Raw genomic sequence first — 56715 nt, 5'->3', positions numbered from 1 at the left:
CGCCCGCGGGCCGCCCGTCCGTCCCCGGCCCGTGCGGCCTGCCCCCCGCCGCGGGGCTCACGTACGGTTGACGCATGACGAGCATCGGTGGTGCCGCTTCTTCTGGGATGGTCGACTGGAACCTCGCGGTGGCGACCGCGACCCGGCTGGTGCGCCCGGGGCCCGAGGTCAGCCGCGACGAGGCGCGGGCCGTCGTCGCCGAACTGCGCCGGCACGCCAAGGCCTCCGAGGAACACGTCCGCGCGTTCACGCTGCTGGGGACCGAGGAGACCCACGACACCCCGGTCCTGGTCGTCGACCGGCCCGGCTGGGTGCGGGCCAACGTCGCCGGGTTCCGCGAGCTGCTCAAACCGCTGCTCGACAAGATGCAGGAACGGCGCGGCAGCACCCCGGGCGGCGCGGTGCTCGGCGCCGTCGGCGGCAAGGTCACCGGCGTCGAACTGGGCATGCTGCTGTCCTTCCTGTCCTCCCGCGTCCTCGGCCAGTACGAGACCTTCGCCCCCGCCGCCCGCGACCTCCCCGCCGGCGCCGACGGCGGCGGCCGGCTCCTGCTCGTCGCCCCGAACATCGTCCACGTCGAACGCGAACTCGACGTCGATCCGCACGACTTCCGCCTGTGGGTGTGCCTGCACGAGGAGACGCACCGCACCCAGTTCACCGCCGTCCCCTGGCTGCGCGACCACCTCCAGGGCGAAATCCAGTCGTTCCTCGCGGAGACCGACGTCGACCCGATGACCGTCCTCGAACGCGTCCGGGAGGCCGCGCAGACCCTCGCCGGCGGCCGGCCCGAGGGCGAGGAGGGCGACGCCGGCGACGGCGGCCGCTCCCTGGTCGAACTCGTGCAGACACCGGCCCAGCGCGAGATCCTCGGCCGCCTCACCGCCGTGATGTCCCTTCTGGAGGGCCACGCCGACTTCGTGATGGACGGCGTCGGCCCGCAGGTCGTGCCGAGCGTCCAGGAGATCCGGGAGAAGTTCCAGCAGCGCCGTGCCAAGGGCGCCTCCCGCCTCGACCTCGCCCTGCGCAAGCTGCTCGGCCTGGACGCCAAGCTCCGCCAGTACCGGGACGGCGAACGGTTCGTGCGCGCCGTCGTCGAGGAGGCCGGCATGGACGGCTTCAACCGCGTCTGGACCTCCCCGAACACCCTCCCCACCAAGGCGGAGATCGCCAAACCGGCGGACTGGATCGCGCGGGTGCACCGCAAGAGCGAGTCGTGAACCGGGGTGGCAGTCGTGCACCGTATCCGGCCGACGGCAGGCGAACGCCCCCTCAATCACCCGTCCGAGGGACCGTAAGCCATGCGTAGGCGTGCAATGCTCGGGGAACGGCCCGGTTCTGTCACCATCTACACACTCTGAGTGACCGAACCTCGGGCTCACCCCCCGAACCTTCATGAAGGGAACCGGACATGGGTCCCCATCCTGCGGTCGCGGCGATACGCCTGGCGGTCCGCCGCGTCCTCCACGACATCCTCACCGGACAACACCCCCACCCCTCGCAGGGCCCGCTCGTCCTCGCCGCCTGCTCCGGCGGGGCCGACTCCATGGCCCTCGCCTCCGCGCTCGCCTTCGAGGCCCCCAAGCTCGGCATCCGCGCCGGCGGCGTCACCGTCGACCACGGTCTGCAGTCCGGCTCGGACCAGCGCGCAGCCGAGGTCGTCCAGCGCCTGCGCGAACTCGGCCTCGACCCGGTCGAGTCCGCCGCGGTGACCGTCGGCCGCGAGGGCGGCCCCGAAGCCGCCGCCCGCGACGCCCGCTACGCCGCCCTGGACGACGCCGCCGACCGCCACGGCGCCACCGCCGTGCTGCTCGGGCACACCCGCGACGACCAGGCCGAGACCGTGCTGCTCGGTCTCGCCCGCGGCTCCGGCATCCGCTCCCTGTCGGGAATGGCCGCGGTCTCGGGGGCCGGCGGCCGTTACCGCCGCCCCTTCCTCCAGCTCGACCGCCAGACCGCCCGCAAGGCCTGCATGGTCCAGTCCCTGCCGGTCTGGGACGACCCCCACAACGCCGACCCCGCCTACACCCGCTCCCGGCTGCGCCACGAAGGGCTCCCGGCCCTGGAGAAGGCGCTCGGCAAGGGCGTGGTCGAGGCCCTCGCCCGTACGGCCCAGCTCTCCAGGGACGACGCCGACGCCCTCGACACCTGGGCCGGCCAGGCCGAGGCCACCGTCCGGGACGCGGCCGGCCGCCTGGAGTGCGCCAAGCTCTACGCCCTGCCGCCCGCCGTACGCCGCCGCATCCTGCGCAGGGCCGCCATCGAGGCCGGCGCCCCGGCCGGATCGCTGTTCGCGCGGCACATCGAGGAGGTCGACCGGCTGATCACCGGCTGGCGCGGCCAGGGGGCCATCAACCTCCCCGGCCGAGTCGTCGCCCAGCGCCAGGGTGGCAGACTGGTGATTCGGCAAGGCTGACTCCGGACGTCCCGCCGGCCCGCTCGCGCGGGCCACGGACCTCCGGACGGCCGGTGGGACGGGACGACCGAAAGTGATGCGGGTGGACGCGAAAGACATGGGTGCCGACCTCAAGCAGGTGCTCATCACCAAGGAAGAGATCGACGCGAAGCTGGCGGAGCTGGCCGCGAAGATCGACGCGGAGTACGAGGGCAAGGACCTGCTGATCGTCGGCGTGCTCAAGGGCGCGGTGATGGTCATGGCCGACCTCGCCCGGGCGCTGTCCACCCCCGTCACCATGGACTGGATGGCCGTCTCCTCCTACGGCGCCGGCACCCAGTCCTCCGGCGTCGTGCGGATCCTCAAGGACCTCGACACCGACATCAAGGGCAAGCACGTCCTGATCGTCGAGGACATCATCGACTCCGGTCTGACCCTGTCCTGGCTGATCTCCAACCTCGGCTCCCGCGAGCCGGCGTCGCTGAAGGTGTGCACCCTGCTGCGCAAGCCGGACGCCGCGAAGGTCGCCATCGACGTGGAGTGGGTCGGCTTCGACATCCCCAACGAGTTCGTCGTCGGCTACGGCCTCGACTACGCCGAGAAGTACCGGAATCTGCCGTTCGTCGGTACGCTCGCGCCCCACGTGTACGGCGGCTGACCGGCGGCTGAGCCACAAGAGCGGCCGTTGCGGGACGATCGGGAACCCCGGCGGGTCCCGCGCCGTTGGAGCATGCAGACGGGTTCGCCAGCATTCCCGTGCGGCTTCGGACGGCGATGCTGGGGTACCGTCAGAAGAACTGTCTTATCAAACTCACTATGGCAGGAGGGACGGGGCGGCACCGCTCCGTATGGATGGACGTGAAGCGATACTTCCGTGGGCCGGTCATGTGGATCGTGCTGGCCGTCCTTGCCGTGGTCGTGTTGATGCAGGTCGTCGGCTCGTCCGGCGGCTACAAGACGGTGGACACCGGCCAGGTCGTCCAGGCGATCAATGACAACAAGGTCGAGTCGGCCAAGCTGACCACCGGCGACGAGCAGACGGTCAAGCTCCAGCTCAAGGACGGCGTAGAGGTCGAGGGCAGCTCGAAGATCCAGGCGAGCTACATCGGCGACCAGGGCGTGACCATCGCCAACACGCTGCAGACCAAGTACCAGGACAAGCAGATCCCGGACGGCTACACCGTCTCGCCGTCCAAGCAGAACCCGTTCGTCGGGATCCTGCTCTCCCTGCTGCCCTTCGTCCTGATCGTGGTCGTGTTCCTGTTCCTGATGAATCAGATGCAGGGCGGCGGCTCCCGAGTGATGAACTTCGGGAAGTCCAAGGCCAAGCTGATCACCAAGGACACCCCCAAGACGACGTTCTCCGACGTCGCCGGCGCGGACGAGGCCGTCGAGGAGCTCCAGGAGATCAAGGAGTTCCTCCAGGAGCCGGCCAAGTTCCAGGCCGTCGGCGCCAAGATTCCCAAGGGCGTGCTGCTCTACGGGCCTCCCGGCACCGGCAAGACCCTGCTCGCGCGGGCCGTCGCCGGCGAGGCGGGCGTGCCGTTCTACTCGATCTCCGGCTCCGACTTCGTCGAGATGTTCGTCGGCGTCGGCGCCTCCCGGGTCCGTGACCTGTTCGAGCAGGCCAAGGCCAACGCCCCCGCCATCGTCTTCGTGGACGAGATCGACGCGGTCGGCCGCCACCGCGGCGCCGGCCTCGGCGGCGGTCACGACGAGCGCGAGCAGACGCTGAACCAGCTGCTCGTCGAGATGGACGGCTTCGACGTGAAGGGCGGCGTCATCCTGATCGCCGCCACCAACCGGCCCGACATCCTCGACCCGGCGCTGCTGCGCCCCGGCCGCTTCGACCGCCAGATCGCCGTCGACCGCCCGGACATGCAGGGCCGGCTGGAGATCCTCAAGGTCCACCAGAAGGGCAAGCCGGTCGCGCCCGACGTCGACCTGTCGGCCGTCGCCCGGCGCACGCCCGGCATGACCGGCGCCGACCTGGCCAACGTGCTGAACGAGGCCGCGCTGCTGACGGCCCGCAGCGACAAGAAGCTGGTCGACAACAAGATGCTGGACGAGGCGATCGACCGCGTCGTGGCGGGCCCGCAGAAGCGGACCCGGATCATGTCCGACAAGGAGAAGAAGATCACCGCGTACCACGAGGGCGGACACGCCCTGGTCGCGGCGGCCTCCCCGAACTCCGACCCGGTCCACAAGATCACGATCCTGTCCCGCGGCCGCGCCCTCGGCTACACGATGGTGCTGCCCGACGAGGACAAGTACTCCACGACCCGCAACGAGATGCTCGACCAGCTGGCCTACATGCTGGGCGGGCGTGCGGCCGAGGAACTGGTCTTCCACGACCCGACCACCGGCGCCGCCAACGACATCGAGAAGGCCACCAACCTGGCCCGCGCGATGGTCACGCAGTACGGCATGACGGAGCGGCTGGGCGCCATCAAGTTCGGCGGCGACAACAGCGAGCCGTTCCTCGGGCGTGAGATGGCCCACCAGCGCGACTACTCGGAAGAGGTCGCCGCGCTCGTCGACGAAGAGGTCAAGAAGCTCATCGAGACGGCGCACAACGAGGCCTGGGAGATCCTTGTCGAGAACCGCGACGTCCTCGACAACCTCGTCCTCGCCCTGCTGGAGAGGGAGACGCTGGGCAAGGAGGAGATCGCCGAGATCTTCGCCACCATCGTCAAGCGTCCGCCGCGTCCCGCGTGGACCGGCTCCTCGCGGCGCACGCCGTCCACCCGCCCGCCGGTGCTCTCCCCCAAGGAGCTGGCACTGACGAACGGCGCCAACGGCGCGACGGCGGCGATCACCGCGAAGAGCACGGCGACGGAGCCCGCCCCGTCCGCCGAGCGCACTCCGGAGGAGCGCCCGGAAAGCTGACCGGAGAGCTGGTCCAGCCCGGAATGGATGCCGCGTCCCCCAGGTTCTAGCCTGGGGGACGCGGCGTTTTCGCATGTCCGCAGCCATGAGACACAGGAACGAGGCATCAGATGACCGACCCCGTCACGCTGGACGGCGAGGGCCAGATCGGCCAGTTCGACGAGAAGCGGGCCGAGAACGCCGTTCGCGAACTCCTGATCGCGGTCGGCGAGGACCCGGACCGCGAGGGGCTCAGGGAGACGCCGGCACGGGTGGCGCGGGCGTACAAGGAGATATTCGCCGGTCTGTGGCAGAAGCCCGAGGACGTCCTGACGACGACGTTCGACATCGGGCACGACGAGATGGTCCTGGTGCGGGACATCGAGGTGTACAGCACCTGCGAACACCATCTGGTGCCGTTCCGCGGGGTCGCCCACGTCGGCTACATCCCGGCGACGACCGGGAAGATCACCGGCCTGTCGAAGCTGGCCCGGCTGGTGGACGTGTACGCCCGCCGGCCTCAGGTGCAGGAACGTCTCACTACGCAGATCGCCGATTCCCTGATGGAGATCCTGGAGCCGCGGGGCGTGATCGTCGTCGTGGAGTGCGAGCACATGTGCATGTCGATGCGCGGCATCCGCAAGCCCGGCGCCAAGACCCTCACGTCCGCGGTGCGCGGTCAGCTGAGGGACGCGGCCACCCGCAACGAGGCCATGAGCCTGATCATGGCCCGCTGACCTTCGGGGATCACGCCGCCGGAGCGGTGCCCGGGGTGTTGGGGTCGTCGTCCTCCGGGAGCTTGCACACGCGCTCCAGGAAGATCGCCGCCGCTATGACCGCGATGCCGGCCACCACCGAGGCGCCCGCGTAGACGGCCTGGTCGCGGCGGGCGGGGATGTCGAGCAGTTCCAGCAGGAAGACGCCCGTGCCGCCGTACATGCCGGCGACCAGGGCGGCGACCAGGGCGCTGGCCTGGCCGAAGACCACCGCGCGGGCCGCCATCAGCGGGTCGACGCCCTTGGCGCCGGGGCGGCGTTCGCGCTGGGCTCTCAGGCGGGCGCGCAGGGACAGCGCGGTGGCGAGCAGCACCACGGCGATCACGGCCAGGACGACGGGGGCGGCCAGGGGCACGCCGGGGAGCGTCCCCACCGAGTTCCACAGGCGTGCGCCCGCCCAGGACAGCACCCCCGCGACGACGAACACCCCGGCCAGCAGCCCGATGCGCAGTTCTCTCACGGTGTTCCTTCGCTCCCCGGCCGTCCCAGTGGTCGTCTGACCTTAACGACTACTCGGGCAGCCGGAGTTCCAGGTCGGCGCGCGGCGTGACGCCTTCGCGGGTGACGGCGCCCAGCAGATCGGCCACGGCGCCCCGGCCGGGCAGGCCAGCCTCGGGGTCCACGTCGTGCCAGGGGGCGAGGACGAAGGCGCGTTCGTGAGCGCGCGGGTGGGGCAGGGTGAGGTGCGGATCGTCGGAGACGACGTCGGCGTAGGCGACGATGTCCACGTCGAGGGTCCGCGGACCCCAGCGCTCGTCGCGGACCCGGTGGAAGGCCTCCTCGACGGCGTGCGCCCGCTCCAGCAGCGACGACGGCGGCAGGGTGGTTCGGAGCACCACGACCGCGTTGAAGTACGACGGCTGGCTGCCGGGCTCGACGCCCCACGGCTCGGTCTCGTACACCGGGGAGACCGCCTTGACGCGCACGCCGGGCGTGTCCTCCAGGGCGTCGACGGCCCCCTGGAGGTTCTCCAGCCGGTTGCCCAGGTTGGAGCCGATGGAGATCACGGCCCGCCGGGGGTCGTGCAGGGTGGTGTCGGCGGCGTCGACCTTCTCCACGACGGAGGCGGGCACCGGCTGGACGGTCGGGTCGGCGGGACCCTCGGCGAAGGACGCGGTCATGCTCGGCTCCGGGTGATGGTGACGGTGACGTCGTCGAAGGGGACCGTGATCGGCGCGTCCGGCTTGTGGACGCGGACCTCGACCTCCTGGACCGCCTCGTGCCGCAGGCAGGTGCGGGCGATGCGCTCGGCGAGCGTCTCGATGAGGTTGACGGGCTCGCCCTCGACGACGGCCACGACCTCCTCCGCCACGATGCCGTAGTGCACGGTCTTCGTCAGGTCGTCGTCGGCCGCCGCCGGCCGGGTGTCCAGGCCGAGGACCAGGTCCACGACGAAGATCTGGCCCTCCTCGCGCTCCTTGGGGAACACCCCGTGGTGCCCGCGGGCCTTGAGGCCGCTCAGCGCGACACGATCCACGCGAATCACTCCTGCAATCGTCGGTTGCGGCCGGCTCGTGCCGGATGCGGACGGCGCACCGGCCTCGGACGAATCTACCTGCGGGCACGGACAGAGCCGGGTCACGGGGCGGGGGCCCCGGCCGTGGCCGGGAGGGTTCACCGGGCGTTTCCCCCGGGGAACCCGGCGGATCACGGGCCGGTGGCCGTCCACCCGCGTGTCCGGTCTCACAGGCGGCGTCTACCCGCTCAGGCGGGGGTCTCGTCGTCCTCTTCCCCGTCGGATTCGGTCAGTACCGGGGAGGCGTGGTGGGCCCAGAGCTTCCAGCCGTCGGGGGTGCGGCGGAACACGTTCGTGGCGACCACCAGCTGGCCGACGAGCGGGCCGGGCCCGTCGCCGTCCTCCGGCGCCGGGCCGCCGCTGAGGATGTTCTCCGTGCAGTTCACCAGGGCCGTGTCCCCGGTGACGGAGACGTGCACGTCGGTGAGGAAGAACTGGATGTAGTCGGTGTTCGCCATGATCAGCGCGTACGACCGGAGCACCTCGCCGCGGCCGGTGAGGACGGGCCAGCCGGGGTGGACGCAGGAGACCACGCCGGTGTCGGCGGGGTCGTGGTAGGTCTCGTCGACGCCGAGGTCGGCGGGGGTGAGCCAGAGGGAGGCCACCTCCTCGAAGTCGCCGCGTTCCAGCGCCTCGTAGAAGGCGGTGTTGGCGGCCTCCACCTGCTCGACGTCGGTGTGGGCGGCGCTCACGGGGTGCGCGCCTCCTCCACGGCGCGTGCGACGCGTACGGCGTCCGCGGTCGCGCGCACCTCGTGCACGCGCACGGCCCACGCCCCGGCGTGCGCCGCGAGGGCGGAGACGGCGGCCGTGGCGGCGTCGCGCTCCCGCGCGGGCGGTGGGGCGCCCTCGGGTCCGGCCAGGACCCGGCCGAGGAACCGTTTGCGGGAGGCGGCGACCAGCAGCGGCCGGCCGAGCGCCCGCAGCCGGTCCAGGTGGGCGAGCAGGGCGAGGTCGTGCTCGGCGCCCTTGGAGAAGCCGAGGCCCGGGTCGACCACGATCCGGTCGGGGGCGACGCCGCCCTCCAGTACGGCCTCCACGCGCGCGCGCAGCTCGTTCACGACCTCGGCGACGACGTCGTCGTAGACGCCCCGGACGTTGGCGCCCTCCAGGAGGCCGCGCCAGTGCATGACGACGAAGGGCGCCCCCGCCTCGGCGACGACCGGGACCATCGCGGGGTCGGCGAGGCCGCCGCTGACGTCGTTGACGAGGGCGGCGCCGGCGGCGAGGGCCCGCTCGGCGACGGAGGCGCGCATGGTGTCGACGGAGACGACGACGCCCTCGGAGGCCAGCCCGTGGACCACGGGAACGACCCGGCGCAGCTCCTCGTCCTCGTCGACGCGGGTGGCGCCGGGGCGGGTGGACTCGCCGCCGACGTCGACCAGGTCGGCGCCGCGCGCGACCAGGTCGAGGCCGTGTTTGACGGCGGCGGTCGTGTCGAACCAGCGGCCGCCGTCGGAGAAGGAATCGGGGGTCACGTTCACGACTCCCATGACCGCGCAGCGGTCCCACTCGGGGAGGCCCGCCACGCGCCCGCGTCCGCTCTGCTTGCTCATACGTTCAGCGTAGGCCCCCGGCGGCCGGCGGCCCGTCATCCGGGGGTGCGGCGGGCCGGGGCCCGAGGTCCGCGGGCGAACGCCGTGGAGTGGCCGTGTTTTTACCGTGCGGGGCACCAGGATTCGCCTACGCGCGGTAAGTTTCTGGCCATGCCACGTGGACGTCATCGCCATTCACCGCCTCTGCACAGGCTGCTGCCCCCGTCGGCGATCGCGGGCGTCTCCCTCGTCTGCGCGCTCGGCCCCTGGGTGTTCGCGGAGCCGATGGTGCTGCGCGGGCTGGCGGCGGCCGGCGCGGTGACGGCCGTCGTCGGCGCGGTCGTCATGCGTCACTGGGACACGCAGGCGGGCAAGCGGGTCGCCGATCTCACCCGCGCGCGGGCCAGTGACGAGTGGCGCTTCGAGGAACGCGTCGCCGAACTGGAGTCGGACCTCGAGGAGTCCCGCGAGCTGCGGGCCAAGCTCGAGAAGCGGCTGCGGGCGAAGCGCTCGGAGCTGGCGGGGCTGCGCAACGAGCACGCGGCGCTGCTGCGCCGGTACGCCACGGCGGAGACGGAGCGCGCGAGCGCCCTGGAGGGACGCCGGCTGCTGGAGATCGAGGCCACGGTGCCCGCGCGGGCGCTGCCCTCGGCACCGGTGCCGGCCCAGGCCCCGGCCCCCGAGGAGCGCCCCGAGGCGGCCGAGCCCGCGCAGGGGCTGCCCGCCCTGTCCTCCCCGGAGGGCGCTCGGCTGTTCCGGCGCGCCCAGGCCGCCCTGGCCCGGTTCGACGCCGACCGCGCTGCGGCCAAGGACGCGGCGGCGAAGGACGCCGTCAGGACCGCCGATGGACGTGCCGGGTCCCCGGACCCGGGCCCGGTCCCCGTGGGCGCCGATCGCGGCGCGCAGCCGGAGGCCGCGCGGGAGGACGAGGCGCAGGGGAAGTCCGAGGCGGCCGACGGGCAGGAGCACGCGGCCGCCGCCTCCACCCCGCCGCACGCTTCCGGTCACTTCACCGTGCCGACCGCGGTCGCGGTCGTCCCGGCCGCCGCGCCGGTACGGCGTCCGGCCGTCGAGGGCGGTTTCGACTTCTTCGGCGCCAAGGCCAAGGACGGCGGGACCGGCGCGCTGCGGGACGCCGTGCAGAACGAGGACCTCGCCGACGTCGTCGGCCGGGAGGCGCTCGACCTGCACAAGGCCGAGACCGAGGCGGAATTCCGGCGGGCGGGCGAGGAGTCGCGCGGGGTCGGCCAGGTGATCGACCTGACGGCGCACGACGAGACGGAGCAGATCGACCTCCAGGGTCTGCGCAGCGCCGCCTCCTGAACTCGCGCGCGGCGGGCGCGTCCAGCCCGTCCAGCGGTCGGGTCGGGCGTCGTGGCGTCCGGTGCGGGGGCGTTCGGGCTGTGTCCGGAGGAGCCGTGCGGTTTCGTCGGTGTTCGTCGGGCGGGCCGTAGGGTCTGCCGGGCGGGCCGTAGGGTCTGCCGGGTCCTGTGTCCGTGTGGAGTCGGCGGTGGGCGGGTTCAGGCCATCCAGCGGTCGGGTCGGGCGTCGTGGCGTCCGGTGCGGGAGCGTTCGGCCTGGGCCCACAGCAGCCGTGCGGCCTCGTCGGCGTCCCGCAGGCGGGCCGTGACGGTGCCGCCCGCTCCCGTGTCCACGTGGACGTCCGCGACGCCGCACCGGCGCATCCAGGGCCCCTGGGTGAGCCGCACGCTCTGCACCTTGGCGTGCGGGACGAGGGCGAGGCTGCGGCGCAGCAGTCCGTGCCGGGCGGCGAACACGGCGTCCGTGGCGGTGAAGCCGTACCCCCGCCACCACAGCGGCACGCAACGGCGGGCGCGGCGCGGCGGCCGGGACAGTGCGGCCGGGGGCGGCACGGTCACCCCGGGCAGCACGTGCGCGACGACCGACTCGGCGATCTCGCGCGGGGCGACGGGCAGCAGCACGGAGTTGGACGATCCGGCCACGTCCAGCTCGACCCGCACCCAGCCGCGCCGGCGCCACAGCAGCGGCTCCACGATGCGCACGGTCTGCACCCGGCCCGGCGGCACCGTCTCGTGGGCACGGTCCAGCAGGCCGCGGTCGATGCGCAGCCCGTCCGGCGACTCGGCGACCGTCCAGTCGTACTCGGCGACGAACCTTCCCACGCTGCTCGCGCCGGCCGCGCCCAGCAGCGGCAGCGCCGTCGCGAGCACTGTCCACAGGCTGTGGGTGAGGAGCCACAGCACCGGCGGCACGACGAGCGCGGCGGCCAGGGTCCCCCAGGTCGCGCCGGTCAGCAGCAGGGACACGGCGAGGACACCGCCCGGTACGTGCAGCAGCCGCCGCGCGGGCGCCTCGCCGACCTCGTGGGCGGTCTCCGGGGCGAAGCCGGCCGCGCGGGCGAGGAGTTCGGCGCGCAGCGCACGGGCGTCTGCCTCGCCGAGGAAGGCGAGTTCGTCCTTGCGGTCGGCGCCCAGGACGTCGAGCCGGAGTTTCGCGACGCCCGCCACGCGCGCGAGCAGGGGGCGGGTGACGTCGACGGCCTGGAGGCGCTCCAGCCGGATGTGGGCGGTGCGGCGGAACACCAGGCCCGTGCGGATGCGCAGTTCGGTCCCGGTCACCGCGTAGTGGGTGAACCACCAGCTGAGGAAGCCGTACAGCGCGGCGCCCGGGACGAGCACCGCGAGGGCGAGGAGCAGGGTGGTCGTGGTCAGCTGGGAGAGCCGGCGCTGGGTGCCGTCCGGGTCGTGCAGCGCCCAGCCGAGGAACACGGCGACCGGCGCCCACGCCCGGCGCAGCGGGGTGACCGGGTGCAACCGCCGCTCGGTCACGCCCTCCGTGCGGCGCACGTCCGTGCCGGGCGTGGTCACAGCCCCGCCGATCGGGCCTCGCCCAGCTCGGTGAGCCGGTCGCGCAGCCGTTCCGCCTCGGCCGGGTCGAGGCCGGGGATGGTCGCGTCGGTCGCGGCGGCGGCCGTGTGCAACTGCACGCCGGCCAGCCCGAAGTGCCGCTCGACGGGGCCGGAGGTGACCTCGATCAGCTGCATCCGTCCGTACGGCACCACCGTCGTCGTCCGCCACAGCACACCGCGGCTGATCAGCAGGTCGTCGGCGCGTTCGGCGTACCGCCAGGAGCGCCAGTTGCGGCCGAGGAGGACCCAGCCCCACGCCATCGCCGCCAGCGGCGCCAGCGCGCACGCGGCCCACGCCGGGCCGGCCAGCAGCCCCGGCAGCAGGCCCGCGGCGAGGGCGGGCACGCCGAGCCAGACCACCAGCAGCAGCCGCCGCATCCGCAGCAGCCCCGGCGGCAGTCCCCGCCACGCCGGCTGTATCCCCGCCTCCGTACCGTCGCGTACGCTCCCCGTCTCCATACGGCCAGCGTACGTAGGGGAGACTGGGGCCATGACTCCTACGACGGAGACCACGGTCGGAATCGGCGGCGCGGCGGAGAGCACCGACATGGTGCTCAACATCGGCCCGCAGCACCCGTCCACGCACGGCGTGCTGCGGCTGAGGCTGCTCCTGGACGGCGAGCGCATCACGAGCGCGGAGCCGGTGATCGGCTACATGCACCGGGGCGCGGAGAAGCTGTTCGAGGCGCGGGACTACCGGCAGATCATCATGCTGGCCAACCGTCACGACTGGCTCTCGGCGTTCTCCAACGAGCTGGGCGTGGTCCTCGGGGTGGAGCGCATGCTCGGCATGGAGGTGCCGGAGCGGGCGGTGTGGACGCGCACGCTGCTGGCCGAGCTGAACCGCGTGCTCAGCCACCTGATGTTCCTCGGCTCCTATCCGCTGGAGCTGGGCGGGATCACGCCGATGTTCTACGCGTTCCGGGAGCGCGAGGTCCTGCAGAACGTGATGGAGGAGGTCTCCGGCGGGCGCATGCACTACATGTTCAACCGGGTCGGCGGCCTCAAGGAGGACCTCCCGGCCGGCTGGACGGCACGCGCGCGTGCAGCCGTCGCCGACGTGCGCTCGCGCATGGACGTGTTCGACGACCTGGTGCTCGGCAACGAGATCTTCCGGGGGCGCACGCGGGGCGTGGGCGCGCTCGCGCCGGAGACCGTGCACGCCTACGGGGTGAGCGGGCCGATCGCGCGGGCCTCGGGCGTCGACTTCGACCTGCGCCGCGACGAGCCGTATCTCGCCTACGGGGAGCTCCAGGACACCCTGAAGGTGGTGACCCGGACGGAGGGCGACTGCCTGGCCCGGTTCGAGTGCCTGCTGGGGCAGACGCACAACGCCCTCGACCTCGCCGACGCCTGTCTGGACCGGATCGCCGAGCTGCCGCCGGGGCCGGTCAACCAGCGGTTGCCGAAGGTGCTCAAGGCGCCCGAGGGGCACACCTACGCCTGGACCGAGAACCCGCTGGGGATCAACGGCTACTACCTCGTCAGCAAGGGCGACAAGACGCCGTACCGGCTGAAGCTGCGCTCGGCCTCGTACAACAACATCCAGGCCCTCACCGAGCTGCTGCCGGGGACGCTGGTGGCGGACATGGTGGCGATCCTGGGGTCGATGTTCTTCGTGGTGGGGGACATCGACAAGTAGCCGCCGGTCCGCCGGTTCACAGGAGGGCCGGGACGCCGGCCGGCTGGACCAGCCAGCCGAAGTCGCCCAGCCCGCCGGTCGCCGTCAGTTCGGCGGCCTCGCCGGCGCTCGCGAGGGCGCGCACATAGCCGGCGGGGTCGGTGGAGGCGAGCGCGAGCGGAGGGCGTGCGCCGGTGATGCCGAGGGCGTGCAGGGCGTCGCGCTGCCGCAGCAGGCGCCCGCCGGGCAGGGCACAGGCGTCCAGGGCGACGTGCGCGGTGATGTCGCAGGTCCCGTCCGGCACGGGCGCCGTCTCGCGCCCCGCGCGGAAGCCGGTGAGCGTTCCGAACGGGGGTCGCGCGTCCGCCGTGTGGGCGTAGTCCACGGCGACGGCCAGCCCGCGCTGCACCCGCGCGACGACCGACGCCCACGCCTCGTCCCGGGGCAGCCCGATCTCCGCCCGCAGCCCCTCCTCGGCCAGCAGCGGCCACCACCGCGCGAGCCAGTCCGCCTCGGCGCCCGACACCGCGTCGCCGAGCCGTTCGGACCCGTCGTCGGCCACGAGGACCACCCGCGCGGTGCCCGCGGGGTCCACCTCCGCCACCTCCACGGGCACGTTGTCCAGCCACTCGTTGGCGAACAGCAGCCCCGTGACGGTCCGAGGCGGCTCGGCCAGCCACACCACGCGGGGATCGAGCCCCGGCGGACGCGCGGCGATCTCCACGGCGTACGCGCGCGTCCGGGCCGCCACGCCGGCGGGCAGCGCGGCGAGCACGCCGGCGACGAGTTCCCCCCGGCCCGCCGCCATGTCCACGAAGTCCAGCGCGGCCGGCCGGCCCAGCGCCTCGTCGACCCGCTCCAGCAGCCGCGCCACGGCCGCCGCGAACAAGGGCGAGGCGTGCACGGACGTGCGGAAGTGACCCGCGGGGCCCTCGGGGCGGCGGTAGAAGCCGCCCGGCCCGTACAGCGCGTCCTCGGCGGCCGCCCGCCAGCCGCGCCACTCCCGCCTCCGCGTCGTCTCGTTCGTCACAGCGTCAGGCTAGGCGCACTGGCGAGCGGCACCTCCACCTTGCGGAGTACGCCGGGGCCCCGCGGATCGGTCCTCCGGTTGACTCCCGCACGCATCCGGCTTCCCTACGCTGGGTTACGTGCAACGCCTCTACGACTTCCTCCGCAACCACCCGACGTGGGTCGACGGCTTCTTCGCCCTCGTCCTGTTCGGGATCTCCGTCGCGGGCGGAACGGTGAGGCAGGAGGAGACGGGGACCGACCTGCCCGTCCTGCTCGTCCCGGTGACGCTGCTGCTGTGCCTGGTGGTCGTGCTGCGCCGCCGTATGCCGGAGAGGATGCTGGTGCTGGCGGCCTGTGTGGGCGTGCTCCAGCTCGCGCTGGACGTGGCGACCACGGCCGCCGACTTCGCCATGCTGGTGATCATCTACACCGTGGCCGCCAACGGCGACCGCTGGGCGTCCCGGTTCGCCCTGATAGGCGGCCTGTGCGCGGCGCCCCTGGCCCAGCTGCGCTGGCCGGAGGACGCGACGGGCGCCCTCGGCAACGTCGCCATCGCGATCTTCCAGACCGTCCCCTTCGCGCTGGCCTGGGTCCTGGGCGACTCCGTCCGCACCCGCCGCGCCTACTTCGCCCAGCTGGAGGAGCGCGCGGCCCGGCTGGAGACGGAGCGCGAGGCGCAGGCCAAGGTGGCGGTGGCCGCCGAGCGCGCGCGGATCGCCCGCGAGCTGCACGACGTCGTCGCGCACAACGTGTCCGTCATGGTGGTGCAGGCCGACGGCGCCGCCTACGTCCTCGACTCCTCGCCGGACCAGGCGCGCAAGGCCCTGGAGACCATCTCCTCCACCGGCCGGCAGGCCCTCGCCGAGATGCGCCGGCTGCTGGGCGTGCTGCGCACCGGCGAGCACCAGGAGAGCGGGGAGTACGTCCCGCAGCCCGACGTCGAGCAGATCAAGGACCTCGTGGAGCAGTGCCGCGACGCCGGGCTGCCCGTGGACTTCCGCGTGGAGGGCACGCCGCGCCCCCTGCCGAGCGGCGTGGAGCTGACCGCGTACCGCATCGTGCAGGAGGCGCTCACCAACACCCGCAAGCACGGCGGGCCCAACGCGGGCGCCAGCGTGCGCCTGGTCTACTTCGACGACGGCCTCGGCCTGCTCGTGGAGGACGACGGCAAGGGTGCGCCGCACGAGCTGTACGAGGAGGGCGGCGTCGACGGCCGGGGCCACGGCCTGATCGGCATGCGCGAGCGGGTCGGCATGGTCGGCGGCACGCTGGACGCGGGCCCGCGTCCGGGCGGAGGATTCCGGATCAGTGCCCTGCTCCCGCTGAAACCCGCGCACTGACGCCGACGCATGTCCCCCGTTGACACCTGTCACACCGCCTGCGCCACCCCAGCCACCCCCTGCGCCACCCCAGTCGCCTCGCCCTGCGACACCCCGCCCGGGCCCGACGTACGGCCCGCCCCGACACGGAAGAGGACCCGATGACGATCCGCGTGATGCTCGTCGACGACCAGGTGCTGCTGCGCACCGGGTTCCGGATGGTGCTCGCCGCCCAGCCGGACATGGAGGTCGTCGCGGAGGCGGGCGACGGCGTCGAGGCCCTCCAGGTGCTGCGTGCGACCGACGTCGACGTGGTCCTGATGGACGTGCGCATGCCGAAGCTGGACGGCGTGGAGGCCACCCGCCGCATCTGCGCCGACGACGATCCGCCCAAGGTGCTCATCCTGACCACCTTCGACCTGGACGAGTACGCCTTCTCGGCGCTCAAGGCCGGCGCCTCCGGCTTCATGCTCAAGGACGTGCCGCCCGGCGAGCTGCTCGCCGCCATCCGCTCGGTGCACAGCGGCGACGCCGTCGTGGCCCCCTCCACGACCCGGCGCCTGCTCGACCGGTTCGCGCCGATGCTGCCCAGCAGCGGCGGGGAGCCCCGCCACAAGGAGCTGGAGCGGCTCACCGAACGCGAGCGCGAGGTCATGGTGCTGGTCGCGCAGGGGCTGTCCAACGGGGAGATCGCGGCGCGTCTGGTGCTGTCCGAGGCGACGGTCAAGACGCACGTGGGCCGGATCCTGACCAAGCTGGGGCTGCGGGACCGGGTGCAGGTGGTCGTCCTCGCCTACGAGACGGGGCTGGTGCGGGCCGGCGGGCGCGGCTGACGCGGCTGACCGGCGGGCGGCGCGCCGGTAGGGTCGGCGCATGCTCCTGTGGATCAACGGCCCCTTCGGGGGCGGCAAGACACAGACCGCACATGAGATCCGGCGCCGGCTGCCCGGCAGCGTCATCTGCGACCCCGAGCACGCCGGCTTCGGCCTGCGCCGCATGATGCCGCCCCGACTCCGCGGCGACTTCCAGGAACTGGCCTCCTGGCGGCAGGGCGTGGTCGAGGTGCTGGACATCGCCCTGACCCGGCACGACGGCGTGGTCATCGCGCCGATGACGGTCACCGACTCCGCCTGCTTCGCCGAGACCGTCGGCCGGCTGCGCGAACTGGGGCACGACGTACGGCATTTCACGCTGCTGGCCGAGCGCGAGACCGTGCTCAGGCGGCTGCGGGAGCGGAGCTTCGGGCACCTGCTCCAGTACGTCGGCGGGACGAACGCCTGGAAACGCCGGGAGAGCTGGGCCCTGCAGCAACTGGACCACTGCCTGGAGCGGCTGCGCGAGCCGGAGTTCGCCGAGCACCTGTGGACGGACCACACGACCGTGCCGAAGACCGCGGACCGCATCGCCGTCCTGGCCGGGCTGACCCTGCGGCGGAACACCGAGGGCGCGCTGCGCACCCGGCTGCGCCAGGCCCGCGTCGGGGCCCGGCACATCCGCTTCGACTGACCGGCCGGCCGTCTCCCCGACGGCCGCGGGCCGGCCTCCTTCGCGGGCGCGTCTCCTGCGGCCGGCTCTTCTATGGCTGCCTGTCCCAGGGCCGGCTTCCGGGGCCGGCTCTCCCACGGCCGGCTCTTTCTACGGCAGCCTGGCCGTGAAGTCCGCCACCGCCGCCCGCACGTCCCCGGCGGACCACTCCAGGCCCGCCGCGCGCACGTACACCTCCGTGAAAGCGATCCCCGGCGCCTTCGCGTCCCACGCGTTGGCGAACAGCAGCGTGCCGGTCTCCTCGGCCGTACGGACCGCCGCCTCGGCGACGACGTCGGCGTCGAAGGGCAGCCAGACCTGGAACTCGTTGGTGTGCGGCACCTGCGGATGCACCCGCGTCCAGGGCAGCCCGGCCGCGGCGAAGCCCCCGCTCAGCGCGCGGGCCACCACGCGCGCCTGCCGCACGTAGTCCGGCAGCCTGGGCAGCTCCCGCTCCAGCCCGGCGAGCGCCGACAGCGCGGTCGGGAACTGCTGGAAGACCTGGCCGCCGTAGCGGTGCCGCCAGGCCCTGGACTGCTCGATCAGAGTCCTCGGGCCGGCCAGGGCCGCGCCGCCGAACCCGTCGAGGGACTTGTAGAACGACACGTAGACGCTGTCCGCCAGGCCCGCTATCTCGGCGAGGGGGCGGCCGAAGTGCTCGGTGGTCTCCCACAGGCGCGCGCCGTCGAAGTGCACCACGGCGTCACGCTCCCGCGCCGCCTCCACCACCTCGGTCAGCTCCGACCAGGAGGGCAGCACGAACCCGGCGTCCCGCAGCGGCAGCTCCAGCATCAGCGTCCCGAACGGCTCCTCGAATGCGCGTATCTCGGCGGCGGTCGGCAGTCGGGGCTCGCCGGTGACTCGGACCGGTCGCAGGCCGCTGACCAGGGTGAACGCGCCGCGTTCATGCACTTCGGGGTGGGCGAGGGCGTGCAGGGCGACGGTCGGGTCGCCGGTGCGGCCGGCCCAGCAGCGCAGGGCGACCTGCTGGGCCATCGTGCCGGTCGGGAAGAAGGCGGCGTCTTCGGTCCCGAGCAGTGCGGCGACCTTCTCCTCCAGGGCGGCGACGACGCCGTTGCCGTAGATGTCGGACCGCTCGTCCAGGTCGTACCACTCGCCGGCGGACTCCAGCAGCGCCAGGCGCTCGCGGAGCGTGCCGAACGCGCCGGGGCGTGCGAGGACCCGCGCATGCCGGTAGACGGCCTTGCGCCGCTCGAAGCGCCGCTTGCGCTCCTCGTCGAGCGACACCTGCTCCCGGTCCGGCGCCTGCGCCTGCTCCTGCTCGGCAGCCTGCTCCGGCACCGACCCCGGTGCAGCCTGCGACTCCGGTCCCTCCGCGCCCCGTTCGGCCATCTCGCTCATGGACCGGATCATGCCGTGCGCCGGCCCACCCGGGCAGCCGCTTTTCCCGCGCACAGGTCCCGCGCGGGGGCGTCGCATGCAGGTCGCCCGCGCGGGATGTGCGTTCCCCGCCCAGGATCGCGGTACGCGTCCAGGTGAGCCGCTCGCCCTCCGGCGTCGCGTTGCCCACAGCCTGTGGACGACCGGACACGCCCCGAACCAATCGCGTTAACATGACGAGAAATCGTCCGGTACCCAGAGCGGACTGGAACGGGAAGGCGTCCGTCGCGTGAGCACAGTCCAACAGCCAGATCCCCGGGACCGCCCCGCGCGGCTCACCGTCGGCGTCGTCGGCGCCGGCCGGGTGGGACCCGCGCTGGCCGCGTCCCTCCAGCTCGCCGGACACCGCCCGGTTGCGGTCTCCGGGGTCTCCGACGCCTCCAGGAAGCGGGCCGCGCTGATGCTGCCCGACGTCCCCCTCGTCACCCCCGCCGAGGTGCTGCAGCGCGCCGAACTCGTCCTGCTCACCGTGCCGGACGACGCCCTGCCCGGCCTCGTGGAGGGCCTCGCCGCGACCGGCGCCGTCCGGCCCGGCCAGCTCCTGGTGCACACCTCCGGGCGCTACGGCGCGAGGGTGATGGACCCGGCCCTGCGCGCGGGCGGCCTCCCGCTGGCCCTGCACCCGGCGATGACCTTCACCGGCACCCCCGTGGACGTCCAGCGGCTGGCCGGCTGCTCCTTCGGCGTGACCGCCCCCGACGAGCTGCGGCTGGCCGCCGAGGCACTGGTCATCGAGATGGGCGGCGAGCCCGAGTGGATCGCCGAGGAGAACCGCCCGCTCTACCACGCCGCCCTCGCCCTCGGCGCCAACCACCTGGTCACCCTGGTCGCCCAGTCGCTGGAGCTGCTGCGCACCGCCGGCGTCGCGGCCCCCGACCGGATGCTCGGCCCGCTCCTCGGCGCCGCGCTCGACAACGCCCTGCGCTCCGGCGACGCCGCCCTGACCGGTCCCGTCGCCCGCGGGGACGCCGGAACCGTCGCCGCGCACATCGCCGAACTGCGCCGGCACGCCCCGGCGACCGTCGCCGGCTATCTGGCGATGGCCCGCGCGACCGCCGACCGGGCGCTCGCCCACGGGCTGCTCAAGGCGGAACTCGCCGAGGACCTGCTCGGCGTGCTCGCCGACGGGACCGGCGACGGCACCGGAACCGACGGGACCAACGGCACCGAGGGAGCCGCCGGATGACCACCACCCTGCTGCGCACCGCCGCCGAACTGCACGCCCGCGCGCGCCGAGGACGCCGCGCCGTCGTGATGACCATGGGCGCCCTGCACGAGGGGCACGCCACGCTGATCCGCACCGCGCGCGGCATCGCCGGCCCGGACGGCGAGGTCGTGGTCACCGTCTTCGTCAACCCGCTCCAGTTCGGCGCCGGCGAGGACCTCGACCGCTACCCGCGCACCCTGGAGGCAGACGTCGAGCTCGCCGGGAAGTCGGGCGCGGACGTCGTCCTCGCCCCGTCCGTGGACGAGGTCTACCCCGGCGGCGAACCCCAGGTGCGGATCACCGCCGGCCCCATGGGCGAGCGCCTGGAGGGAGCCTCCCGCCCCGGGCACTTCGACGGCATGCTCACCGTCGTCGCCAAGCTGCTCCACCTCACCCGGCCCGACGTGGCCCTCTACGGACAGAAGGACGCCCAGCAGCTCGCCCTGATCCGGCGGATGGTGCGCGACCTGAACTTCGGCGTGGAGATCGTCGGCGTGCCGACCGTCCGCGAGGAGGACGGCCTCGCCCTGTCCAGCCGCAACCGTTACCTCTCGCCCAGGGAGCGGCGTACCGCGCTCGCGCTGTCCCAGGCGCTGTTCGCGGGCCGCGACCGGCACGCCGCCCAGGAGGCGCTGCGCGCGCGGGCGCGCGAGGTGCCCGCCACGCGCGCGCGTGCCGAGGCGCTGAGCGCCATAGGCGAGTCCCGCGCGGCGGCGGACGCGCACGCCGTCGCCAAGGCGGCACCCGTGGCCCCGTCGGCCGTGCGCGCCGCCGCGCGCCTGGTCCTCGACGACGCCGCCCGTCTCGACCCGCCCCTGGAACTGGACTACCTCGCCCTGGTGGACCCCTCCGACTTCACCGAGATCGAGGACGGCCACACCGGCGAGGCCGTCCTCGCCGTCGCCGCCCGGGTCGGCACGACCCGGCTGATCGACAACATCCCCCTCACCTTCGGAGCCGCCTCGTGACCGCCACAGGCATACGACTGCACGCGCCCGCCCCGGGCTGGTCCATCGCCGCGGACGTCGTGGTCGTCGGCTCCGGAGTCGCCGGCCTCACCGCCGCCCTGCGCTGCGAGGCCGCCGGCCTGTCCACCGTCGTCGTGACCAAGGCCCGCCTGGACGACGGCTCCACCCGCTGGGCGCAGGGCGGCATCGCCGCGGCCCTCGGCGAGGGCGACACCCCGCAGCAGCACCTGGAGGACACCCTGGTCGCGGGCGCGGGCCTGTGCGACGAGGAGGCGGTGCGCATCCTCGTCACCGAGGGGCCGGACGCCGTGCGGCGGCTGATCGAGACGGGCGCGCAGTTCGACGAGTCCACCGAGGGCCGCCTGGAGCTGACCCGCGAGGGAGGCCACCACCGGCGCCGCATCGCGCACGCCGGCGGTGACGCGACCGGAGCGGAGATCTCCCGCGCCCTGGTCGAGGCGGTCCGCGCGCGAGGGCTGCGCACCGTCGAGAACGCGCTCGTGCTGGACCTGCTCACCGACGCCGCCGGCCGCACCGCGGGCGTGACCCTGCACGTCATGGGCGAGGGCCAGCACGACGGCGTGGGCGCCGTGCACGCCCCCGCGGTGGTGCTCGCGACCGGCGGCATGGGCCAGGTCTTCTCGGCCACCACCAACCCCTCCGTGTCCACCGGCGACGGCGTGGCCCTCGCCCTGCGCGCGGGCGCGGAGGTCTCCGACCTGGAGTTCGTCCAGTTCCACCCCACGGTGCTCTTCCTCGGCCCCGACGCCGAGGGCCAGCAGCCGCTGGTCTCCGAGGCCGTGCGCGGCGAGGGCGCCCACCTGGTCGACGCCGACGGGGTGCGGTTCATGGTCGGCCAGCACGAGCTGGCCGAGCTGGCCCCGCGGGACATCGTCGCCAAGGGCATCATGCGGCGGATGCACGAGCAGGACGCCGAACACATGTTCCTGGACGCGCGGCACTTCGGGGCCGACATGTGGGAGCACCGCTTCCCCACGATCCTCGCCGCCTGCCGCGCCCACGGCATCGACCCCGTCCGCGAACCCATCCCGATCGCCCCGGCCGCCCATTACGCTTCCGGCGGCGTGCGCACCGACTCCCGCGGCCGGACCACCGTCCCCGGCCTCTACGCCTGCGGCGAGGTCGCCTGCACCGGCGTGCACGGCGCCAACCGGCTCGCCTCCAACAGCCTCCTCGAAGGCCTGGTCTACGCCGAGCGCATCGCCGCCGACATCGCCGCGGCCCACGCCGAAAGCGGCCTCCACACGCGCGTGCCGGAGCCCGTGTCCCACCCGGAGATCCCCGCGCACCCCCTGCTCGCCCCCGAGGACCGCTTCACCATCCAGCGGACCATGACCCGGGGCGCGGGCGTCCTGCGCTCGGCCGCCTCGCTGGCCGGCGCCGCCGAACAGCTCCAGCGGCTGCACGCCGAGGCCCGCGACGCCCTGCACGAGAACGGCAAGACGGCCGAGCCCGGCGTCGACACCTGGGAGACCACCAACCTGCTGTGCGTGGCCCGCGTCCTGGTGGCCGCGGCCCTGATGCGGGAGGAGACCCGGGGCTGCCACTGGCGCGAGGACCACGCCGGACGCGACGACGACGCCTGGCGCCGCCACATCGTCGTACGGCTGAATCCGGACCGCACACTCGCCGTACGCACCACCGATACCGCAGACTTCCCCCCAGTCCGCCCGCACCATCCGGCGCACCGTCCCCAGGAGCAGTGACAGCAGTGAGCACCCCCGACCTTCCCCTCGTCCCGGCCGGCGGCTGCGGCGACGGCTGCGCCTGCGGCGCGGACACCGACGAAGAGGCGTACCTGGAGTGCGGTCTCGACCCCGCGCTCGCCGAACTCCTGGCGGAGGCCGGGCTCGACCCGGTCGAGGTCGAGGACATCGCCAACGTCGCCATCCAGGAGGACCTGGCCGGCGGCGTGGACGTGACCACCGTCGCGACCATCCCCGAGGACGCCGTCGCCACCGCCGACTTCGTCGCGCGCGAGGCGGGCGTCGTGGCGGGCCTGCGGGTCGCCGAGGCGGTCGTGTCGATCGTCTGCGAGGACGAGTTCGAGGTCGAGCGGCACGTCGAGGACGGCGACCGGGTGGCCGCGGGCCAGAAACTGCTCTCGGTCACCACCCGCACCCGCGACCTGCTCACCGCCGAGCGCAGCGCGCTGAACCTGCTGTGCCGGCTGTCGGGCATCGCGACCGCCACGCGCGCGTGGGCGGACGCTCTCGAGGGCGCCAAGGCGCAGGTCCGCGACACCCGCAAGACGACGCCGGGCCTGCGCTCGCTGGAGAAGTTCGCGGTGCGCTGCGGCGGCGGCGTCAACCACCGCATGTCGCTGTCCGACGCGGCCCTCGTCAAGGACAACCACGTCGTCGCCGCGGGCGGCGTCGCCCAGGCCTTCCGGGCCGTGCGGGAGGCCTTCCCGGACGTGCCGATCGAGGTCGAGGTCGACACGCTGCACCAGCTGCGCGAGGTCGTCGACGCGGGCGCCGACCTGATCCTGCTGGACAACTTCACGCCCGGCGAGTGCGAGGAGGCGGTCGCCCTCGTCCACGGGCGCGCGGCGCTGGAGGCGTCCGGGCGGCTGACCCTGGAGAACGCCAGGGCCTACGCGGACACCGGCGTCGACTACCTCGCCGTGGGCGCCCTCACCCACTCCTCGCCGATCCTGGACATCGGCCTGGACCTGCGAGCGGCGGAGTAGGGAGCGCGACCGGCCATGCTGCTGACGATCGACGTAGGCAACACGCACACCGTCCTGGGCCTGTTCGACGGGGAGGACATCGTCGAGCACTGGCGCATCTCCACGGACGCCCGCCGCACGGCCGACGAGCTGGCCGTCCTGCTCCAGGGCCTGATGGGGATGCACCCGCTGCTCGGCGACGAGCTGGGCGACGGCATCGACGGGATCGCCATCTGCGCGACCGTGCCGTCCGTGCTGCACGAACTGCGGGAGGTGACGCGGCGGTACTACGGCGACGTCCCCGCGGTCCTGGTCGAGCCGGGCGTCAAGACGGGCGTGCCGATCCTGTTCGACAACCCCAAGGAGGTCGGCGCCGACCGGATCATCAACGCGGTGGCGGCCGGCGAGCTGTACGGCGGGCCGGCGATCGTCGTGGACTTCGGCACGGCGACGACGTTCGACGCGGTCAGCGCGCGCGGCGAGTACGTCGGCGGCGTCATCGCCCCCGGCATCGAGATCTCGGTCGAGGCGCTGGGCGTCAAGGCGGCGCAGCTGCGGAAGATCGAGGTCGCCCGGCCGCGCAGCGTGATCGGCAAGAACACGGTGGAGGCGATGCAGGCGGGCATCGTCTACGGCTTCGCCGGCCAGGTCGACGGGGTCGTGAGCCGGATGGCCCGGGAGCTGGCGGACGATCCGGACGACGTGACCGTGATCGCCACGGGCGGGCTGGCGCCGATGGTGCTGGGGGAGTCGTCCGTGATCGACGAGCACGAGCCGTGGCTGACGCTGATCGGGCTGCGGCTGGTGTACGAGCGGAACGTGTCGCGCATGTGAGTGCGCCCTCCGGGCGGGGCGGGTCCCGAGGCCGGGGGTGCGATCCGTGTGTAGGTGGCGGGTGGCTGGCCGCGCGGTTCTCCGCCCCCCTGTGGGGTGGTTGGTCGCGCAGTCTCCCGCGCGCCCATGGAGTGGCTGGTCGCGCAGGTCCCCGCGCGCCTATGGGATGGCCGGTCGCGGAGTTCCCCGCGCCCCTGGGAGCGTTGCTGTTTGCGGCCTCCATGGGGCGGGGTGGGTTGGTTGCCGGGGTCGTCCGGCGTCTCGGACGACCCGCCGGGCGGGTGGCTCGGTGCGGCACACGACGGGAGTTACGTCGGGTTTGTCCGATTAGCGCGTATCGTCGGCACATGCCCACGCCCTATGGATCCCGCGGCGGCATGGCGTTCGGCGTGGCGGAGCTGCGTGTGCTCCGCCGTGCCCTCGCCCTCGCCCTTCACCCCGGTCCGGCCTCGGCCGAGGACGTCCAGGACTGCCTTCGGCTCGCCGAGTCGCTCGACGAGGCGATGCGCGAGGGCGCCCGCCTGCGGGCCTTCCTCGTGGCGGACCTGGCCCGCTACCGCGCCGCCCTGCCCGGCACCGCCGCCGGGTACCTCGCCCTCCTGGAGGAGGCGCTGAGCGCCGGCCATCGGCCCGTGCCCGACGACCTCGCCGCCCTGCGGGCCCTGCGCGGCAACCCGGCCGCCGCGGCGCTCCTGGACCACTGCCGGACGCTCGCCGAGCAGGACGTGCGCACCCGCCTCGCCGAGAGCGCCGCGCCCGCCCCCGCGCGGCTCGTCCCGGCGTCCCGCACCCGCCTCCTCGCCCTTCCCGGCGGCCTCGGCGAGCAGTCCGCGGCCCGGGGTGCGGCGCCGGGCGCGGCCCGGAGCGCGGTCCAGGGCGCGGACCGGGTCGTGATCCAGGGCGCGGACCGGGGTGCGTACCGGAGCGAAGCCCCGAGCCGATTCCTGAGCGGGGTCCTGGGCGCGGGCGACGGGCAGCCCGAGAAGAAGCCGGGCGAAAAGCCCGAGCGGCACGACGCCCCCGCCCGCCCGGCCCCCGCGCAGCCCTCCCGCCGCCCCGTCCCCACCCCGGGCGAGGTCTTCCCCCGCCGCAAACCGCCCCAGCCCGCCGCGAACCCCCCGCAGCAGCTCGCCGCCGGATGATGTCTACTCTGGAGTCATGGACTACGTCTCCGCGCTCCTGCCCCCGGTCGTGATGGCCGCGTTCTTCATCGGCGTCATCCGCGTCATCGTGAAGACCCAGGGCGGGGCCAACAAGACCAAGGAGGACGCGGCCGTCGACGCCGCGCTCGCCCGCACCGAGGGCGGCTCCGACTGACCTGCCCGCTCCAGGCGGCGTACGGCTCCCGTGCCGGTGGCACGCGTGAGCCGTACGCCCTTTTTGCATCCAGGCGGCGGAAATGCCCTGATGCGGCGGGCCGTCGTACGGATCTGCCGCTATTGTGCTGAGTTGTGCCTCGCCCCTTGGGAGAACTCGAAGACGCGGTCATGACGCGGGTGTGGAAGTGGAACCGCCCGGTGACCGTTCGAGAAGTCCTGGAAGATCTCCAGCAGGAACGGTCGATCGCCTACACCACGGTGATGACCGTTTTGGACAATCTCCATCAGAAGGGCTGGGTGCGCCGCGAGGCGGAAGGCCGGGCCTATCGATATGAGGCGGTCTCCACCCGCGCCGCCTACGCCGCCGCCCTCATGAACGACGCCTGGTCGCACAGCGACAACCCCGCCGCCGCCCTCGTCGCCTTCTTCGGCATGATGAGCGAGGAACAGCGCCAGGCCCTGCGGGACGCCATCCGCATCGCCCAGGGCCCGCAAACACCCGAACCCGAACCGCCGCCCGGTCATTCGCGCCCCGATACCGTCGGCGAGAACCCCGGCTCGGCGGCGGAGGACGGCGGGCGATAGCGTCCGCTCATGTCAGCGAAGAGCCCCGAAGTCACCGCTAAAGCCCTCACCGTCCGGCGGGCCCGGACCAGCGATGTCCCGGCCGTCCGTCGACTCCTTGACGCCTACGTCCGCCACGGCATCCTGCTCGACAAAGCGACGGTGACGCTTTACGAGGACATCCAGGAGTTCTGGGTCGCGGAACGCGACGACAACGCCGAGGTCGTCGGCTGCGGCGCGCTCCACGTGATGTGGGAAGACCTGGCGGAAGTCCGCACGCTGGCGGTCAAGCCCGGCCTCAAGGGCGCCGGCGTCGGCCACCGGCTGCTGGAGAAGTTGCTGGAGACCGCGCGCTGGCTCGGTGTTCGCCGGGTTTTCTGCCTGACCTTCGAAGTGGACTTCTTCGGCAGGCACGGCTTCGTGGAGATCGGCGAGACGCCGGTCGACACGGATGTCTACGCCGAGCTGATGCGTTCCTATGACGAGGGAGTCGCGGAGTTCCTCGGCCTCGAACGAGTGAAACCGAACACCTTGGGCAACAGCCGGATGCTTCTGCATCTGTGATCGTCCTCCACCGGTATTCCCGCCCGACCACGCTGCCCAGGTTCCCTATGTCCGAAACGCGTATGTTTCCGGGCGGGACGGCGGAGGTTGGTCTCTGCCGGGGGTTTGTGTTTTCCAGGCAAAAGCGGTTTGCTTTCCGACGTACTGCAGTACTGCATATAACAGGGGGCGGCGAAACGGCGGACGCCGCAGACCCCCGGCCCTCACGTTATCGATGAAAGGAAATCCAGTGGCACAGAAGGTTCAGGTCCTTCTTGTCGACGACCTCGACGGCGGCGAGGCGGACGAGACGGTGACGTTCGCGCTGGACGGTAAGACCTACGAGATCGATCTCACGACGGCCAATGCCGACAAGCTGCGCAGCCTTCTCGACCCCTATGTGAAGGGTGGCCGGCGTACCGGTGGCCGCGCTGCGGGTGGCCGTGGAAAGGCGCGCGCCACGTCCGGCGGCAGCCAGGACACCGCGGCGATCCGCGCCTGGGCGAAGGAGAACGGTTACGAGGTCAACGACCGCGGCCGTGTTCCGGCGTCGATTCGCGAGGCCTACGAGAAGGCCAACGGCTGAGCGCACACGCGCCGCAGCCGCAGCCGGTGGCACTCGGTCGCCACCGTGGCCAGCACTCTCACGAGATCGGGGGCGCCCCCAACGCCCCCCACGGCCGACACCGTCGGCAGCGAGGCCTCGACCTCGCACCCCGGCCCGGGGGGCCGCAGCCATACGGCGGCCCCCTGCTCAGCGCCGGCGCCGAGAGCGCCCCTCGCAGGCGCCTCCATGACGGCCCCCTCGCCCAGCATCCTCAGATCCAGCCCTCCCGCCAGCGGGCCCCACTCCAGCCAGTCCAGCAGCCCGGGCAGCTCCGGAGCGCTGCCGGCCGCCACCAGCACCCGCATCCGGCCCGCCCTCAGGGCCACCGGAGAGGCGGGTCCCAGATGCCGCAGTGCGGCGCGGCCCGCCTGGGCCGGGACGTCCAGCACGTCGAAGCGCACGCCGAGCCGGAGCCGCGGCGGCGTCCCGGGCGCGGTGGGCCAGCCCAGCTCGTCCTCGTACCACCGCCGGACCTCGTCGCCGTCCCGGTCGGGCGCCCGCCGCGGCGGCGGCACGGAAGAGGTCTGCGGGAGAGGGCCGGCCATGCCAGGAGCAACCGCGCGGAAGCCAGGCGGGTTACGCTGAGTCCCGGGTCGAATGCGCAGCGTGGCGGGATGGAAGGCGTGCGGGGGTGCGGGGAGGCGCAAGGTTGTTCGCCCGTAGCGGAGGGAACCGGGGTGCGCGGCATGGACTGTCGGTGCCGGCGGGTAAGACATCCCTAGTGGGAGGGGGCGACACGCAGGACAGGACGTCTCACGTTCGCCATCGGCGTACTGGCGATGGGGGTAACTGCCTGGCCTGCGGGAACATCGTCTCGCACCATCGGGTTGGAGCAGATGTCGGCGTTCGGGGTCAGGAGGCCATCGACGGTGTCGGCAGTTGGAATGAGCGGTCCCCGCTTGCGGGACTAAGCTGCGGAAGGACAGGGAGGGGAAGTTCCCCCCACTGCCTGACCGCTCTGAGGAGCGATTAACGATGTTCGAGAGGTTCACCGACCGCGCGCGGCGGGTTGTCGTCCTGGCTCAGGAAGAAGCCCGGATGCTCAACCACAACTACATCGGCACCGAGCACATCCTCCTGGGCCTGATCCACGAGGGTGAGGGTGTCGCCGCCAAGGCCCTTGAGAGCCTCGGGATTTCGCTCGAGGCGGTCCGCCAGCAGGTGGAGGAGATCATCGGGCAGGGGCAGCAGGCCCCGTCCGGGCACATCCCCTTCACCCCCCGTGCCAAGAAGGTCCTGGAGCTGTCGCTCCGCGAGGCCCTTCAGCTGGGCCACAACTACATCGGCACGGAGCACATCCTGCTCGGCCTGATCCGTGAGGGCGAGGGCGTCGCCGCCCAGGTCCTGGTCAAGCTGGGCGCTGATCTGAACCGCGTGCGGCAGCAGGTGATCCAGCTGCTCTCCGGTTACCAGGGCAAGGAGACCGCCACCGCAGGCGGGCCTGCCGAGGGCACGCCCTCGACGTCCCTGGTCCTCGACCAGTTCGGCCGGAACCTCACCCAGGCCGCTCGTGAGTCCAAGCTCGACCCGGTCATCGGGCGCGAGAAGGAGATCGAGCGGGTCATGCAGGTGCTGTCCCGCCGTACCAAGAACAACCCGGTCCTGATCGGTGAGCCCGGCGTCGGCAAGACCGCCGTCGTCGAGGGCCTCGCCCAGGCCATCGTCAAGGGCGAGGTGCCCGAGACCCTCAAGGACAAGCACCTCTACACCCTGGACCTCGGCGCGCTGGTCGCCGGCTCCCGCTACCGCGGTGACTTCGAGGAGCGCCTGAAGAAGGTCCTCAAGGAGATCCGCACCCGCGGCGACATCATCCTGTTCATCGACGAGCTGCACACGCTGGTCGGTGCGGGCGCCGCCGAGGGCGCCATCGACGCCGCCTCGATCCTGAAGCCGATGCTGGCCCGCGGTGAGCTGCAGACCATCGGCGCGACCACGCTGGACGAGTACCGCAAGCACCTGGAGAAGGACGCGGCCCTGGAGCGCCGCTTCCAGCCCATCCAGGTCGCGGAGCCGTCCCTGCCGCACACCATCGAGATCCTCAAGGGCCTGCGCGACCGGTACGAGGCGCACCACCGCGTCTCGATCACCGACGAGGCGCTGGTCCAGGCCGCCACCCTGGCCGACCGGTACATCTCGGACCGCTTCCTGCCGGACAAGGCGATCGACCTGATCGACGAGGCCGGCTCCCGGATGCGCATCCGCCGGATGACCGCGCCGCCGGACCTGCGCGAGTTCGACGAGAAGATCGCCGGCGTCCGCCGGGACAAGGAGTCCGCGATCGACTCGCAGGACTTCGAGAAGGCCGCCTCCCTCCGCGACAAGGAGAAGCAGCTCCTGGCCGCCAAGGCCAAGCGGGAGAAGGAGTGGAAGGCCGGCGACATGGACGTCGTCGCCGAGGTCGACGGCGAGCTGATCGCCGAGGTCCTGGCCACGGCCACCGGCATTCCGGTCTTCAAGCTGACCGAGGAGGAGTCCAGCCGTCTGCTCCGCATGGAGGACGAGCTGCACAAGCGGGTCATCGGCCAGAACGACGCCGTCAAGGCGCTGTCGAAGGCGATCCGCCGTACGCGTGCCGGTCTGAAGGACCCGAAGCGTCCGGGCGGCTCGTTCATCTTCGCCGGCCCCTCCGGCGTCGGTAAGACGGAGCTGTCCAAGGCGCTCGCCGAGTTCCTCTTCGGCGACGAGGACGCGCTGATCTCCCTCGACATGTCGGAGTTCAGCGAGAAGCACACGGTGTCGCGTCTCTTCGGCTCGCCCCCCGGCTACGTGGGCTACGAGGAGGGCGGCCAGCTGACGGAGAAGGTGCGCCGCAAGCCGTTCTCGGTCGTCCTCTTCGACGAGGTCGAGAAGGCCCACCCGGACATCTTCAACTCGCTGCTGCAGATCCTGGAGGACGGCCGCCTGACCGACTCCCAGGGCCGGGTCGTGGACTTCAAGAACACGGTCATCATCATGACGACCAACCTCGGCACCCGGGACATCTCCAAGGGCTTCAACCTCGGCTTCGCCGCCGCGGGCGACACGAAGACCAACTACGAGCGCATGAAGAACAAGGTCTCGGACGAGCTCAAGCAGCACTTCCGGCCCGAGTTCCTCAACCGCGTGGACGACGTGGTGGTCTTCCCGCAGCTGACCCAGGGCGACATCCTGCGGATCGTCGACCTGATGGTCGGCAAGGTGGACGAGCGTCTGAAGGACCGGGACATGGGCATCGAGCTCTCCCAGTCCGCCAAGGAACTGCTGTCCAAGAAGGGCTACGACCCCGTGCTGGGCGCCCGGCCGCTGCGCCGGACCATCCAGCGCGAGATCGAGGACACGCTGTCGGAGAAGATCCTCTTCGGCGAGCTGCGCCCCGGTCACATCGTGGTCGTGGACACCGAGGGCGAGGGCGACGCCCAGACCTTCACCTTCCGCGGCGAGGAGAAGTCGGCCCTGCCCGACGCCCCGCCGATCGAGCAGGCGGCCGGCGGCGCCGGACCGAACCTGAGCAAGGACGTGTAACCGTCCCGGCACACGACAAGGGCCGGCGCCTTCGGGCGCCGGCCCTCGTCCGTTCCCGGATGCCGCGCGATTACGACAGCTGGCCGTCGTAGTCCGGCAGCTTGTAGGTCTTCTCGGCGTGGCCGCCCGACAGGTCGGTGGTGTTGTTGCCGATGTTCGCGATGATCGTGTAGCCCTTGGACTCGATCTCCACGCGCTTGGCCGTCTTGTACGCGGCGACGTCCTTGAAGAGGTCGAAGAAGCCGCGGACGTACAGGCCCTCGACCTCGTAGCCGACGCGCTCCAGGTTGTACTCGGTCGGGGCGGCGATGATGCCGGGGCGGGCGGTGACGAAGAAGACGTCGACGCCGCGCTCCTGGGCGTACTCGGCGATCTCCAGGACCGGCCGGTTGGCCGGCTGCGGGTAGCTGAAGCCGAAGTCGGTCTCCAGGGCGGTGTTGTCGATGTCGAGGACGATCGCCTGCTTCTCGCCCGGCTTCGGCTGGGCGATCCGCTGCTCGAGGTACGGCAGCGCCTGGTCCATCACGGCCTGGCAGTCCCGCTGCCAGGTGGCGTAGTCGACGTCCGCGGCGGCGGCCGTCACGGCGGCGGCGGTGGCCGTCGGGGCGCCGGCCGGGGCGGCGGCCTCGGCGGGGGCGGCGAGGGCCACCAGCGCGGCGGCGGAGACGGCGGTGGTGGCGGTTCTGCGGAGCCAGGTGCGGCGTCCCGTCATGGTGGGGGGTTCCTCTCACGTTGGTGCACGGCCATGTGTCGTGTGCATGTTCGTGGGCGAGGGTGGCGTGAGAGGAACCGTAGGGTTACCGGACGGTAGGGTGCTAGAGGCCTGCGTCACACGACTCCGCGGATTCTCTTGATGCTCGGGGCGACGGGCAGGGTCTCGAGGAGACCGTCCGGCAGGGTGTCCGTCTCCGGCGCGAGGACGACGGTGATCGCGCGGACGTTCGGGAACAGCTCCGGGATCCGGCTCAAGTCCTCCGTGCCGAGGACCCTGTTGAGCCGCAGAGCGGTGACGCCGGGCAGCGGAGGGCCGTGCCAGCCCACGGCTTCCCAGTTGATCCGCAGATCCGTCAGCGCGGGCAGGCGGGCGATCTCCTCGTAGTCCCCGGCGGTCAGCTCCGTGAAGAGGCTCGCGAGACTGAGCTGCTTCAGCGACCGGAACCGGTGCAGGCCGCGCAGTCCCGTGAGCCAGACCGCGTTCTTCGTGAGCCGCAGGTAGCGCAGCGGCAGATCGGCGGGGAGCGCCTTGTCGAGGGATTCGCCCTGGAGGGTGAGCCCGATGTCGAGCTGGTCCAAAGTGGCCGACTCGCCGAGCACGGACAGCAGGTCGGGTTCCTGCAGGCCGGGCATGGAGTCCAGGGACAGCCGGGTCAGCGGCAGGTTCGCGAGCGGGGTCAGGTCGCCGACCAGGGGACAGCGGCTGAGATCGAAGTACGTGAGCCGGTGCAGTGGCCTCAGCCAGTCCAGGTCCGTCAGGCGCTCGTTGTTCCGGACGGCGAGTTCGGTCAGCCGTTCGGGGACGAGTCCGGCGACGATGTCGTCCGGATCGATGTCGCCGACCAGCTGGACTCCAGGCCGGCCGCCCAACTCCCGGAGGAAACGCAGTTGTTCCCCCGAGCGGGCGGAGAAGAAGAGGCCGTCCTCACGCAGGTGCGCGACGACGTCCTCGCCGTAGCGGCGGGTCGGGAAGCGGTTCCAGGTCCAGGTGAGCTGGGCGCGCACGTCCAGGGCCGGGTGGGAGCGGAAGCGGGCGAGCACCGGTACGGCCGCGTCCGTGCCGATGAGGGAGGCGGTGACGACGACCGCCCGCGCCTCCTCGACGCTCAGCCCTTCCGGCCCGGGCAGCAGTTCCAGCGCGAGCGGCCCGACGGATGCGAGTGCACGCGCCTCCTCGGTGGTCCGGGGCGGTATCAGCGCCGCCGCGTGCCGCTCGACCTCCGCGCGCACCGCTGGGTCCAGCTCCGTCGCGTGTTCCAGCGCGGCCAGTGCCAGCAGCCGTACGCGGGTGCTCGCGGCGCCCTCCAGCCGGTCCGCCTCTGCGGTGAGGTCCCGCAGCAGTTCGGCGCGTTCGCGGGGCCGGGCGTGCGCCACCGCCAGCCGGACGACGTCCGCCCACTGCTCGTCCGCCGCGCCCCGCACCAGCAGGCCGAAGTCGCCGTCCTCCACGGCGGCCTTCGCGCCGAGGTAGTCCTGGAAGGTGCGGTGCACGAACTCCACGGTCCCGGCGGCCGGTTCGCGCAGCAGGCCGCTGCGGACCAGCAGATGGCCGAGGATCCGGGCGGCGTCGCCCTGCGCCGCGGCGGCCGGGAGCGAGGGCAGGACGTCGGCGACGATGCGCTCGGCGCGGTCGCGGTCCATCTCGGACTGGTTGTTGCGGATCAGCCAGTAGGCGAGCCGCTGGAGCAGCTGGATCTGGGGGAGTTCGGTGAGGCGGACGCCGTCCTCGCCGGGCGCGAACATGTCGCGTTCCTCGTCCCGCCGGGCGAGCAGCATCGACAGGGCGGCGTCGTACAACTCCTGGCGGCCGTGCGGGAGATAGCCGCGCCGGTCGCGGTGCAGGGCGCAGATCAGCCCGCACATCAACGGGTTGGTGGCGAGCCGGCCGAGGTCGGGCTTGGTGCGGACGGCGTCGAGCAGGGAGCGTTCGTAGGCGTCGAGGCGCTCCAGCTCGGGCCCGGAGGCGCCGGCGCGGGCGGCGGTGTGCCAGCGGGCGACGAAGGCGGCCACGTCGTCGTGGCTCATCGGTGTGAGCGCCAGTTCGGCGAATCCCTCGGGGGCCAGCCAGTCCTCCCGTACGGCGGAGGGGCGGGAGGTGACCAGCCACTGGTTGCCGGGATAGACGTCGAGGAGTTCGCGCAGCCAGCGCCGGGTGCGCTCACGCTCGCGTTCGGGGATCTCGTCGATGCCGTCGACGAGCAGGAGTCCGCGGCGGGCGGTGAGGACGCGGTCCGCCCAGCCGTCGGGCTGGCCCGCGTGGAAGGGGACGCGTACGGCGGCGAGGAAGGCGTCGGGGACGGGCAGGCCGTCGGGGCGGCGGATCAGGGTGCGCAGCGGGAGGACGAAGGGGACCCGGTCGCCGCGCTCGCCGCGGGCGGCGGTCACCGCGAGCCACTGCACCAGTGTGGTCTTGCCGGAGCCCGCGACCCCGCGCAGCAGGACCCGGTCGTGGTCGGCGAGGGCCTCCTCGGCGGGCAGCGTCGCCGCGGAGGCGACCCGGGTGCCGTCCGGGCCCCCGACGTGGTCGTCTGCGCCGGGGACGAGGGCCTGGAGGCTCAGATAGGCCGCGTCCAGCGGCCAGCGGTCGGGGGAGTTCGCCAGGTCGATGCCGTAGATCGTCAGCTGGCCGTGCCGGGTGGCGACGTACGACGCGTAGCGCTGCTCGAAGGACGCGTCGGCGTCGCCGGGGCCAGGGGTGCGGGCGATCAGCTCGTCCACCTTGGCGAGCAGTTCGCCCTGGCGCCGGGTCTGCTCCACCAGGGTCCGGGGGACGAAGGCGGAGCGCTGGGTGAAGAAGTGCAGGACGTGCAGGCAGGCGGTGGTCAGCAGGCGGGAGTGGAAGTGGGCGGCGTCGGCGGAGAGGTCGCGCTCGGGGTGCCCGCTCGCGGCGCGCAACCGCGCGGCCAGCCTCTCGTGGCCCAGCTCCACGGCCTGTACGTCGGTCATGTCCAGGTCGCCGAGGGCGTAGAGGGTGTCGGCCAGCGCGTGGACGACGGCCTCCTCCTCGCCCTCGGGCAACGGGCGCTCGCCGGGGCTCTTGAGGGCGCGGCGGACCAGTTCGGCGGCCAGCCCGGTCACGTCGGCACGGTCCAGCCGCCGTTTCTCCCCTTTGAAGGACACGTACCCCGAGATCCGCACGGGCCGGTCCACCAGACCGGCGCCCGCTCCCTCGCTCACGAACAGCTTGCGCACCAGCGGCGCCGCCGCCGCGGACGCCAGTCGCACACCGATGGCCGTCGGCTCCACCGGACTCCCCCTCCACCCCGTTCGAGCTGCGGGGGAAGCGTAGCCCGCGTCACATTCCGGGGTCGTCCGATCCGGTCGGCCGGTGACATGGCGCACAGGACCTGCGTCACTTACTAGACGGAATAGTGGAGAGCCCTCTGGGGCAAAACGGACATCTCTTCCATCTGGTAGGGATCGACGCCCTGATTTCCCGGTTTCCGTCCGGAATGGCAGCTATGTCAACATCATCAGGTTTGATGAGGGACTACTAGACAACGTCGTAGGTCACACGTTTTGGGATGAGGTGTCCCGGGGGTTACCAAGGGATGGCCAGCCGGGCGGACGTCCTGTTCGCCGGGTGGTTCTCACCGTCCCCAAGCCACGAGGTTCCCTATGTCTACGCGTGTCACGTCCCTTTCCACCCGTACGTCGCTGCTCCGCACCCGCGCGGCCGTACTGGCCGCCGGTCTGGGCGCCTCCGCCGTACTGGGCGCCGGGGTCGCGGCCGCCGCCAACACCACCGCCACCACGGCCACCACCGCCACGTCGGGCGTCGCCGGCGCCGTCAAGGCGCAGGCCGCGGCCCAGGCGAAGGCCGCGCAGGCGAAGGTCGCCAAGGCCAAGGCCGTCAAGGCGAAGACGGCGAAGGCCGCCGCCGCCAACACCAAGGCCACGGCCAAGAAGGCGCCCGCCAAGAAGGCCGCCTCCTGGGTCGACCCGGTGACGTCCTACAAGCTGAGCGCCAGCTACGCGCAGGCCGGCGGCATGTGGCAGTCCACCCACAGCGGCCAGGACTTCGCCGTGCCCACCGGCACCAAGGTCGTCGCCATCCACGGCGGCACCGTCGTCAAGGCCGGCGGCAACGGCGCCGGCGACGGTCCCGCGTACGGCAACGCGGTGGTCGTCAAGCACGGCAACGGGACCTACTCGCAGTACGCGCACCTCTCGCGCGTCGACGTCAAGGTCGGCCAGATCGTCAAGACCGGCCAGCGCATCGCCCTGTCCGGCAACACCGGCAACTCCAGCGGTCCGCACCTGCACTTCGAGATCCGTACGACCGCCAACTACGGCACCGCGGTCGACCCGGTGAAGTTCCTGCGCGGCAAGGGCGTCACCCTCTGACCGGAACCGGATGACCGGGCGTGACGGTGATCAGGCGTGACGGTGCGCCTGGGTCACCATGTCGAAGGCGACCTCGAGGACGGCCCTGCGCTTGTCCTCGAGGTCGCCTTCGAGGTCCTGGGTCCAGTACATGCCGGCGTGCATCGTGACGATCGCGCTGACGCAGCGCACCTGGTCGGTCAGGGAGGCGTCCGGGTCGACGAGGATGCCGAGCAGCCCGCTCATGCGCTCCTTGAAGGCGTCGCCGATGCGCAGTTCGCGCAGCGTCGCCTGGTTCTCCTGCATGAAGCGGAACAGCGGGGCCGCGTCGGCCAGCAGCGCGCTGTAGCGGTGCAGGATCTCCCGCTTGGTCTCCAGCGTGTGCGGTTGTCCGGCGCCCCACGCGATCAGGTCCTCGATCGGCTTCGTCAGGTCCTCGAAGACGCTGACGATGATCTCTTCCTTCGTCTTGAAGTGGTAGTAGAGCGCGGCCTTGGTGACGTCGAGGCGCTCGGCGATCTCGCGCAGGGACGTCTTCTCGTAGCCCTGCTCGGCGAAGAGTCCGAGGGCCACGTCCTGGATGCGCTGACGGGTGTCCCCGCGGCGCCGCTGTCTGGCGCCCTCGCCCGTGGTGCCGCCCATGCTCAGACCCTTCGTCTCCTCGCGTGTCCGGAACGTCGTCCGTCCACGGCGCTTCGTCCGTCCAGAACTCCGTCCGTCAGATCTTCGCCTGACCGGATCTGCGTCTCACCGCATACGCAGTCTCACCACATACTTACTTGACGACCGGCAAGTTACGCCCCTAGCTTCCATGAGTGTAGTCAACTAGCCGGTCGGCAAGTCAGTAGCAGGGGGCGGGGAAAGTCGTGGCGCAGATATCGACGGGTGCGGAGCACCCCGACGACACCGGGAAACGGCCGAGGAGCGTGCGGGTCGTCCTGCTCGCCCTGATGATCGCGATGATGCTCGCGATGCTCGACAACATGATCATCGGCACCGCGATGCCGACGATCGTCGGCGAACTGGGCGGTCTGGAGCACCTGTCCTGGGTGGTCACCTCCTACACCCTCGCCACCGCCGCCTCCACCCCGATCTGGGGCAAGCTCGGCGACCTGTACGGGCGCAAGGGCGCCTTCCTGAACTCCATCGTGATCTTCCTGGCCGGCTCCGTGCTCAGCGGCATGGCCCAGGACATGGGCCAGCTGATCGCCTTCCGCGCGGTGCAGGGCCTCGGCGCGGGCGGTCTGATGGTCGGCGTGATGGCGATCATCGGCGATCTGGTGCCGCCCCGGGAGCGCGGCAAGTACCAGGGCATGATGGCCGGCGTCATGGCGCTGGCCATGATCGGCGGCCCGCTGGTCGGCGGCACCATCACCGACCACTGGGGCTGGCGCTGGACCTTCTACATCAACCTGCCGCTCGGCGCGATCGCGCTGGCCGCCGTCAGCGCGGTGCTGCACCTGCCGAAGAAGCGGTCGCAGGCCCGGATCGACTACCCCGGCGCCGTGCTGCTCACCATCGGCATCACCGCGATCGTGCTCGTCACCACCTGGGGCGGCACCGAGTACGCCTGGACGTCCGCGCTGATCATGGAACTGACCGGCATCGGCGTCGCCGCGCTCGCCGGGTTCGTGTACTGGCAGACCAGGGCCCCCGAGCCGATCCTGCCGCTGCACATCTTCCGCAGCCGCAACTTCACCCTCATGTCGGTCATCGGCTTCATCACCGGCTTCGTGATGTTCGGCGCGACGCTCTTCCTGCCGTTCTACCAGCAGTCGGTGCAGGGCGCGTCCGCGACCAACTCCGGGCTGCTGCTCCTGCCGATGCTCGGCGCGATGCTGGTGACCTCGATGGTCGCCGGGCGGGTGACCACGCAGACCGGCCGGTACAAGATCTTCCCGCTGGCGGGCGGTGCGCTGCTGGTGCTCGGGCTGTATCTGCTCTCCCTGATGGACACGGAGACCTCGCGGCTCACCTCCGGTGTGTACATGGCCGTGGTCGGCCTCGGCATGGGCTGTCTGATGCAGATCACGATGCTGGTCGCGCAGAACAGCGTCGAGATGAAGGACATGGGCGTCGCCTCCTCCTCCGCGACCCTCTTCCGCACCCTCGGCTCCTCCTTCGGCGTGGCGATCATGGGCGCGCTGTTCAACCACCGCGTCCAGGAGGTCATGGCCGAGCGGGCGGGGGCGCTGGGCTCCCGGCTCACCGAGCAGTCCGCCCAGGTCGACGCGGCAGGCCTCGCCAAGCTCCCGGCCGACGTGCGGGAGGCGTACCAGCACGCGGTCACCGCGGGCACGCACGGGGCCTTCCTGCTGGGCGCGGCGGTGGCGCTGCTCGCGCTGATCGCGGCGGTCTTCGTGAAGGAGGTCCCGCTCAAGGGGGCCGGCCCGGCCGAGCCGCGGCCGGCCGAGGACGACGCGCCGACGAAGCCGTCCGTGGCCGAGGCGGTGTGAGCGGAGGCGGTTCGGGCCGAGGCGGTGGGAACGGAGGCGGGCCATTCGGCGTGGGCGCAGGCGGTGTGGGCCGAGGCGGGCCAGTCGGTGTGGGCCGAGGCGGTGTCAGCGGAGGCGCGAGCCGCGGCCCGGTGTCAGTGGCGCGTGCCACCATCGGGCCATGGACAAGATGCGCCGGCTGCGGCTGGCGAAGGACGCCATGGACCGCGACTGGGCCGACCCCGGCCTCGACCTCGACGCGGTGGCCGCCCACGCCGGCTACTCGCGCTTCCACTTCCTGCGCGCCTTCAAGGAGGCGTACGGCGAGACGCCCGGCCAATACCTCACCCACCGCCGTATCGAGCGGGCCGAGGAACTGCTGCGCGGCGCCGACCTCAGTGTGACCGAGATCTGCCACCTGGTCGGCTTCAGCAGCCTCGGCACCTTCTCCGCCCGCTTCCGGACCCGCACCGGCCTCTCCCCGAGCGCGTACCGCGCCGCGCACGTCCGGGCCGGCGCGTCCCTCATACCTGGCTGCTACGCGATGCTCTGGGCCGGCGGCTTCCCGCGCCGCACCGCCGAAGACGGCTCGCGCCGCAATTCCGAAGAAGCGCGCCGACCGCCTCCGTGCCTACGGTGACGAGCAGGGGAACAGCACAGCACCCGCATGTGCGTCCGCGTTCGTCGGCGACGGGAGACACCGCCATGATCACAGGCCTGGGCATCGCCACCGTATGGACCTTCGACCAGCAGCGCACCAAGGCGTTCTTCACCGAGAAACTCGGCTTCGAGGTGCGCAGCGAGGTGCCCCTGGGCGACATGCGCTGGGTCACCGTCGCGGCGAAGGGGCAGCCGGACGTCGAGCTGGCGCTGATGAGCCTGGACGGCCCCGGCCTGGACGCCGAGTCCGCCGAGGCGCTGAAGAAGCTGGTCGCCAAGGGCGTCATCGGCGCGGGCGCGTTCCGCACGGACGACTGCCGGGGGGACTACGAGACGTTCCGCGCCCGGGGCGTGGAGTTCCTCCAGGAGCCGCAGGAGCGGCCGTACGGCGTCGAGGCGATCTTCCGCGACGACAACGGCAACTGGTACTCGCTGACCGAGCGGAGCGAGCAGCTGGACTTCTCCAAGGACTTCGGCTGCTGAGCGCCGACCCGCCCCGGCGTGCGGGCTGCCCCGAGGGCCCGGGCTGCTCTCGGCGTCCGGGCTGAGGGCAGCACTCGGCGTCGGGGGCCGTCAACGTACGGCCGGCCCCTCTCAGCGTCCGCGCAGCGCCGGAAAGCTCCCGGTGTTCGTCGGCGCGTGCTCCGGCAGCCACAGCAGCGCCACCGCGCCCTCGGCCGGCGCATCCGCGGGCGCGCCCGGCGGGCGGACGTTGCGGAAGGTGAGCCGCGCCCCCATCACCCGCGCCTGCCCGGCCGCGATGGTCAGGCCCAGGCCGTGCCCCTGCCCGGCGCGGTCCCGGCTGCCGGTGCGGAAGCGGCTCGGGCCCTCGGCGAGCAGGTCCTCCGGGAACCCGGGGCCGTGGTCGCGGACCCGGATCACCCGGCCCTCGACGGTGACCTCGACCGGCGGCCTGCCGTGCCGGGCCGCGTTGGCGAGCAGGTTGAACAGCACCCGTTCGAGGCGCCGCGGGTCGGTCGTCACCTCGGACTCGTGCACGACGTCCACCACGATGTCCGGGTCCTTCACCGCCACCCGCCGGGCCACGAACTCGCCCAGCATCAGATCCTGCAGCTCCGCCCGCTCCGAGGCGCCGTCCAGCCGGGCCACCTCCAGCACGTCCTCCACCAGCGTGCGCATGGCCTTGGCCCGGTCCAGCACCAGCTCGGTCGGGCGGCCCGGCGGCAACAGCTCGGCCGCCGTGAGCAGCCCGGTGACCGGGGTGCGCAGCTCGTGCGCGATGTCGGCGGTGACCCGGCGCTCGGCCTCCAGCCGCTGCTGCAGCGCGTCCGCCATCGCGTCGACGGCCCGCGCCAGGTCGTCGGTCTCGTCGCGGACCACCCCGCCGATGGCCTCCCGCACCCGCACCTGCGGCTCCCCCCTGGCGACCCGGTTCGCGGCGGCGGCGGCCTTGCGCAGCCGCCGCGACAGCTGCCCGCCGATCAGCACGCCGAGCGCGCTGCCCCCGAGCACGGCCGCGGTGGAGCCGATGACCAGCGCCTGGTCCAGGTCCTTGAGGATGTCGGTGCTGCGGTCGGTGAACCCGGTGTGCAGGGACATCACCCGCCCGTCCTTGAGCGGCACGGCGGCCCAGATGTCCGGCGGCCCGCCCGGCGAGTCGGCCACGAACGTCGCCCTGCGCCCCGCCTCCACCTTGCGCCGCAGCTCGGCGGGGAGCCGGGGGTCGTCGATGCGGACGCCCGGGAAGTTCGGCCGCCCGGACAGCTCGTGGTTGCGCTGCGCGATCTGCACCCGCTCGTCCGCGAGGTCACGGGCGTTGTCCAGCATCGAGACGCGGGCCGCGTTGTGCACGACCAGACTGAGAGCGACCGCGACCAGCGCGCCGACCAGCGCGATCGCCGCGCTCAGCTTCCATCTGAGCCCCGTGCGCAGGTCCGCGCGCTCCACGCGCGCCGGTATCAGCCGGCGGACCGTCCCCCACATCTCAGCCCTTGAGTTTGTAGCCGAAGCCCCGGACCGTCTCGATCCGGTCCTGTCCGATCTTGGTCCGCAGCCGCTGCACATGGACGTCGACCACGCGCGTGTCCCCGCCCCAGCCGTAGTCCCAGACGCGCTCCAGCAGCCTGTCACGGGAGAGCACCGTGCCCGGCGCCGAGGAGAACTCCAGCAGCAGCCGCATCTCGGTCGGGGTGAGCGCCACCGGCAGGCCGGCCCGGCGCACCTCCATGCCCTCGGTGTCGACCTCCAGATCGCCGAAGGTCAGCGGCCCCTCGACCGCCCCGGCCGCCTGCCGTTCGCCCCGGCCGCCGCTCGCGTGCCCGAAGCGGCGCAGCACCGCGCGGATCCGGGCGACCAGCACCGCACCGTCGAACGGCTTGGTCACGTAGTCGTCGGCCCCCGCCTCCAGACCCAGCACCACGTCGATGGCGTCGGCCCGCGCCGACAGCATGATCACCGGCACCGTCGACTCGTCCCGGATCCGCCGGCACAGGCTGACCCCGTCGAGGCCGGGGACCATGACGTCCAGCAGCGCGATGTCGGGCCGGTTCGCGCGGAACGCCTCCAGACCGGACAGCCCGTCGGGCATGGCGGTGACCGCGAAGCCGTCCCGCTCCAGGGCGAGCTGGGTGGCCTCGCGGATGACGTCGTCGTCCTCGACGAACAGAACGTGGGTCTGGTCTGCCATCCGGGTGCTCTCAGTCCTTGACCGTCGGGTGCCGTCAGTGCCGTCAACTGTTCTCGGGTGCCGTCGGCCGCTCTCCTGGGGCCGCCAGCCGCTTTCCGGTGCCGTCAGCCGCTCTCGGGGGGCGCGGGCGGCTCGCCCCCGACGACCGTGCTGTAGTCGTTGTGGGTGCGGAACTCCTCGGTGAACCGGCCGGCGTTCCAGCGGTAGGTGATCACGTTCTCCCCGGACGGACTCGACACCGGGTCGCCCTTCTCGTACACCTGCTTGGTCACGACCAGGTCCCCGCGGTCGATCTCCGCGTAGACGGGCGGCTCCTCCGCGCGGAAGACGTTGCGGTGGACGCCGTCCTCGTCGCGGTAGACGTACGTGCCGATGCCGACGACGTCACTGCACGTCACCACGTTGACGACGACGTCGTCGGCCGGGCCCCCGGTGAGGTTGCCGTAGGAGAGGTCGACCGGGTACTCGTCGCCGTAGCAGGGCGTCAGGCCGCGCTTGACGGCCGCGGAGACGGCCGGGTCGGCCCTGAGCAGTTCCACCGCGGCGGCGCGGTCCAGCGCCCGGGGCCGGGTCGTGGCCGAGGCGGCGGAGGTGACGCCGGCGCCGCCGAACGCGTCGGCGTGCGCCGGGCCCTCGTCGCGTGCGCCGGTGCCGCCGGCCGCGCACGCGGTGAGCGCGAGGGCGAGGGCGGCGCACCCGGCGACCGCCGGGGACGCCACCGGGAAGAGGGCTCGGGCAGGTCTGGCTTCTGGGCCGGTCAGGCCGCGCAACGCTCCCGCTCCTCACGCTTCGGCGCGCGTGCGTCCAGATCGCGGGCCTGGAGCTCCTCGCGGAGCCGTGCGAGCGCCCGGTGCAGCGTGCTCTTGACCGTTCCGGCCGACATGCCGAGGGCGGCGGCCGTCTCCTCCGTGGACATCTGCTCCCAGTGTCGCAGCACCACCACGCTGCGCTGCTTCGGGGCGAGCACCTTCAGGACGTCCATCAGCAGGGCGCGGTCGGCGTGCTGCTCGGTGGAGTCCGCCACGGACGCGTCCGGGAGCTGCTCGGTGGGCACCTCCTCCAGCTTCCGCGCCCGCCACCACTCGGTCCGCGTGTTGATCATCACCCGGCGCAGATAGGCGTCCGCCAGCCGCTTGTCGGCGATGCCGTCCCAGCGGCCGTACGTCCGCGCCAGCGCGGTCTGGAGCAGGTCCTGGGCGTCGACCGGGTCCGGCACCAGACGCCGGGCGCTGCGCAACAGCGCGTCCTGCCGGGTGCGGACGTACTCCTCGAACTCGAGCACCTCGCCCTGCGTCATGATCAACCGCCTCCGTCCCCGTTGTCCCCTCGGCACAGCAGCCCTCGCGGGCTCAGGGACGAACCTACGGACGACCTGTCACGAGGCTGTGCGCGCGAGCCTGCGGAGAGCGCTCGACTGTCCGTCGGTTGTGTAACAGCAAGCGGAACGAGGCGGCGTCATGCGGTGATTGACGCCGTTTTGGGGTAACCGTCCGTACGTCAGCTCAGTGGCAGCCGGTACATCCCGTCCGGCAGCGGCTCCACCAGGCCGTCCGCGACCAGGCCGTCCAGGGCGCGGGCGCGCTGCACCGGCTCGTGCCACACCCGGTCCAGCGCGGCCTGCGGGACCGGGGCGTGCGCCTCGCGCAGGACGGCGAGCAGCTTGCCGCGCACCTGGCGGTCGGTGCCGGCGTACGTCTGTCCGCGCCGCGGCGGCCCGTCGTGCTCGGGCTTGCCGGCCAGCCGCCACACGCAGCGGTCGGCGATCGGGCAGCGATGGCACGTCTCGTTCCTGGCCGTGCACACCAGCGCGCCCAGCTCCATGGAGGCGGCGGCCCAGCGGGCGGCGACCGTCTCGTCCTCGGGCAGCAGCGCGCGGGCGAGCCGGCGTTCGGCGGCGGTGGTGGCGTTCGGCGGGTACTGCACACCGGTCACGGCACGCGCCAGCACCCGGCGCACGTTGGTGTCCAGGACCGCGTGCCGCTGCCCGTACGCGAACGACGCCACGGCCGCCGCCGTGTACTCGCCGATGCCGGGAAGCGCGAGCAACTGGGCGTGGTCGGTGGGCACGTCGCCGCCGTGCCGTTCCGTTATGGCGACCGCCGCCCCGTGCAGCCGCAGCGCGCGGCGCGGATAGCCGAGCCGTCCCCAGGCGCGGACGGCCTCGCCGGGCGCCTCCTTGGCGAGGTCGGCGGGGCGGGGCCAGCGGGCCAGCCACTGCTCGTAGACCGGCAGTACGCGGTTCACCGGGGTCTGCTGGAGCATGAACTCGCTCACCATCACGCCCCACGCGCCCGCCTCCGGGCGCCGCCAGGGCAGGTCGCGCGCGTGCTCGTCGAACCAGGCGATGACGGGGGAGTGCAGGTCGACGGGGGAGTGCGGGTCCGCGCCGCGGGGCGGGCCGGCGGCGCAGGGGGCGGCCTGCGGGGGCGTGGGGGCGGGCGGGGGCGTGGGCTTCGTGGGCGCAGTCATGGCGGTTCCGATCCTGCCACGTCGCCCGCCGCGGACCGCGGTACGGCGGGGTGGGGCGGGTCGGGGCGACGCGGCGGTGGTGCCCCACGGCTGTGAACTCGCGCTCCCGCAGGGCGCGTTTCCGAGATGATGATCCGGAAAAGATGCGTGTGTGGCGGCGGGTGACGCCGGTGAACGCACCGATCTCTCGTACAGTTTGCGCCGTGGGATCTCTGCGCAATCCGGTCGGGCCGCTTCCCTCCTCCATCTACTGGCGACGGAGGGCCGTTCTGCTGTCCGTGTTGGCCCTCATGGCCTTGCTGATCGCCTGGGTGCTCACCTCGGGCGGCGGGGGCGACGACAACGGCGCCGACGGGTCGAACGGCAAGAATCCCGCTTCCTCGATCACGCCGGGGCCGTCCGGTTCGGGTCCCGCGATCAGCGAGGCGCCGGGCGGGCGGGACGAGTCCGGCGACGGGGACACGGCGGGCCCGGGCGGTACGCCGAGCGCCGGTGACGGCGGCCCGGGGTCGGGCGACGGCTCCGGTGACGGCTCGGGGTCCGGGTCCGCGGACGGTTCCGGGGCGGGCGGCGCCGGTGGCTCGGGCGGCGGCTCGGCGGCCGGGGCTTCGGGCGGCGCCGTCGGCACGGGCGACACCCTGCCGGCCGGCTCCTCGCTGCCCGACTGCACGGCGAACGCGGTGAAGCTGACCCTGCGCAGCGTGCGCAACTCCTACTCGCCCGACCAGACGCCCGCGTTCCGGCTGACGGCGCGGAACACCTCCGGCGGCGACTGCAAGGTCGACCTCGGCCCGAAGGCAACGGTCCTGACGGTCTCTCAGGCCACGAGCGAGGACACCTACTGGTCGTCCGCCCACTGCCCCGAGGGCCCGGGCAGCCTGGTCTACCGGGTGCCGGCTGGCAGCAGCATCACCTACACCGTGGAGTGGGACCGCAGGCCGAGCGCCCCGCACTGCGCGACGCCGTCGGCCGGGTCGGCCGCCGCGGGCACGTACCTGGTGGAGGCGAAGCCGGCCGGGTTCGCCAAGGTCCGGACGTCGTTCGTGCTCGACGCCGACTGACGCCCGGCCTGCGCGACCGACGCCCGATGTGCGCGGCTGACGGCGACCGGCTCGGCCGGCCGGGCCGCGGGCCGTCCCCGGGTGTACGGGGCTGACGGACGTACGGCGCCTGCGCGCCGCCGTGCGGGGCCGTCCTCGGGTGTTCCGCTCAGCGAGGTCCGTCGTCCCAGGCGTCCGGCGCAGGCGTCCCGCCCGGACAGCACCCGGGCGCCCGCCCGGACCGGGCTCGGGCGCCCGCCCGGACCGGGGTCAGGCGCCCCACCCGGACGTACGTCTCAGACGTACCGTTCCAGGATCGACGACTCCGCCAGGCGGGACAGGCCCTCGCGGACGCTGCGGGCCCGGGCCTCGCCCACGCCGTCCACCGCCTGGAGGTCGTCCACGCTCGCGGCGAGCAGCTTCTGGAGCCCGCCGAAGTGCTCCACGAGACGGTCGATGATCGCGCCGGGCAGCCGCGGCACCTTGGCCAGCAGCCGGAAGCCGCGCGGCGACACCGCCGAGTCCAGCGCCTCGGGCGAGCCGGTGTACCCCAACGCCTTCGCCACCGTGGACAGTTCCAGCAGCTCGGCGTGGGAGAGGGCGTCCAGCTCGGCCAGCGCCTCGTCCACCGTGCGCGAGCGCTTGGCGGTGGGCTCGGGGACGTAGTCGCGGACGACCAGCTCGCGCTCGGGCTCGACGCCGGCGATCAACTCGTCCAGCTGAAGGGCCAGCAGCCGCCCGTCGGTGCCCAGTTCGACCACGTATTCGGCGATTTCGGTGGCGATGCGGCGGACCATCTCCAGGCGCTGCGCCACCGCCGACACGTCCCGGACCGTGACCAGGTCCTCGATCTCCAGCGCCGACAGGGTGCCCGCGACCTCGTCCAGCCGGAGCTTGTAGCGCTCCAGGGTCGCCAGGGCCTGGTTGGCGCGGGACAGGATCGCCGCCGAGTCCTCCAGGACGCGGCGCTGGCCGTCGACGTACAGGGCGATCAGCCGCATCGACTGGGAGACGGAGACCACCGGGTAGCCGACCTGCTTGCTGACGCGGTCCGCCGTGCGGTGCCGGGTGCCGGTCTCCTCCGTGGGGATCGTCGCGTCGGGCACGAACTGCACGCCCGCGCGGAGGATCTTCGACAGGTCGGAGGAGAGCACGATGCCGCCGTCCAGCTTGCACAGTTCGCGCAGCCGGGTCGCGGTGAACTCGACGTCCAGGACGAAACCGCCCGTGCACATGGCCTCGACGGTCTTGTCGGAGCCGAGCACGATCAGCCCGCCCGTGTTGCCGCGCAGGACCCGCTCCAGGCCGTCGCGCAGGGCCGTACCCGGCGCCACGGCGCTCAGCGAGGCGCGCATCAGGCCATCGGAACCGGCACTCCCACCGGACTTTCCGGGAGCTGCTGCCCGGTCGTTGGCTGCCACTGCACTCCTCCGGTCGCAGGTTCTGTGACGCTCCCGTGTCGCGCACTCGGTCGTACGGACGGGCGAGACCAGGGCAAAGTCTACCGGCGGTCCTCCTCCTCCCGTGGGGCGTCTCGGCGACGCGAGCGCGGCAGCACCCTCAGCGCGTCCCCCATGTCCGCGACTTCCAGGACCTTCATCCCGGCCGGAACCTTGCCCGGATCGCCCGGAACGAGGGCGTGCGTGAAGCCCAGACGGTGCGCCTCGGCGAGCCTGCGCTGCACGCCCGTGACCCGTCTGACCTCGCCCGCGAGGCCCACCTCGCCGATCGCGACGAGGTTCTTCGGCAACGGGGTGTCGCTGGCCGCGGAGGCCAGCGCGAGGGCGATGGCCAGATCCGCCGCCGGCTCGGACAGCTTCACGCCGCCGACCGTCGCGGAGTAGATGTCCCGCTTGCCCAGGGCGCTGATCCGGCCGCGCTGCTCCAGCACCGCCAGCATCATCGACACCCGGGACGTCTCCAGCCCGGACGTGGTGCGGCGCGGGGAGGGGATCTGGGAGTCGACGGTGAGCGCCTGCACCTCGGCCACCAGCGGGCGGCGGCCCTCCAGGGTGACGGTCAGACAGGTCCCGGGCACGGGCTCGGCGCGCCGGGTCAGGAACAGCCCGCTCGGGTCGGCGAGGCCCGTGATGCCCTCGTCGTGCAGCTCGAAGCAGCCGACCTCGTCCGTCGTGCCGTACCGGTTCTTGACGCCGCGCACCAGACGCAGCCGGGCGTGCCGGTCGCCCTCGAAGTGCAGCACCACGTCCACCAGGTGCTCCAGCAGGCGCGGGCCGGCGATCGCGCCGTCCTTGGTGACGTGGCCCACCAGCAGGGTGGACATGCCGCGCTCCTTGGAGGCCCGGATCAGGGCGCCCGCGACCTCGCGCACCTGCGCCATGCCGCCGGGCGCGCCGTCGATCTCCGGGGACGCGACCGTCTGCACCGAGTCGAGGATCAGCAGCGACGGCCGTACCGCGTCCAAGTGGCCGAGCACGGCGGCCAGGTCGGTCTCCGCGGCGAGATACAGGTGGTCGTCGATGGCGTGGATGCGGTCGGCGCGCAGCCGGACCTGGCTCGCCGACTCCTCGCCCGTCACATAGAGCGTGCGGTGCTGCTCGCTCGCCGACTTCGCCGCCACGTCCAGCAGCAGGGTCGACTTGCCGACGCCGGGCTCGCCCGCGACGAGCACCACCGCGCCGGGGACCAGGCCGCCCCCGAGGACGCGGTCCAGCTCGGGCACGCCGGTGGTGCGAGCGGTCGCCTGTCTGCCGTCGACCTGGCCGATGGGCAGCGCGGACGTGGTGACGCGCCCCGGCGCCGTGGTCCGCACCGCGGGCGTGCCGTACTCCTCGACCGTCCCCCAGGCCTGGCACTCGGGGCAGCGGCCGAGCCACTTGGCCGTCTGCCAGCCGCACTCGGTGCAGCGGTAGGACGGCCGTTCCTTGGTGGACTTCGTACGGGCAGCCATGGACGAAACCGTAACCGTCCCCACTGACAACGCGTTCCCCGCACGGCGACCCGGCGCCCGGGTCCGGTCCGAGAAGCGCCGGAACCGCCCTCGCAACACCCCCGCATACCCTTGCGTACCACCGCGAACCGGACGGCCGCCGAGACCGATGGCCCCGCGAACATCGGCTTGCCGTCCCCGATTGAGGGATCGTTTCACCCGTACGGATTAAAAGTGCTCAAGGGGGCGGAAGCAGTCATCTCCCGCCGCCTACGGTCGCCGGGTGATGAGCAGCAGCCCGGACTCCCTGACCCGCACGACCGGCGCACACCGGGCGCGACGCGAGGCGCGTGACCGTGCCGCGGCGCGCACCCTGGCACAGCGGCCGCCCGCGCGCTACGAGCCCTACCTGGACGGCCTGTTCACCTACTGCCTTTCCGTGCTGTGCGATCACGACGCGGCCACCGCCGCCCTCGGCGAGGTCCTCGCGGTCGCCGAGCGCCGCGGCCAGCGCGCTCCCGACGCGCCCGGCGACCGCCGCGCCTGGCTGTACGCGCTCGCCCGCTGGGCCTGTCTGCGTGGCCTCGCCGAGGCCAGACGCAGACGCCGGGCCGGCGGCGCGTCCACCGCGCCGCCCGTCTCCGAGGAGGTGCGGGAGCGGCGGCGGCGCGAACTGGCCCTGCTCGCCTGGCCGGAGGCCGCCGGCACCACCCCCGAGCAGCGCGAGGCGCTCGAACTCTCCGTACGCCACCACCTGGCCCCCCATGAGGTCGCCGCCGTCCTCGGACTCGAACCGGCCGCCGCACGCGAGCTGCTCGCCGCGGCCGCCTGCGAGGTCGAGCGCACCCGCGCGGCCCTCGCCGTTGTGGAGACCGGCGGCTGTCCCGGCGTCGCCCGGCTCACCGGCGAGCACCAGCTGGTGCTCGGCGCCGCCCTGCGCCGTGAACTGGTCCGGCACGTCGACGACTGCCCGCGCTGCCGCCGCACCGCCGAGCGCGCGGTCCCCGGCCGCTGGCCCGGCGCCGAAGTCACCCCCGCCGAACTGCCCATGCTGGAGGCGCCCCGCCCCGCGCTGCACACCGCCATGACCCAGCACCCGCGCGCGCGGGGCGTCACCGCGCCCCGCTTCGACCGGCGCGGCTTCCCCATGGACCCCAAGGACCGCGCCGCCCGCCGGGACCGCCTGCGCGCGCGTGCCGTCACCACCACGGTCGTCGCCACCGTCGTCGCCGCCCCGGTCCTGGCCCTGTGGTCCGCCTACCGGGGCGCGCCCCTCGGCGGCGACAGCGCAGACGGCCGCGCCGCCGCGGGCCGCGACCACGGGGCGGTCGGTCTCGACGGCGACCCGTCGGTCGGCTACGAGAACACCGGCAACGCCTCCGTCAGCCGCGGCGAGCCCTTCTCCCGCGGCGGCCGGCCGGACGTGACCGTGAAGGTCGTCAGCGTCTCCGGCGCCGGCCGCAAGGGCGCCGCGGGCCGGCTGGAGGTGACGGCCGCACACCGCGGCGACACCACCCTGATCACCCTCATCGCCACCGGCCCCGCCCCCGTGCGCTGGTCCGCGGTCACCGGAGCCCCCTGGCTCTACCTGAGCCGCTCGGCGGGAACGCTCCGCCCCGGCGAGTCACAGACCGTCCGGGTGCACGTCGACCCCCTGCGCGAGCCGTCCGGCCGCTGGACCGCGCGCGTGGCGATCTCCCCGGCCGGCGCGGTCGTCACCATCGCGGGCCGCGGCACCGCACCCGCTCCCACGAACCCCGACTTCCGCCCGGTCCGCCCCGGCCGCCCTCTGGACCGGCCCCCGCTCACGGTCCCGACATCCACCCCGTCCGCCACCCCCGCGCCGAGCCCTCCGCCCGCACCGTCACCACCGCCCCCGGAGCCGACCCCGAGCGCCTCCACGCCGCCGGACACGTCGGACCCGACGCCGTCACCGTCGGAGGCGGGTACCGCGAGCCCACCGGCTCCCTAGGGGTGTCTGACAAATGCCCGCGGCGTCGCGGCTCCTGGCACGCACTCCCCCAGAGGAGGCACCCCCAGCCGCGTTGCCGAACCGCCCTGGTAGCTCCGCTACGAGGGCGCTCCGGCGCCTTGCGATCGCACGCACCAGAAGCCGCTCCTTCTCCCGCGCTCATTTGCCAGACACCCCCTAGGTCCGGGCGGGCCCGTGGGTTGCGGACGGGAGGCTCGCCGGACGCGGAAACGCCGAGGTCGGGGCGACTCGCCGCTCGCCACCCGGCCCGCGCCGCGCCCCGGCGCCGGAAGCCGCCCGCGGCGCCCCGGTCCCCGTGGCGGCCCGGTGGCGGCGCGGCGGAGCGCATCCGCGTGCGGAGCGGGCGGCCGAAACCCGCCGCCCCGCCTCCTCCTGATCCAGTACCCGCTGTCCGTGCCCATTCCATGCCGTGCGCCTCATCAGCCGCCCGCTCCGCGGCCCACTGATACGGTTCCGTGCCGCCGAAGCGAAAAATCGCCCGCGTGCCGGCTCCGTGGCCGGGGGCGCTCCCGCCCCGGGCGACTCCGGCCGTCGGGCATCCCAGAACCCTCACCGCGCGAACCGTCGCCGTGCGAGGCGTCACCGCCCGACCGCGTCACCCGAAGCCCGCCGCGCTCCGCCCCGCCTCGCCCGCGCCCCTCAGCCCGCAGGACGCGCGGGGTCCGCCGGTCCGGCCGGTCCCGCAGGACGCGCCGGGTCCGCCGGTCCCGCCGGGTCCGCCGGATGCGGCGCCAGCAGCGGCAGCTGCGACGACAGCCGCTGCTCGCACAGCTCGACCAGCCGGTCGTAGCCCGCCTTGCCCATCAGCTCGGTCAGCTCCGCGCGGTACGACACGTACACCGGCTCCCCCGCGCCGTGCGCCGACGTCGCCGACGTGCACCACCAGTGCAGGTCGTGGCCGCCCGGGCCCCAGCCCCGGCGGTCGTACTCGCCGATCGACACCTGGAGCACGCGCGTGTCGTCGGGACGGTCGATCCAGTCGTACGTCCGGCGGATCGGCAGCTGCCAGCAGACGTCCGGCTTGGTCTCCAGCGGCTCCCGGCCCTCCCGGACGGCCAGGATGTGCAGCGAGCAACCCATGCCGCCCGCGAAACCGGGCCGGTTCTGGAAGATGCACGAGCCCTGGAAGGGACGCGTCTGGCGGTCGCCGTCCTCGTCCTCGGACACCCAGCCGCCCCGGAGGCCCTCCGCATGGTGCTGCCAGATGTCCGGCGTGAGCCTCGCCACATGCCCGGCGACCCGCTGCTCGTCGTCCTCGTCGGAGAAGTGGGCGCCCAGCGTGCAGCACCCGTCGTCCGCGCGGCCGGCCTGAATGCCCTGGCAGCCGCTGCCGAAGACGCAGTTCCAGCGGGAGGTCAGCCAGGTCAGGTCGCAGCGGAAGACCTGCTCGTCGTCCGCCGGATCCGGGAACTCCACCCATGCGCGCGGGAAGTCGAGGCCCTTCTCGTCGTCCGGGGCGGCGCCGAGCACCGACGCCGAGGCTCCCGCCGCTCCCGCCGTTCCGGTCGCTTCCGCCGGCGAAGTCTGGACGTCGTATTTGCCGCTCTTGCCGTTCTTACCGCTCTTGCCGGTCTTCGCCTTTTTCGTCTTTGGCACGCGTCCAGGGTATGCCGCCCGGGTTCCCGTTCCGCACCGCCTGGGGGGCCGCGTACGGGACGCCTGGCAGTAGCGTTCCGCCCATGAGACTCGGTGTCCTCGACGTGGGATCGAACACGGTGCATCTGCTGGTGGTGGACGCGCACCCCGGTGCGCGCCCGCTGCCCGCGCACTCGCACAAGGCCGACCTCCGCCTCGCCGAACTCCTCGACGAGCACGGAGCCATCGGCTCGGAAGGCGTCGACAGGCTGGTCGCCGTCGTCCACGACTCCCTCCAGGCCGCCGAGGACAAGGGCGTCGAGGAACTGCTGCCGTTCGCCACCTCCGCCGTGCGCGGGGCGAGCAACGCCGACGAGGTCCTCGCGCGCGTGCAGCGCGAGACCGGGGTCGAGCTCCAGGTCCTCAGCGGTCCCGAGGAGGCGCGGCTCACCTTCCTCGCGGTGCGCCGCTGGTTCGGCTGGTCCGCCGGCAAACTCCTGGTCCTCGACATCGGCGGCGGCTCCCTGGAGATCGCCTACGGCATCGACGAGGAACCGGACGCGGCCGTCTCGCTGCCCCTCGGCGCCGGCCGCCTCACCTCCGGGTGGCTGCCCGGCGACCCGCCCGCCGCCGAGGACGTACGGGCGCTGCGGCGCCATGTGCGGGCGGAGATAGCCCGCACGGTCGGGGAGTTCAGCCGCTTCGGCGCCCCCGACCACGTCGTCGCCACGTCCAAGACGTTCCGCCAGCTCGCCCGCATCGGCGGCGCCGCCCGCTCCGTCGAGGGCCTCTACGTCCAGCGCGAGCTCAAACGGCAGTCCCTCGAGTCCTGGGTGCCGCGCCTGGCCGGCATGACCACCGAGGAACGCGCCGAACTCCCCGGCGTCTCCGAGGGCCGGGCCGGCCAGCTCCTCGCGGGCGCGCTGGTCGCCGAGGGCGCGATGGACCTGTTCGGCGTGGAGACGGTGGAGATCTGCCCGTGGGCGCTGCGGGAGGGCGTCATCCTGCGGCGGCTGGACCATATGGCGGGGGCGTAGGGACGTAGGGGCAGGCCCGTGCGGAGGGGGGATGAACCAGGCCGAGTCGCCCGAAACCACCCACCCCAACCCCGTCTCCGGGACGCACCCCGTAACCTGTCCTCGTGGCCAACCCAGTCGTGCGCATCCCGGACGCGAAGGTCGCCCTGTCGACGGCCTCCGTCTATCCGGAGTCGACGGCCACGGCCTTCGAGATCGCGGCCCGCCTCGGGTACGACGGTGTCGAGGTCATGGTGTGGAACGACCCCGTCAGCCAGGACATCGAGGCCCTCCGCCGGCTCAGTGACTTCCACCGGGTGCCGATCCTCGCCGTGCACGCCCCGTGTCTGCTGATCACCCAGCGGGTGTGGTCGACCGACCCGTGGACCAAGCTCCAGCGCGCCCGGACGGCGGCCGAGAAGCTCGGCGCGAGCACGGTCGTCGTGCACCCGCCGTTCCGCTGGCAGCGCCAGTACGCGCGCGACTTCGTCACCGGCATCGGACGGATGGCGAACGAGACGGACGTGCGGTTCGCCGTCGAGAACATGTACCCCTGGCGCTACCGCGACCGCGAGATGCTCGCCTACGCCCCCGGCTGGGACGTCACCGAGGACGACTACCGGCACTTCACCATCGACCTCAGCCATGCCGCCACGGCACGCGTCGACGCGCTGGAGATGGCCGACCGCATGGGCGACCGGCTCGGCCACGTCCACCTCGCCGACGGCGGCGGCTCCAACAAGGACGAGCACCTGGTGCCGGGCCGCGGCTCCCAGCCCTGCGCGGAACTGCTGGAACGTCTCGCCGGCACCGGCTTCGACGGCCACGTCGTCATCGAGGTCAACACCCGCCGCGCCATGTCCACCGCCGAGCGCGAGGCCGACCTGGCCGAGGCCCTCGCCTTCACCCGGCTCCACCTCGCCACGGACACCCGGGTGCCGCGTCCATGACCGGCGCAGGCGCGGGCGCAGGTACGGGCAGGGGCACGGGCGCGGGCGCCGTGGCCGGGAGGGGAGCCGCAGCCGCACCCGGTCCCGCGCCGGCGCCTTCCACCGCCCCCCGCGGCCGCGGCCGCCCCCGCCGTACGGAATCCGCCGACACCCGCGACCGCATCCTCACCGCCGCCCGCGAGGAGTTCTCGCAGCGCGGCTTCGAGAAGGCCAGCGTCCGTGGCATCGCCAAGGCGGCCGGCGTGGACCCCGCCCTGGTTCACCACTACTTCGGCACCAAGGAACAGGTCTTCCAGGAGGCCGTCGAGACGGTCTTCGCGCCCGCCCTGCGCGCCCCCGACGTGATCTTCGAGGGTCCGCGGGACGCCGTCGGCGAGCGGTTCGCCCGGTTCTTCCTCGGCATCTGGGAGAACCCGGCCACCCGCGCCCCCCTGCTCGCCGTCGTACGGTCCGCCCTGAACAACGACGTGGCCGCCGCCGTGCTGCGCCGCCTGGTCAGCACCCAGCTGCTGCGCCGGGTCGCCGCCGAGATGGGCATGCCCGACGCCGAGCTGCGCGCCGAGCTGGCGGCGGCGCAGCTGGTCGGGACGGCGCTGCTGCGGTACGTCATCAAGGTCGAGCCCCTGGCCTCGGCGGACGTGGAAACGATCGTGCGCCGGATCGCACCCGCCATACAGAGCCACCTGACGAGCCAGTGACGGGGGCATCGGACGAGCCCTTGACGAGGATCACCGGACGTGCCCCTCACGGGGGCCATCCCACGAACACCCGACGGGTGCCGACGAACCGATGAGACGTGCGTCCCGAAATCCGGACATCCTGTCCGGGCTGTGGATGACGGGCGTACGCTCGAAGCCAGTCACAACTCTCCGAAGGAGCGAGCGACGATGCCCGAGCTGAGGTCCCGCACAGTCACCCACGGCCGCAATATGGCGGGCGCCCGCGCCCTTATGCGCGCCTCCGGTGTACCCGGTGCGGACATCGGCCGGAAGCCGATCATCGCGGTCGCCAACAGCTTCACCGAGTTCGTGCCGGGCCACACCCACCTGGCGCCGGTCGGCAGGATCGTCAGCGAGGCGATCACCGAGGCCGGGGGCATCCCGCGCGAGTTCAACACGATCGCCGTCGACGACGGCATCGCCATGGGCCACGGCGGCATGCTCTACAGCCTGCCCTCGCGCGACCTGATCGCGGACAGCGTGGAGTACATGGTCGAGGCGCACTGCGCCGACGCCCTGGTCTGCATCTCCAACTGCGACAAGATCACCCCGGGCATGCTGATGGCCGCGCTGCGGCTGAACATCCCGACGGTGTTCGTCTCCGGCGGCCCGATGGAGTCCGGCCGGGCCACCCTGGTCGACGGCACGGTCCGCACGCTCGACCTCGTCGACGCGATCTCCGACGCCGTGAACGACAAGATCTCGGACGAGGACATCCTCCGCATCGAGGAGAACGCCTGTCCGACCTGCGGCTCGTGTTCCGGCATGTTCACCGCCAACTCGATGAACTGCCTGACCGAGGCCATCGGCCTGTCCCTCCCCGGCAACGGCTCGGTCCTCGCCACCCACACCGCGCGCCGGCGGCTGTACGTCGACGCCGCGCGCACGGTGATGGACCTGACCCGCCGCTACTACGAGCAGGACGACGAGACGGCCCTGCCGCGCAACATCGCCACCTTCGCGGCGTTCGAGAACGCCATGGCGCTGGACATCGCCATGGGCGGCTCCACCAACACGATCCTGCACCTGCTGGCGGCGGCGCAGGAGGCGGGCGTGCCGTTCGGCCTGAACGAGATCGACGCCGTCTCGCGCCGGGTGCCGTGCCTGGCGAAGGTGGCGCCCAACGTCGCCAAGGACCGCACGTACTACATGGAGGACGTGCACCGCGCGGGCGGCATCCCCGCCCTGCTCGGCGAGCTGCACCGGGCCGGTCTGCTCAACGAGGACGTCCACTGCGTGCACAGCCCGTCGCTGGCCGACTGGATGAAGCGGTGGGACGTGCGCGGCGGCTCCCCCTCCCCGGAGGCGGTCGAGCTGTGGCACGCGGCGCCGGGCTGCGTCCGCTCCGCCGAGGCGTTCTCCCAGTCCGAGCGCTGGGAGGCGCTGGACCTGGACGCCGAGAACGGATGCATCCGCTCCGCCGAGCACGCCTACTCCAAGGACGGCGGCCTGGCGGTGCTCAAGGGCAACCTCGCGGTGGACGGCTGCGTGGTGAAGACGGCCGGCGTCGACGAATCGATCTGGACCTTCGAGGGCCCGGCGGTCGTCTGCGAGTCGCAGGAGGAGGCCGTCGAGAAGATCCTGAACAAGCAGGTCACCCACGGCGACGTGGTCGTCATCCGGTACGAGGGCCCCAAGGGCGGCCCCGGCATGCAGGAGATGCTCTACCCGACGTCCTTCCTCAAGGGCCGGGGCCTGGGCAAGACCTGCGCCCTGATCACCGACGGCCGCTTCTCCGGCGGCACCTCGGGCCTGTCCATCGGCCACGCCTCCCCGGAGGCGGCGTCCGGCGGCACGATCGCCCTCGTCGAGGACGGCGACCGCATCCGCATCGACATCCCGAACCGCTCGATCGAACTCCTCGTGGACGACGCGGAACTGTCCCGCCGCGAGCAGGCCCTGAACGGCGTCTACGCCCCCAAGTCCCGTACCCGCAAGGTCTCGGCCGCCCTGCGCGCCTACGCGGCCATGGCGACGAGCGCGGACAAGGGCGCGGTCCGGGACGTCTCCAAGCTGGGCTGACCGCCCGACCGACACCCGGGACGGAACCCGCCGGTGCGGTTGCCCACCGGCCCCGCCACGCGGACGGGCCCCCCCCCCCGCCCCCCGGGGGGGGGGCCGGCGCGGGGGGGGGGGCGTCCCCGCCCCGGGCCCCCCCCCACACGGGGCGCCCGGGTGGGCCCGGGCCCCGGCC

Annotated in this window: 52 protein-coding genes; 31 read left to right on the top strand and 21 right to left on the bottom strand. The window is 73.0% G+C overall.

The window, feature by feature from the left end:
- Positions 1–74 precede the first annotated feature (74 nt).
- The 5 genes from ABZY13_RS26635 to folE all read left to right on the top strand — a co-directional run bounded on the left by ABZY13_RS26635 (position 75) and on the right by folE (position 5997).
- On the top strand, positions 75–1217 hold the full coding sequence (locus tag ABZY13_RS26635) for a zinc-dependent metalloprotease (protein ID WP_356635013.1): 1143 nt from the start codon (positions 75–77) through the stop codon (positions 1215–1217).
- Between the two features lie 191 nt (positions 1218–1408).
- Entirely contained in the window at positions 1409–2413 is a 1005-nt protein-coding gene (gene tilS, locus ABZY13_RS26630) for a tRNA lysidine(34) synthetase TilS (protein ID WP_356635011.1), read from the top strand.
- A gap of 76 nt (positions 2414–2489) precedes the next feature.
- Entirely contained in the window at positions 2490–3050 is a 561-nt protein-coding gene (gene hpt, locus ABZY13_RS26625) for a hypoxanthine phosphoribosyltransferase (protein ID WP_356635009.1), read from the top strand.
- 194 nt (positions 3051–3244) lie between these two features.
- Complete coding sequence (gene ftsH, locus ABZY13_RS26620) at positions 3245–5281, top strand: ATP-dependent zinc metalloprotease FtsH (protein WP_356635007.1); 2037 nt, start codon at positions 3245–3247, stop codon at positions 5279–5281.
- Between the two features lie 110 nt (positions 5282–5391).
- The gene (folE, locus tag ABZY13_RS26615; protein ID WP_356635005.1) at positions 5392–5997 is read left to right on the top strand and encodes a GTP cyclohydrolase I FolE; all 606 of its coding nucleotides are present in this window, start codon (positions 5392–5394) and stop codon (positions 5995–5997) included.
- Between the two features lie 10 nt (positions 5998–6007).
- Here the strand turns inward: folE and ABZY13_RS26610 are convergent, their stop codons facing one another.
- From ABZY13_RS26610 to folP, 5 genes are all read right to left on the bottom strand, one after another.
- Positions 6008–6496: a DUF3180 domain-containing protein gene (locus ABZY13_RS26610; protein ID WP_356635003.1), complete on the bottom strand. Its 489-nt coding sequence runs from the start codon at positions 6494–6496 to the stop codon at positions 6008–6010.
- Positions 6497–6545: 49 nt separating this feature from the next.
- The gene (gene folK, locus ABZY13_RS26605) at positions 6546–7157 is read right to left on the bottom strand and encodes a 2-amino-4-hydroxy-6-hydroxymethyldihydropteridine diphosphokinase (protein ID WP_356635001.1); all 612 of its coding nucleotides are present in this window, start codon (positions 7155–7157) and stop codon (positions 6546–6548) included.
- On the bottom strand, positions 7154–7513 hold the full coding sequence (gene folB / locus ABZY13_RS26600) for a dihydroneopterin aldolase (RefSeq protein ID WP_356634999.1): 360 nt from the start codon (positions 7511–7513) through the stop codon (positions 7154–7156). Before folB ends, folK begins: the two co-directional genes overlap by 4 nt.
- Positions 7514–7740: 227 nt before the next feature.
- Entirely contained in the window at positions 7741–8244 is a 504-nt protein-coding gene (locus tag ABZY13_RS26595) for a nuclear transport factor 2 family protein (protein ID WP_356634997.1), read from the bottom strand.
- Positions 8241–9107: a dihydropteroate synthase gene (folP, locus tag ABZY13_RS26590; protein ID WP_356634995.1), complete on the bottom strand. Its 867-nt coding sequence runs from the start codon at positions 9105–9107 to the stop codon at positions 8241–8243. Before folP ends, ABZY13_RS26595 begins: the two co-directional genes overlap by 4 nt.
- Before the next feature lie 150 nt (positions 9108–9257).
- On the opposite strand from folP, the gene ABZY13_RS26585 reads away from it, so the two are divergent.
- Positions 9258–10409 (top strand): hypothetical protein, encoded by a 1152-nt coding sequence (locus ABZY13_RS26585; protein ID WP_356634993.1) that lies wholly within the window; start codon positions 9258–9260, stop codon positions 10407–10409.
- A 197-nt stretch (positions 10410–10606) separates the two neighbouring features.
- On the opposite strand, the gene ABZY13_RS26580 is transcribed toward ABZY13_RS26585, so the two are convergent.
- A complete protein-coding gene (locus tag ABZY13_RS26580; protein WP_356634991.1) occupies positions 10607–11935 on the bottom strand; it encodes a PH domain-containing protein in 1329 nt (442 codons plus the stop codon).
- Entirely contained in the window at positions 11932–12435 is a 504-nt protein-coding gene (locus tag ABZY13_RS26575; protein WP_356634989.1) for a PH domain-containing protein, read from the bottom strand. The genes ABZY13_RS26580 and ABZY13_RS26575 overlap by 4 nt, the downstream gene beginning before the upstream one ends.
- Before the next feature lie 31 nt (positions 12436–12466).
- Between ABZY13_RS26575 and ABZY13_RS26570 the strand changes: the two genes are divergently transcribed.
- On the top strand, positions 12467–13618 hold the full coding sequence (locus ABZY13_RS26570; RefSeq protein WP_356634987.1) for an NADH-quinone oxidoreductase subunit D: 1152 nt from the start codon (positions 12467–12469) through the stop codon (positions 13616–13618).
- A gap of 16 nt (positions 13619–13634) precedes the next feature.
- Here ABZY13_RS26570 and ABZY13_RS26565 read toward each other — a convergent pair whose 3' ends face one another.
- Positions 13635–14627 (bottom strand): SAM-dependent methyltransferase, encoded by a 993-nt coding sequence (locus ABZY13_RS26565; RefSeq protein WP_356634985.1) that lies wholly within the window; start codon positions 14625–14627, stop codon positions 13635–13637.
- 118 nt (positions 14628–14745) lie between these two features.
- Here ABZY13_RS26565 and ABZY13_RS26560 point away from each other — a divergent pair, with 118 nt between their 5' ends.
- From ABZY13_RS26560 to ABZY13_RS26550, 3 genes are all read left to right on the top strand, one after another.
- Entirely contained in the window at positions 14746–15948 is a 1203-nt protein-coding gene (locus ABZY13_RS26560) for a sensor histidine kinase (RefSeq protein ID WP_356634983.1), read from the top strand.
- Between the two features lie 140 nt (positions 15949–16088).
- Positions 16089–16760, top strand: a complete 672-nt coding sequence (locus ABZY13_RS26555) for a response regulator transcription factor (protein WP_356634981.1) — start codon at positions 16089–16091, stop codon at positions 16758–16760.
- Positions 16761–16800: 40 nt separating this feature from the next.
- Positions 16801–17433, top strand: a complete 633-nt coding sequence (locus tag ABZY13_RS26550) for an AAA family ATPase (protein WP_356634979.1) — start codon at positions 16801–16803, stop codon at positions 17431–17433.
- Positions 17434–17562: 129 nt separating this feature from the next.
- Here ABZY13_RS26550 and ABZY13_RS26545 read toward each other — a convergent pair whose 3' ends face one another.
- Positions 17563–18804 (bottom strand): beta-eliminating lyase-related protein, encoded by a 1242-nt coding sequence (locus ABZY13_RS26545; protein WP_356635045.1) that lies wholly within the window; start codon positions 18802–18804, stop codon positions 17563–17565.
- A 277-nt stretch (positions 18805–19081) separates the two neighbouring features.
- Between ABZY13_RS26545 and ABZY13_RS26540 the strand changes: the two genes are divergently transcribed.
- From ABZY13_RS26540 to ABZY13_RS26495, 10 genes are all read left to right on the top strand, one after another.
- On the top strand, positions 19082–20038 hold the full coding sequence (locus ABZY13_RS26540) for a DUF2520 domain-containing protein (protein WP_356634977.1): 957 nt from the start codon (positions 19082–19084) through the stop codon (positions 20036–20038).
- Positions 20035–21027, top strand: a complete 993-nt coding sequence (panC, locus tag ABZY13_RS26535; protein ID WP_356634975.1) for a pantoate--beta-alanine ligase — start codon at positions 20035–20037, stop codon at positions 21025–21027. Before ABZY13_RS26540 ends, panC begins: the two co-directional genes overlap by 4 nt.
- Entirely contained in the window at positions 21024–22754 is a 1731-nt protein-coding gene (locus ABZY13_RS26530) for an L-aspartate oxidase (RefSeq protein WP_356634973.1), read from the top strand. Before panC ends, ABZY13_RS26530 begins: the two co-directional genes overlap by 4 nt.
- Before the next feature lie 5 nt (positions 22755–22759).
- The gene (nadC, locus tag ABZY13_RS26525; RefSeq protein ID WP_356634971.1) at positions 22760–23740 is read left to right on the top strand and encodes a carboxylating nicotinate-nucleotide diphosphorylase; all 981 of its coding nucleotides are present in this window, start codon (positions 22760–22762) and stop codon (positions 23738–23740) included.
- Between the two features lie 15 nt (positions 23741–23755).
- Complete coding sequence (locus ABZY13_RS26520; protein ID WP_356634969.1) at positions 23756–24553, top strand: type III pantothenate kinase; 798 nt, start codon at positions 23756–23758, stop codon at positions 24551–24553.
- 377 nt (positions 24554–24930) lie between these two features.
- Complete coding sequence (locus tag ABZY13_RS26515) at positions 24931–25695, top strand: hypothetical protein (RefSeq protein WP_356635043.1); 765 nt, start codon at positions 24931–24933, stop codon at positions 25693–25695.
- Positions 25696–25711: 16 nt separating this feature from the next.
- Positions 25712–25870: a hypothetical protein gene (locus ABZY13_RS26510; RefSeq protein ID WP_356634967.1), complete on the top strand. Its 159-nt coding sequence runs from the start codon at positions 25712–25714 to the stop codon at positions 25868–25870.
- A 146-nt stretch (positions 25871–26016) separates the two neighbouring features.
- Positions 26017–26457, top strand: coding sequence for a BlaI/MecI/CopY family transcriptional regulator (locus ABZY13_RS26505; protein WP_356634965.1), 441 nt, complete (start codon positions 26017–26019; stop codon positions 26455–26457).
- A 9-nt stretch (positions 26458–26466) separates the two neighbouring features.
- Positions 26467–27000, top strand: a complete 534-nt coding sequence (locus ABZY13_RS26500) for an amino-acid N-acetyltransferase (RefSeq protein ID WP_356634963.1) — start codon at positions 26467–26469, stop codon at positions 26998–27000.
- Positions 27001–27229: 229 nt separating this feature from the next.
- Entirely contained in the window at positions 27230–27565 is a 336-nt protein-coding gene (locus ABZY13_RS26495; protein WP_356634961.1) for an Lsr2 family protein, read from the top strand.
- Here ABZY13_RS26495 and ABZY13_RS26490 read toward each other — a convergent pair.
- Complete coding sequence (locus ABZY13_RS26490) at positions 27544–28131, bottom strand: SCO3374 family protein (RefSeq protein WP_356634959.1); 588 nt, start codon at positions 28129–28131, stop codon at positions 27544–27546. The genes ABZY13_RS26495 and ABZY13_RS26490 overlap by 22 nt on opposite strands.
- A 430-nt stretch (positions 28132–28561) precedes the next feature.
- Here ABZY13_RS26490 and ABZY13_RS26485 point away from each other — a divergent pair, with 430 nt between their 5' ends.
- A complete protein-coding gene (locus ABZY13_RS26485) occupies positions 28562–31087 on the top strand; it encodes an ATP-dependent Clp protease ATP-binding subunit (protein WP_356634957.1) in 2526 nt (841 codons plus the stop codon).
- Positions 31088–31157: 70 nt separating this feature from the next.
- Here the strand turns inward: ABZY13_RS26485 and ABZY13_RS26480 are convergent, their stop codons facing one another.
- A complete protein-coding gene (locus ABZY13_RS26480; protein WP_356634955.1) occupies positions 31158–31799 on the bottom strand; it encodes an HAD family acid phosphatase in 642 nt (213 codons plus the stop codon).
- A gap of 116 nt (positions 31800–31915) precedes the next feature.
- Complete coding sequence (locus tag ABZY13_RS26475) at positions 31916–35047, bottom strand: NACHT domain-containing protein (protein WP_356634953.1); 3132 nt, start codon at positions 35045–35047, stop codon at positions 31916–31918.
- 372 nt (positions 35048–35419) lie between these two features.
- Between ABZY13_RS26475 and ABZY13_RS26470 the strand changes: the two genes are divergently transcribed.
- Complete coding sequence (locus ABZY13_RS26470; protein ID WP_356634951.1) at positions 35420–36148, top strand: M23 family metallopeptidase; 729 nt, start codon at positions 35420–35422, stop codon at positions 36146–36148.
- Between the two features lie 30 nt (positions 36149–36178).
- Here ABZY13_RS26470 and ABZY13_RS26465 read toward each other — a convergent pair whose 3' ends face one another.
- On the bottom strand, positions 36179–36769 hold the full coding sequence (locus ABZY13_RS26465) for a TetR/AcrR family transcriptional regulator (protein WP_356634949.1): 591 nt from the start codon (positions 36767–36769) through the stop codon (positions 36179–36181).
- A 233-nt stretch (positions 36770–37002) separates the two neighbouring features.
- Between ABZY13_RS26465 and ABZY13_RS26460 the strand changes: the two genes are divergently transcribed.
- The 3 genes from ABZY13_RS26460 (at position 37003) to ABZY13_RS26450 (ending at position 39705) form a co-directional block, all read left to right on the top strand.
- Positions 37003–38583: an MDR family MFS transporter gene (locus ABZY13_RS26460; protein WP_356635041.1), complete on the top strand. Its 1581-nt coding sequence runs from the start codon at positions 37003–37005 to the stop codon at positions 38581–38583.
- A gap of 169 nt (positions 38584–38752) precedes the next feature.
- Positions 38753–39202 carry a helix-turn-helix transcriptional regulator gene (locus ABZY13_RS26455; RefSeq protein WP_356635039.1) on the top strand — a complete coding sequence of 150 codons (450 nt, stop codon included), beginning with the start codon at positions 38753–38755 and terminating at the stop codon, positions 39200–39202.
- Positions 39203–39267: 65 nt separating this feature from the next.
- On the top strand, positions 39268–39705 hold the full coding sequence (locus ABZY13_RS26450; RefSeq protein WP_356634947.1) for a VOC family protein: 438 nt from the start codon (positions 39268–39270) through the stop codon (positions 39703–39705).
- Positions 39706–39816: 111 nt separating this feature from the next.
- Here the strand turns inward: ABZY13_RS26450 and cseC are convergent, their stop codons facing one another.
- The 5 genes from cseC to ABZY13_RS26425 form a co-directional block, all read right to left on the bottom strand.
- Positions 39817–41166 (bottom strand): two-component system sensor histidine kinase CseC, encoded by a 1350-nt coding sequence (gene cseC, locus ABZY13_RS26445; RefSeq protein WP_356634945.1) that lies wholly within the window; start codon positions 41164–41166, stop codon positions 39817–39819.
- Position 41167: 1 nt separating this feature from the next.
- Positions 41168–41869 carry a two-component system response regulator CseB gene (gene cseB, locus ABZY13_RS26440; RefSeq protein ID WP_356634943.1) on the bottom strand — a complete coding sequence of 234 codons (702 nt, stop codon included), beginning with the start codon at positions 41867–41869 and terminating at the stop codon, positions 41168–41170.
- 104 nt (positions 41870–41973) lie between these two features.
- Positions 41974–42588 (bottom strand): hypothetical protein, encoded by a 615-nt coding sequence (locus tag ABZY13_RS26435; protein ID WP_356634941.1) that lies wholly within the window; start codon positions 42586–42588, stop codon positions 41974–41976.
- 38 nt (positions 42589–42626) lie between these two features.
- Positions 42627–43166 carry a SigE family RNA polymerase sigma factor gene (locus tag ABZY13_RS26430; RefSeq protein ID WP_356634939.1) on the bottom strand — a complete coding sequence of 180 codons (540 nt, stop codon included), beginning with the start codon at positions 43164–43166 and terminating at the stop codon, positions 42627–42629.
- Positions 43167–43366: 200 nt separating this feature from the next.
- Complete coding sequence (locus ABZY13_RS26425; RefSeq protein WP_356634937.1) at positions 43367–44338, bottom strand: A/G-specific adenine glycosylase; 972 nt, start codon at positions 44336–44338, stop codon at positions 43367–43369.
- Positions 44339–44541: 203 nt separating this feature from the next.
- Between ABZY13_RS26425 and ABZY13_RS26420 the strand changes: the two genes are divergently transcribed.
- The gene (locus ABZY13_RS26420) at positions 44542–45399 is read left to right on the top strand and encodes a hypothetical protein (RefSeq protein ID WP_356634935.1); all 858 of its coding nucleotides are present in this window, start codon (positions 44542–44544) and stop codon (positions 45397–45399) included.
- Between the two features lie 275 nt (positions 45400–45674).
- On the opposite strand, the gene disA is transcribed toward ABZY13_RS26420, so the two are convergent.
- Complete coding sequence (gene disA, locus ABZY13_RS26415) at positions 45675–46799, bottom strand: DNA integrity scanning diadenylate cyclase DisA (RefSeq protein WP_356634933.1); 1125 nt, start codon at positions 46797–46799, stop codon at positions 45675–45677.
- 80 nt (positions 46800–46879) lie between these two features.
- The gene (gene radA, locus ABZY13_RS26410; RefSeq protein ID WP_356634931.1) at positions 46880–48289 is read right to left on the bottom strand and encodes a DNA repair protein RadA; all 1410 of its coding nucleotides are present in this window, start codon (positions 48287–48289) and stop codon (positions 46880–46882) included.
- A 262-nt stretch (positions 48290–48551) separates the two neighbouring features.
- Between radA and ABZY13_RS26405 the strand changes: the two genes are divergently transcribed.
- Positions 48552–50240, top strand: coding sequence for a hypothetical protein (locus ABZY13_RS26405; protein WP_356634929.1), 1689 nt, complete (start codon positions 48552–48554; stop codon positions 50238–50240).
- Between the two features lie 660 nt (positions 50241–50900).
- Here the strand turns inward: ABZY13_RS26405 and ABZY13_RS26400 are convergent.
- Positions 50901–51731 carry a hypothetical protein gene (locus tag ABZY13_RS26400; protein WP_356635037.1) on the bottom strand — a complete coding sequence of 277 codons (831 nt, stop codon included), beginning with the start codon at positions 51729–51731 and terminating at the stop codon, positions 50901–50903.
- Between the two features lie 209 nt (positions 51732–51940).
- Between ABZY13_RS26400 and ABZY13_RS26395 the strand changes: the two genes are divergently transcribed.
- From ABZY13_RS26395 to ilvD, 4 genes are all read left to right on the top strand, one after another.
- Positions 51941–52873, top strand: a complete 933-nt coding sequence (locus ABZY13_RS26395) for a Ppx/GppA phosphatase family protein (RefSeq protein WP_356634927.1) — start codon at positions 51941–51943, stop codon at positions 52871–52873.
- A gap of 104 nt (positions 52874–52977) precedes the next feature.
- Entirely contained in the window at positions 52978–53802 is an 825-nt protein-coding gene (locus ABZY13_RS26390) for a sugar phosphate isomerase/epimerase (protein WP_356634925.1), read from the top strand.
- Positions 53799–54500 (top strand): TetR family transcriptional regulator, encoded by a 702-nt coding sequence (locus ABZY13_RS26385; protein WP_356634923.1) that lies wholly within the window; start codon positions 53799–53801, stop codon positions 54498–54500. The genes ABZY13_RS26390 and ABZY13_RS26385 overlap by 4 nt, the downstream gene beginning before the upstream one ends.
- 189 nt (positions 54501–54689) lie before the next feature.
- On the top strand, positions 54690–56543 hold the full coding sequence (ilvD, locus tag ABZY13_RS26380) for a dihydroxy-acid dehydratase (protein WP_356634921.1): 1854 nt from the start codon (positions 54690–54692) through the stop codon (positions 56541–56543).
- Positions 56544–56715 lie beyond the last annotated feature (172 nt).

The organism is Streptomyces sp. NPDC006610 (genome assembly GCF_040611575.1).
Taxonomy (GTDB): Bacteria; Actinomycetota; Actinomycetes; order Streptomycetales; family Streptomycetaceae; genus Streptomyces.
This window is presented reverse-complemented; position numbering and strand designations above follow the sequence as displayed.

Excerpts from the sequence above, each read along its gene's own strand:
- ABZY13_RS26455 (WP_356635039.1), top strand. The coding sequence starts at position 38,753 with ATGCGCCGGCTGCGGCTGGCGAAGGACGCCATGGACCGCGACTGGGCC.
- ABZY13_RS26450 (WP_356634947.1), top strand. The coding sequence starts at position 39,268 with ATGATCACAGGCCTGGGCATCGCCACCGTATGGACCTTCGACCAGCAG.
- cseC (WP_356634945.1), bottom strand. The coding sequence starts at position 41,166 with ATGTGGGGGACGGTCCGCCGGCTGATACCGGCGCGCGTGGAGCGCGCG.
- ABZY13_RS26430 (WP_356634939.1), bottom strand. The coding sequence starts at position 43,166 with ATGACGCAGGGCGAGGTGCTCGAGTTCGAGGAGTACGTCCGCACCCGG.
- ABZY13_RS26470 (WP_356634951.1), top strand. The coding sequence starts at position 35,420 with ATGTCTACGCGTGTCACGTCCCTTTCCACCCGTACGTCGCTGCTCCGC.
- ABZY13_RS26555 (WP_356634981.1), top strand. The coding sequence starts at position 16,089 with ATGACGATCCGCGTGATGCTCGTCGACGACCAGGTGCTGCTGCGCACC.
- folP (WP_356634995.1), bottom strand. The coding sequence starts at position 9,107 with ATGAGCAAGCAGAGCGGACGCGGGCGCGTGGCGGGCCTCCCCGAGTGG.
- ABZY13_RS26545 (WP_356635045.1), bottom strand. The coding sequence starts at position 18,804 with ATGGCCGAACGGGGCGCGGAGGGACCGGAGTCGCAGGCTGCACCGGGG.
- ABZY13_RS26520 (WP_356634969.1), top strand. The coding sequence starts at position 23,756 with ATGCTGCTGACGATCGACGTAGGCAACACGCACACCGTCCTGGGCCTG.
- ABZY13_RS26480 (WP_356634955.1), bottom strand. The coding sequence starts at position 31,799 with ATGACGGGACGCCGCACCTGGCTCCGCAGAACCGCCACCACCGCCGTC.
- panC (WP_356634975.1), top strand. The coding sequence starts at position 20,035 with ATGACCACCACCCTGCTGCGCACCGCCGCCGAACTGCACGCCCGCGCG.
- ABZY13_RS26550 (WP_356634979.1), top strand. The coding sequence starts at position 16,801 with ATGCTCCTGTGGATCAACGGCCCCTTCGGGGGCGGCAAGACACAGACC.
- ABZY13_RS26510 (WP_356634967.1), top strand. The coding sequence starts at position 25,712 with ATGGACTACGTCTCCGCGCTCCTGCCCCCGGTCGTGATGGCCGCGTTC.
- ABZY13_RS26635 (WP_356635013.1), top strand. The coding sequence starts at position 75 with ATGACGAGCATCGGTGGTGCCGCTTCTTCTGGGATGGTCGACTGGAAC.
- ABZY13_RS26585 (WP_356634993.1), top strand. The coding sequence starts at position 9,258 with ATGCCACGTGGACGTCATCGCCATTCACCGCCTCTGCACAGGCTGCTG.
- cseB (WP_356634943.1), bottom strand. The coding sequence starts at position 41,869 with ATGGCAGACCAGACCCACGTTCTGTTCGTCGAGGACGACGACGTCATC.
- radA (WP_356634931.1), bottom strand. The coding sequence starts at position 48,289 with ATGGCTGCCCGTACGAAGTCCACCAAGGAACGGCCGTCCTACCGCTGC.
- ABZY13_RS26490 (WP_356634959.1), bottom strand. The coding sequence starts at position 28,131 with ATGGCCGGCCCTCTCCCGCAGACCTCTTCCGTGCCGCCGCCGCGGCGG.
- ABZY13_RS26465 (WP_356634949.1), bottom strand. The coding sequence starts at position 36,769 with ATGGGCGGCACCACGGGCGAGGGCGCCAGACAGCGGCGCCGCGGGGAC.
- ABZY13_RS26485 (WP_356634957.1), top strand. The coding sequence starts at position 28,562 with ATGTTCGAGAGGTTCACCGACCGCGCGCGGCGGGTTGTCGTCCTGGCT.
- folE (WP_356635005.1), top strand. The coding sequence starts at position 5,392 with ATGACCGACCCCGTCACGCTGGACGGCGAGGGCCAGATCGGCCAGTTC.
- ABZY13_RS26570 (WP_356634987.1), top strand. The coding sequence starts at position 12,467 with ATGACTCCTACGACGGAGACCACGGTCGGAATCGGCGGCGCGGCGGAG.
- ABZY13_RS26515 (WP_356635043.1), top strand. The coding sequence starts at position 24,931 with ATGGCGTTCGGCGTGGCGGAGCTGCGTGTGCTCCGCCGTGCCCTCGCC.
- ABZY13_RS26385 (WP_356634923.1), top strand. The coding sequence starts at position 53,799 with ATGACCGGCGCAGGCGCGGGCGCAGGTACGGGCAGGGGCACGGGCGCG.
- ABZY13_RS26395 (WP_356634927.1), top strand. The coding sequence starts at position 51,941 with ATGAGACTCGGTGTCCTCGACGTGGGATCGAACACGGTGCATCTGCTG.
- ftsH (WP_356635007.1), top strand. The coding sequence starts at position 3,245 with ATGGACGTGAAGCGATACTTCCGTGGGCCGGTCATGTGGATCGTGCTG.
- ilvD (WP_356634921.1), top strand. The coding sequence starts at position 54,690 with ATGCCCGAGCTGAGGTCCCGCACAGTCACCCACGGCCGCAATATGGCG.
- ABZY13_RS26500 (WP_356634963.1), top strand. The coding sequence starts at position 26,467 with ATGTCAGCGAAGAGCCCCGAAGTCACCGCTAAAGCCCTCACCGTCCGG.
- hpt (WP_356635009.1), top strand. The coding sequence starts at position 2,490 with ATGCGGGTGGACGCGAAAGACATGGGTGCCGACCTCAAGCAGGTGCTC.
- folK (WP_356635001.1), bottom strand. The coding sequence starts at position 7,157 with ATGACCGCGTCCTTCGCCGAGGGTCCCGCCGACCCGACCGTCCAGCCG.
- tilS (WP_356635011.1), top strand. The coding sequence starts at position 1,409 with ATGGGTCCCCATCCTGCGGTCGCGGCGATACGCCTGGCGGTCCGCCGC.
- ABZY13_RS26575 (WP_356634989.1), bottom strand. The coding sequence starts at position 12,435 with ATGGAGACGGGGAGCGTACGCGACGGTACGGAGGCGGGGATACAGCCG.
- ABZY13_RS26425 (WP_356634937.1), bottom strand. The coding sequence starts at position 44,338 with ATGACTGCGCCCACGAAGCCCACGCCCCCGCCCGCCCCCACGCCCCCG.